We start from the raw sequence: 57,671 nt of genomic DNA, 5'->3' as shown, positions 1-57,671 counted from the left end.
CCAAGCCGAACGTCCTCTTGAACGCTCCCGCTGGCAGATTGTCTGGCTCAAAAGCAAAGGAAAGTCAATTCCGGAGATCATTGACGCGACCGGATTTTCGCGTACAACGATCAGTACGTTGATTGCTGCCTACAATGCCAGTGGCGAACAGGCCCTTCTGGATAAGCGTCAGTTTAACAAGTCTGATCCTGCTCTTAATCCAGACCAGCAAGAGGCATTTCCAGAGGGAGGCTGAAACAGGTGGTCTCTGGACCAGCAAGAAAGTCAAGATACACATCCAGGAGCATTTTGGGATTGAAGTGACTGAGGTGTGTGCCTGGGGCCACTTGAAAAGACTTGGTTTTCCTGTTCAGGTTCCTCGACCGACGCATACGGAGGCGGCTTCTCCCAAAGAACAGGGGGCGTTCATAAAAAAGTCGGGGCGGCGCTGAGCGTTGCTCAGGCCGCCTACCCCGAAAAGCAAGTTCGCCTTTGGGTCCAGGACGAAGGACGTTTTGGCCTTACGTCAGGCAACGTGAGGGGCAGCGGATGTCGCCAGGCTTTCCGAGCTGCGTGCCCGAGCGGTTGTAAGGCCGTCTCGGCGTTGAGCAGCGGGGAGCCCGCCTCCGGGGATGGCCTGCCGTGCAGCGGTAGGGGAGCGTGGCGGTTAAGGCCAGCAGGAGGGAGAGGGAAGCGGGAAGGGATTCGTTTGATCGTATATATTTTATGACCGCGTGGCAGAACGGGGGCCTTGCGCTGGGTGGTTACCCAGAGGGCTCAAGTTGCAGGAAGGAGATGGATATGCGTACGGTCCTTGACGCGTCTACCCGAGACCACCGCGTGGTGGTCGCTCCATTCCTCGCCGCGCTGAAGGACGGGGCATCCTGGGAAGTTTTTGAGGGAACGGTCATCAGCTCCTGCGCTTCCACGGTCATCCCGGAAAAGTCGCCAGCTCATTTAAGAGGAGAAACTCAGGTCGACCCACTGTGCCGCTCGACTGCATGGTCGCGCGCACGGCGGCGTCGTTCAAAAAGCCCTCAAATGCCTCCTGGCTTTCCCACGTAAACAAAACGCGTACCTGCCCTTCCACCCCTGGTACGGTGAATACACGGCAGCCCCTGCTGCCATGGCTTCGGCGTGCGGCAGCTCCCGCAGTCGAAAAGACGCCAATAAACTTCTGAAGATCCTCGATATTTACGGTGGCCCAGATGTGCGTCATACCTTCCCCCTTGAGGCATTGTGCCTGTTATTGATCAACATTGGTTTGTGGCAAAGAGCGGTAGGGTCGCGTTTCCGAAATGCTGGGTGGAGCGCTTTACGGCCATGGTCGAAGTGTGTTTGGCTTTCTCGTGTCGTTGCAGCGCGTCAAACGGCGCCTGCGCCTTGGCGTGGCTGCGCGGCGAGTTGCCTACCGGAGCCGAACACGACGACCCGCAGCCGGGCGTTCACCTCGTCCCTCCTTTCACCCGGAGCATAGATTCACAGGAATGATGAGGGAATGATGAGACTTGCTCACCGCGACTCAAAATGCCCGGTGGATGGGGCCTTGCCCAAGGCAAAGGAATTGCCTGGACAGTTTTGGCCGAAGCTGTCACGTCCCGAAGAGGTTGTTCGGTCGCCCCGAATGGTGACGCAGGCTGAAAAGCCCAAGGCCGTCACCCCTTGAGAGAAGGCTTTTCCGCCGAAGCCTGCACCCTTCCGCGGGGGCGCAGTGGCTCTGGAAACTGTGCCAGGCTCCTGCGCGCCAGTCTGGCGGGTGAGGGCCGGCCTTTGCCACGCCATGGGGCAAACAGGCGCGCGAAGCAGCTGGGGAGCGGCACGTTGCGCGCCGGTGACGCCGTTCAGGCGGTGCGCCCATCCCCGCAGGTGTTTAAAACGGCCTTCCTCGCGCAGGGAACTGAGGTTGGCCATTCTCCGGACCGGGCACTTCTTCCCCGGGCACGCTGGCGATGGAGGGTGTATTGCTGGGGGCATGACGCCGCATCACCCGAATCCGAGCACGTCCGTTGCAGGCGGAGCGGTTGAGGAAACGACCCATGGCCAGGGGCGATTTGACCGCCGCAAGGCTGGGCAAGTGCCGGCCCCGCGCGGCAAGAAATAGAGTAGGCGGCGCTTGGAGGCTCTTCAGGCGCCGCCTACGTTGAAAGACAGCGAGAACATCGGCGTAGAGCCGTCCTCCACGGTCTTTCTGGGCGTTCACGTCCTTCCATTGAGCCCCGGATGGGTGCAGGCCGGGATTCCCATCACTTGAGCCGAAACTGCACGGTCTCAGGCGCGGAGGGCCAAAGAGCTGGAGCGGCTCTATTCAGCCCCCTTCGAGGCGCGTCCAGGCAGTAAACGACTGAGCTCTGCCCATTTCATCTCCGCAACGGGCAAAAGCCTGCTGGGCCTGCTCAAAGTAAACCCTGGCCTCCAAGGGGCGATGCGCGTGGAGGGCTGATTCGCCAGCCTGCACGAACCAGACTGCTGCCTGTTTGTCATTCGCTCCAGCCTGCCACTGCCACGCGATCTGCCCTGGATTTGCCTGGTGACGCTCCAGAGAACGGGCCGCATTTCGGTGTAGCAACTTCCGAACAAACTCAGGGGTTTCAGAGAAGATGGTTTGTGCAACCGAATCATGCGTAAATCGCTCTCCCGACATAATCTGCGCGCGCTCGAGTTCACCCCAACGTTCAGCAACGTCCAGAAGAGGCGCTTGCAGCACCTCGGCAACGATCTCAACGGTGAAGTCGCGTTGGAGCGCGGCTGCTGCACGGGCCACCTGCAACGCTGGAGCGGAGAGCCGGGTCACCCGTGCGCTTATCATCTGCTGGACCTTTGCGGGCAGCGGCAGGCGGTCTGGGAGTTCACTGTCAAAAGCTCCTAATTCGATGAGGTATTTCATTGTTTCCAACAGAAACACGAGGTTTCCTCCGGAATGCTGCCACAGCCGCCGTCGCCAATCTGGATGCGGAGGAACGCCCAACGTATCCATCAACTCGTCGGCTGCCCCTTCGCCGAGTGGAGGCACCTCAATGATCGTCGCCAGGTTTGCGTCAACAAGATCCTGAATGGCCCGTTCGGTGGCTGGCGGCAGCTCGCCTTTCCGATAGGTATCTACGAAGTGCGGCAATCCTCCGGGCTGGCCGAGCGGAAAGGCGGATGCCAGCATAAAACCGCCAAGGTCAAAAGAGGCCTGATCGTAATACTGAAGGTCGTCTGTGATAAACGTTTGAACGTCGCGGCTCGTTTCCCGTACAAGATTCAAGGTGGCCTGCTGAAAATGCAGCGTATTCCAGGAGTCGACCTGCACGGGTCCAAATTCAGGCAGCAGGTGCGCCAGCGCCCGCCGCTCCCATGCTGTAGGCGGGACGTAAGGCCGCTGAGCCAGGTGTCGGCGAAGCAGCCGGAGGGCGGACGCATAGAGCTCGTGGGCGTCGCCAGGCCGGCCTTCAACGCGTAGATAGGTACCGTGACTTGCAGCGAACTCTTCGGCGAGTCTGGATTTCCCCGTTCCAGCCTCCCCGACAAGGAAAATAACGTGTCCCTGATCCCGGGCGTGTTCCATCTGCCTCCAGATGTGGTCCCGCCCCACCAAAACAGGGGGGCGCTGGATGCTCAGCGGAATGGCATTTGGTTTGCGAGAAGGCAACAGCGCCGCTTGGCCACCCTGAGCGATCTCTTCCGCCAGGCGAGCGGTCTCAGGCATCGGCTGAACTCCAAGTTCGCGAAGTAAAACGGTGGTGCAGTACCGGTAGGCAGACAGAGCGGCGCCCCTGTCCCCGTTCAGGTAGTGCAGCCTCATCAGGTGACGGTGGGTCTCTTCACTCAAATTGTCGAGCTCCGAGAGGCGTACGGCGTACTCCAGGGCAAGCCCAAGCTCTCCGTCCAGTTCAGCCTGGGCCCGAAGGCCATTGAGCCTGCGTAGTGCCAGTTGCAGCAAGCGTTCCCGCTGCAGATGCACCCAGTCGTCAAATTCTGGCAACTCATTAAACGCGGCGTTTTCAAGAAAGGCGCCATCAAGCCGGAATGCGGACAGCGCTTCGCCGGCCGTAAGCACTCCGACATCCGTCCAAACAGCAGGATTCAGCGCCACGGCCTCGTTGCTCACGGTCAGTTGCGACCGTGACATGGAGGCGATGCGGCGCAGGAGGTGGACCAAGTTGTTCCTGCCGACACTGTCTGACGAGGTGGGCCAGAGGAGGGAAGCCAGCAGCGCGCGGGGCGTTGGACCCTCCACTGCCAGGTACGCCAGCAAAGCCAGCATGGTCCCCTCACACCGGAGCTGCCGGCCATCTGGGCGGTGTAACGCTGGATTACCGAGCAACTGCAGGATCCAAGTTTGGGGCGGCCTCATGACCAGCGAATGGTACCAAGGAGTCCCCGGGTCTTCTGCTGCCGGTATTGTTCGGGTTTGGCCAACGCCTGCAGCTGGGATCTGGGAAGTGGGATGTGCCCAGAGCCTGCTGCGCCGCAAAGGTGGAAGCGGCCAGATTCAAGCGTGTTGCGGCCGGAGAAGTCAAAATTCCAAACGCGGTCCCCGCTGCCCCTTCAACGCCCACGCAACAAGCCTTCAGGTCTTGGAGTTGACCCGCGGACATGGAGTGAGGCGACCGACAACGGTTGCGCGAACCCGCCGGGTTCAGGTGCCGCAGCGGGAAATGCCGGCGTTCCCCGCTGGAGAACGCCGGTCGAGCGCGCAACAAGGCCGACTGAACTTCCTGCCGGGTTGCAATTGCCTGAACGGGCGATCTCCCCCCACCCCTACCTTACAAAAGGCCCTTCACAACGGCGGGATTCAACCACGCCCCTTCAGGCCCATGCCCGGTCCCTCCCCCCCGTATCCTCCAGGGCAAGTCGGTGCGCCCGGCTGGCGTCTTGGCCTCCCCGAGTTCCTGCGGTGCGGCGGATCTGGCGGCAGTGGGCGACGTTGGTACACCACCTCCACTGCGGCCCGCAGGCGTGTGGTCGTCCGCTCACCCGCAAACCGTTCGAGCGCAAGGTGCGGGTGCCAGCTGCTGACGGCGGCCAGGTACCGGTGCCCCTCCCTGGTCCAGATGCAATGTAGAGCCGGACAATGCAGATGGCAGCGCCCAGGGCGGCAAAAGGTGAGGCGCGCGCGCCTCCGCCCTCGGCCTGCTCTCCACCCAGGTGGCAACCCGCTGTCCCTTGGTGCCCGTCGCCGCCAAGGGACAGGGCATTTACCCGATCCTTGCGTTTTCCACCCTGTCGCTGAGCGCCCTCCGTCATCCACGCTCCTCGGCGAAGAAGCGGACAAGCCCCATACAGGTGCTGTTCGGCCCAAGGCGAGCCACGGCTTTTTCCAGGGTGTCCCGCTCATAGGGTGTCCCGCTCATGCCGGGCAACACCGAACGCTCACTCCAGAGGATGAATTTCACCCTGTTCTGCATTCATCCCTGCTTTTCTCTCCCCAGGAAAGGCAGCCCGGCATTTCTGATCGGCGGTGTGGACCTGGCGGCGGAGCATGAACCTGCTCCGCCGCCAGGTCACGCGCGGAACCAGGACCGAGTCAGTTCCCTTCCCCCTGTTGCGGTGGGGCGCACGTACAGGCCACCGGCGCATCATCCTGGGTTTCTTAATGGGTAAGAAGCCAAGGACGTGCCAGCAACCTGAATGGGATCGGCCACCTGCCCGCGACGCCACACCTCCTGTTCGGCGAGGACGTTCTACATGGGGGCAACGTCAAGGAGATTTCAAAGTAGGTGATCACTCGGCCTGAGAGGAGCACTCCACTTCAAGGGCCAACTCCTGAGTGTGGCGCAAATACAGCGCAAGGGCGGGGTTGGACCTCAGGAGGTTGCCCCCACCTGAACAGCGCTATTGGAAGAGATTCGGGCCACTGATGCTCGGGGCCGCACACCCTACAGCTGTAAGAAAGGTAAGCCGTGAGTCACGCCATATACGCTCCTCATCGCCCTCAGTTTTCACTGACCCTTACTTGCGACGACCTCGCCCACTGTGATCGGCGCTTCACGTTCCTGCATGAACTTGGCGCTCGCAATGCCATCGCTGCCGTCTTGCAGGACAGTGCGGACCTCCAGAACGCTCACCTTTCCCTTTGTCTCCCTGGTGGTCGCTGGGACGCCAACCCGGGGCGCTTGACGAGGACGGCTCTTTCGGTGACTGAACCGTCTTCTACGGCTGGTCTGAGCAGGCGCTTACGTATGGCCTCGGGCTGGACCTGACGTCCGTGTATCAGGAAGAACGTGAGGCCGCCGTTCTCTCGCACCTTCAGGAGTTGCCGAATGGCACCGTCTATCTTTTCGAACAACACTTATATACGGCCATCCCCACTGTAAGTCGCCGGCTGAATCTTCTGAACCCCTTCGACCGCCTTGAGCTCGAGTTTCTCGCTGCAGCCGGGTGGCTGGGACTGAGCGTTGTGCGGGCACACCTGCTAGCTGTACTTCGGGGAAATTCAGGAGGAACTAGGGAGGCCAGCATCGGTGATGCTGGCCTCCTGCTATGCCACGTTCTTTGCCCCCTTGGACCCGACATTTTCCCACCTGGTTCGCACCCTTTCTGACGCACTTTCGCCACCGTGCAGGGCGCACTTGGGCACCGTTGTACGTGCGTGGACTGTGCAGCGGTGCGTCCCGGAAAAGCATGCAACCTCTGGCTGCTGTGGTGGCTCCTGGAAAAGAAGACCACCTCCAGCACTTCATCACCGACAGTCCCTGGCCAACTCGTCCCCTGGAAACGCTGCTGGCCGAGCGGGCCCAGCAAATGCTTGGAGGCAAAGACGCCGTCTTGATCATTGACGATACCTGCCTGACCAAATTTGGGACGAAATCCGTGGGGGTTGCTCGCCAGTATTCGGGACAGGTGGGCAAGATCACGTCCTGTCAGTGTCTGGTCTCCCTGACCTTAGCCCAGCACGAGGTCCCTGTTCCCCTGGCCCTCCGGCTCTTCCTGCCACAGGACTGGACCAGCGATCCGGCGCGTCTCCAGGCTGCTGGTGTTCCAATGGAACACCAGCAGCCACAGACCAAATGGGCGTTGGCACTCCAGGAACTGGACCGGGTACGCGAACACGTCACCTTCGGCATGGTCTTGGCGGACGCTGGGTATGGCGTGACGGCTCAGTTCCGCCATGCCCTCACCACGCGCGGACTGCTGTGGTCGGTGGGTGTGACTCGCACACAGACGGTCTATCCCAAGGACGTTCGCTTAATCCCTATCCCCAAGTTCTTTCGTGGCAGAAGACCCAAGCACCCCACCCCCTCCGAAGACCGGCAATCGGTGGAGGACGTCCTCAAAGGTGCTGCATGGCAGCACCTGGTGTGGCGACACGGGACCAAGGGTCCCCCTCTCAGGACGCTTTGCCGCTGTGTACGTGCGTCTCGCCGATGGAGAGGAAAATGCCCAGGGCCAGCACCTTCCCGGGCAGGCGGCCTGGATCATCGGTGAACAGCGACGGGGAGAGGAACGCAAATACTACGTCTGTAATCTCCCCGAGAACACCTCTCTTTCTCGGCTGGTTGAGGTGACCAAGCGCCGCTGGGCTTGCGAGTTGACCCACCGGGAGCTGAAGGACGAAGTCGGTCTGGACCACTTTGAGGGCCGTTCCTGGCAGGGCCTCCATCACCACGCCGTGCTTTGCATGCTGGCCCTGACCTTCCTTCAATGGTTGCGATTGACCCAGCCCGATGACCTCAAAGGTGACACTGTCCCCGCTATTCGAGCGGAGGTGGCAGGGGACCTGCCCCTGCCACCTCCGTGCCAGCAATGCCGCGCCTGCACAGCTTTATTCAGCGGTCCCTGAATTTCCCCGAAGTACAGCTACAGGCGCGTGAGCACGGGAAAACAATGCGTTCATGGCCGTGACGCCCGTGGGCTTGGCCCGGGTTGATTTCTGGAACCAGCCTGCTTGGTCTTCCAACATGGCAACGGCTACCGCGCGCTTATTCCATTCGCGCAGGCCCAGGGCTTCTGCCTGGCCCGAGGGCCGCGATCATCTCCTCATCATTCACCTTTGCATACGCTTTGGCCACGCAAGGGCACCAGCACCCTTGCAATGACGTCGTCCCAGAGTTCACGCACAGGAGGGTACATGAAAAGAGCTATCGGGATTCTGACCGTACTGTCAACGATAAGTCAAGCCACTGCGGCAGACGAGGTTGCCAGGGGATTTATCACAGGAGTCGTAACCAACGTTCAAGGCATACCACTGAAGGGGGTTCGGATTACAGCAGACGATATGCATATGTACAACAGCAATCTTGTTACTCAAACCGATGCGAACGGTCGTTATAAAATTAATGTTAAAAATATTGCAACCACCTGGAACGTTACTGCGAGAATGATTCTGATATACAAGGAATACTCTATTCCTATCGAGCTGGTTCCCAACAATGTTCAGTCTGTACCGGGAAATGTTGGAGGCGTCAGAGATTTCGTACTGAAACCGAAAGAGGTTTCATACGGAGACCCTTATGGTAATTTGGGCCGAGTCAATGTGCAGCGGCCCGTGGGAGTCTATGATATTGAGGAATCGCAGTTGCAGCTTACGCTGACCCCAGTTGGGAAACTGGCTGATGGGACCACGGGCAAACCTCTTTCGGTCAAACCCATTCAAACAGGATCAGGTTGGATGGTCCCGAACGTCATGTGGGGGACCTACAAGGTGACAGCCACGCAAAGTGGACAGCCTCTCCAGGTTCGGAAAAAAGCGAGTGCGACGGAAATTCCAGAATGGGGCAACAGCTATACAGGTGACTTTGTTATGGCTTACTCGGCCACGGTGCCAACCTTGTTCATTGAAGTGCGTCACCCCCCACAGTAATTGCCCAGCTGGGCACGCGAGCCCCGGTTCAGGTCCTACACTGCCCGCAGCCAGGAGGCCGCTTGCCGTGTGCCGGAAGGTGGCAGGGCCAGGTCCTCTTCCCGGAAGCGCCCCGCCTGCCCCCCCGTCAACACCTGAGGCCATCACGCTCCAGGCGCTTCTGGGGCGCGTGTCAAAAAGAGGACTTCTTTTTGACCGAGCAGAGCGGCCTTGAATGGGCATTGGGGAGAATGGCGCCGTGAGGGGTGCCCTTCCGCGCGCCGCGCAATTCGGACAAATGCTCGAGGTGGGCCGGGGAAGGAGAGCACGCGTGAGCTCCACGCCCTGGGTACACGCGGCTGTGGGAGGCACAACCCCTTGGCAACGGCACACACTTTGCGGCGGCACAGCCGGCCCTTTCCTGGCTCCCCACCTTCCGGGGACTTTCCGTCCACTCTGGTATGCTGAGAACACCGTGAAACCAGAGGGGGAGTGGCAGCTCAGCGTGCTTGGCGGGGCCAGGCTCGTCGGGCCAGATGGGCGGGAGCTCCGTTGTGAGGGCAAGTCACGCACACTCCTGGCGTATCTCGCGCTGCAAGGGCCCACGCCGCGCTCACGGCTGGCGGGACTGCTGTGGCCAGAGCGGACGGAGGCGGCGGCCCGGAACAATCTTGTGCAGCTTCTGCGCCGGATGGGGCGGGCGTTCGGGGCGTCTCTGGTGGTCGGGCAGGACCTGCTCCGCCTGAGCGAGGGGGTGTCGGTCGATGCGCAACAGGTCCTGGAGGGACGGGCGAAGGGCGTGCCGGGCGGAACCCTGCTCGACGGCGAGACCTGCGGAAACAACGTCGACCTCACCGACTGGCTGATGGTGCAGCGGGAGCGGCTCGACGCCGCCCGTGCGCTCACGCTGGGGAACGCCGTCCGCCGCCTGGAGGAGGAGGGCGCCTTCCCGCAGGCGGCGGTCCTGGCGCGGCGCGTCCTCGACTTCGACCGGCTGTCCGAGGACGCCCACCGCACCGTGATGCGCACGCTGTACCTGTGCGGCGAGCGGGCACAGGCCCTGGACGTGTACAGGCAGCTCTGCGCAGCCCTGGGCCGGGACCTGCGCGCCCAGCCCATGCCGGAAACGCAGGAACTGGCCCGCCTGATCGAACAGGGAGGCAAGGTTCCGGACCTGCGTGCGCGCCGGGCAGCCAGCGTGCCGCTTTCGGTGCTGCGTCCGCCCCGGTTGACGGGACGCGGGCGTGAGTGGGAAACCCTGGAGGAGGCGTGGCGCGCGGGGCAGTTCATGATCGTGTCGGGAGAAGCGGGGATGGGCAAGACGAGGCTGGCGGCGGATTTCGCCGAGAGCAAGGGCCGGGTGCTGACCCTGGAAGCGCGCCCCGGGGACCGCCTTGCGCCCTACAGCACGACGGCCCGCAGCCTGCGCCGGGCCCTGAGCTTGTCCAGCGCGGAGCTGCCCCTTGGGGTAAGGCGCACCTTGAGCTGGCTGCTGCCTGAGCTCGCCCCTGAGGGGGAAACGCCCCCGTCGCGGGCGGACGCGTCGCTGCACGAAGCGCTCCAGTACGCTTTTGCCCTGAGCTTGCAGGGGGTGGACGCCTACCTATTCGACGACATGCAGTACGCGGACGACGCCAGTATTGAGGCGGGCTTCGTGCTGATCGACGCGATGTTCCCGCTCGGCCAGCCGGGCGGCCTCCCGCACTTCATCGCCGTGCACCGCCAGGACGAACTGCCTGCCTACACCGCCCAAATTTTCACGCGGTTGGTAGACGCGGGCCACGCCCGGCGTGTGGCGCTCAGTCCCCTTCCCGGCGTGGCCGTGACGGCGCTGGTGAACAGCCTGGGGGTCTCGCTTTCACCGGAACGGGTAGAGCAGCTCGCGCGTATCAGCGGGGGGAACGCGCTCTTCGTGCTGGAATCCGTCAAATCCCTGCTCGAAGCGGGAGGTGCCCCGGCGGGCCGAAGCCCGGTGCCGCCCCGCGTGGGAGAAGTCATCGCCCTGCGCCTCGCGCGGTTGCCGAAGATGGCGCTGCAAGCGGCCCGCGCGGCGGGGGTGTTGCAACAGGAGTTCGGGCCGGAACTTGTGGCCGAGGTGCTGGGCGCCCCCGTGCTCGAGGTGGTGGCGGCGTGGGACGAGCTGGAGGCCGCGCAGATCATGCGGGGCGAACGGTTTCACCACGACCTGGTGCAGGAGGCGGTGCTCGCCCACACGCCCGCTACCGTACGGCGGCTGCTGCACCGCAGCGCGGCGCGCGCGTTGGCCCGGCACGGCCTGACCCCTGCCCGAATCGCCCAGCATTGGCTGGACGGCGGCGAGAACGGTGAGGCGGTGCCCTGGCTGCTCCGAGCGGGCGAGGCGGCGGGCGCCGCCCTACGCCACACCGAGGCGGCGGAGTTCTTCGAACGTGCCGCCCAGCTCCTCGACGGGGCCGGGAGCAACGCGGCCTTCGGCGCCTGGGAGCAGGGTGCGCGCAGCCGCGCCCACACCCTCGGCCGTGCGGCGCACCAGAACGCCGTGAACGCCCTGCACGAGCGCGCGCGGACACCGCAGGAAACCGCCCGGGCCTGGCAGGCACAGGCGGAGCTGTTCGCGGGGGTGGCCGAGGGCGGCCGTTCCGAGGACGCAGCCCGCCGCGGACTCGCGGCGCTGGGCGACCTGAACGAACCGCAGTTGCGCGCCCGCCTCCTCTCCGTCCTGAAGGGTTCGGTGGAGTCCACGGACCGTTCCGTCCGCCGAGTCACCCACCGGAACGACGCGGGTCAGCCGGACTGATGGTAAGGCCCCGTCCGGTTTCCCCTGCGGTTGAGCGAAGTTGATACCCTGAGCCCATGCCGGAATACGGGAGTGCTTGGCGGCTGGAGGTGCTCGGACCGCCCCGCCTCATTTCGCCCGGCGGCGCCGTACCCCTGGAGCGCAAGGCTGCCGGGCTCCTCGCCTACCTCGCCCTGGAGGGCCGGACACCCAGGGCCGCCCTGTCGGAGTTGCTGTGGCCCGGCACGGAGGGAAGCGCCGCGCGCAACAACCTCGTGCACGTCCTGCGGCGCCTGCGCGAGGTGGCGGGTGGGCCGCTCGTGCAGGGGGGTGACGGGCTGGAGTTGACGCCGAACCTGGCGGTGGACGCGCAAGACCTGCTGGGTGACGACCCCAGCGCCGCTCCCCCGGGTACGCTGCTGGACGGCGTAGATTTCGACGATTGCCCGGACCTGCTGGAGTGGTTGCTGGCGTGGCGCGAGCGGCTCGGTGCCCGGCGCGCCCAGGCGCACCTCACCGCCATCGGGCGGCATGAACAGGCCGGGGCCTGGACCGACGCGCTCGCGCGCGCGCGGGAGTGGCTGGACGCTGACCCCCTCTCCGAGGAGGCCCACCGTGCCCTGATGCGGCTGCATTACCGCAACGGCGACCGCGCCTCTGCCCTGCGCGCGTACCACCGCTGTCAGGAGGTTCTGCGGCGTGAACTGGACGCCGGTCCTTCCCCAGAAACGCGCCGCCTCGCGCGGGCCATCGACCGGGGCACGCTGCCTGAAGCTCCGGCCACACCGACCGGGCGACTTCCCCTGCGGGTACTGCGTCCGCCGACGCTCGTCGGTCGCGAGGACGCCTGGGCGGCGTTGGAAGACGCCTGGGCTGCTCGGAAGCTGATCTACGTGACTGGCGAGGCGGGCGAGGGCAAGACCCGGCTCGTGCGGGACTTCGTGGCGAGTAAGGGTCCCGCGCTGTATCTGCCCGGCTACCCCGGTGGGCGGGAGGTGCCGTACGCGGGCACCGTTCACAATGCCCGCGCGCGGCTGGCGGCGGCAGCCGGGGTGGAGCTGCCCGGCTGGGTGCGGCGGGAGCTCTCGCGCGTCATGCCTGAGCTGCGCGGCGACGAGGCGCTGCCGCCGCTGATCGAGGAGGAGGACCGCCTGAAGTTCTTCGCGGCCTACCGGGAGATGGTCCGCCTGACCTCCGCGGGGTTTGCGGCGGTCGTAAACGACGACACGCACCAGTACGACCAGGCGACCGTGGAACTGGGCGCGTTCACGCTCTCCCAGGCGCGCCTGGGATCAACGAACGACGTGCCGCGCCACATCTCGGTCTACCGCCGCGGAGAGCTGTCTGCGGGCGCCCTGGCCGTCGTGGACCACCTCGTCCAGTCGGGCGCTGCGGTGCGCGTGGAACTGGGCCCCCTGGGCGAGGACGCACTGGGCGCGTTGCTCCGCGATCTGGAATTGCCGGAGAGCGTGGCCGAGACGGTGCAGTGGCTGCGCCTGACGGGCGGCAACCCCCAGTTCGTGCTGGAGGCGGCCAAGCACGTGCTCCAACGGCGGCCTTTTGAGGCGGGAGCGGTGCTGAAGGGTTTGCCCGAACACATCTCCTCAGTGATTGAGCGGCGGCTCACGGGCCTGAGTCCGTCGGCCGTGCAGGTGGCGCGGGCGGCGGCCGCTCTGCACAGTGACTTCTCGCCCGAACTGGTGACGGAGGTGCTGGGCACCACGCTGCTCGACACGGCGGTGGCCTGGGAGGAACTGGAGGCCGCGCAGGTGATGACCGGGGAACGCTTCAGCCATGATCTCGTCCTGGAGGCGGTGTTTGCGAGCACACCACCGGCGGTGCGGCGCGTGCTGCACCGGGCCAGCGCCCGCGCCCTGACGGGGTACGCCGTTCACCCAGCGCGGGTGGCACAGCACTGGCTGGACGGGGATGATCCCAGGCAGGCCGCGTCATGGCTGATGAGGGCGGGCGAAGAGGCGTTCGGCACGTCGCGGCTGCAAGAAGCCGGGGAGTATTACGAGGCGGCACGCCAGGCGTATGAGGCGGCCGGAGACACCGAACAGGCGTGGGCAGCGCGGCAGGCCAGGGAGAGGCTGGGTCACTTCGGCGGGCCTCGCCCAATCACGTAAAGGCTGAGCGCAGGGAAGCGGGACAGCGCGCGCCAGCAGGGCAGCCAACCCCGGGGGACGCCGCGAGGCCGGGCGAGGTGTACAGCCCCGATCTGGCGCAACTGGTTCCCAGACCGTACCACCGCCTGACCCGCGCAGGGCAGGGCATCCTCACGATGTGGCAGGCATGTCCCCCTGTGGGGAGAGGACGCCCTGCGCGAGACAGGGCCCGGAGCGTCAGGGCAGCGGAGGACCGGGCGAGGGCTGAGGACACCGGGCCGGTGTGTAGGTAGGAAGGGGGGGGGGGGGAGGTTCAACGGGGGCCGCATCCTGGCTGGGTGGCTCCCGCCACGGTGTGCACAGCTTTGCCGGTTACGACGTCCTTGACATAGAGGGTGTAGTCCCCAGGGCCCAACTCGAACCCCTCTCTGAAGGCGTCCTCACTGCGGTAGGACGCCACGCTGTACGCCACATGGCGGCTGTCCGGCAGCCAGCAGAAGCCGTCCAGCCTGTTCAAGTCCCCCCGTCCTCGGTCCGTCGCCGTGAGGTCGCGCGCGGTCTGGGTGGCAAGGTTGAGGGCCGTCACCGTGACGGGCTGCTGGGGAGCACTCTCGTACGCCTCCTGCACAAACAGGAGCGTCCTGCCGTCCGGTGACACGCGCAGGGTCGGCGTTTCCCCGTAGTGCCCACCGAACTTGCCGAGGGCGAGGAGACCGCCGCTCCGCAGACCGAACCTGAAGACGAAGAAGGTGAAGTTGTTGCGCAGGTCCTCGTCGCCCTGCCCGAGGTTCGCGGCGAAGTACACCGCCTGGCCGTCCGGAGACACGGCGGGAAGGCTGAAGCGCCAGTTCCCCCGGTCCCGGGCGAGGGCCGGATTGTACCCCCGCAGGAAGGACGCGACCTGCGGCCAGCGGCGCTGCGCACCGAGCGCGTCCAGCAAAACCTGGGGGCGGCCCGTCGTGAAGATGGCGCGTTCCCCCGCGCCGTTGACCGCAGTGACCACACCGTTGCCACTCGCCCACGCCAGGGCCCGCCCGTCCCGGCTGGAGGAGGCGTCCGGCGAGGGCGCGGCGGCCCGTCCCGGCGCGGTCCAGTTCAGCAGGAGCCCGTCCGCGTTGCCCGCCCACAGGGTGTACCCGGCCTCCGACCACGAGAGCCATTCGGCCGGCGCTGAGCGCCAGCGCGCGGGCAGGGGTTGCGGCGCCGCGTACGGCGGGGGCAGCAGCAGGCCGCGCATCGGGGGCAGCCCCGGGCTGTTGCGGCCTGCCGTCGCCTCGGCGTAGGCCACGTCCCCGGTGGCGGGGGAGAGGGCGAGCCGGTACACGTCGCCGCTGTGGGGCAGTTCGCGGGGTAAAGCGCCAACCCGGGATTCGAGCCAGGGAGCGAAGCCGCGCAGGTACGCGAGCTTTCCCTGGGGGAGGGCGGGGGCGGCGCTGGCGGTGGTCAGCAGGAGGAGGGCGAGGGCGAGCCTGTTCATGGGTGCAGGGTAAGCGACCCCCGGTGACGCGCGGATGATGCCGGCGCTCCCGCTCAGGGCAGGCGGAATTCGGCCGGGCCCCAGGTCAGGCCGTAGACCACCTCACCCCCCTTGAGGTCACGAATCCTGCGCTCTGTCCGCCCGTCGTGAACGAAGATGGCACCGTCCCGGACGTAACTGGCCTGCTCCCCGTCCGGCGACAGGGCGACGGTCAACGCGCCGTCAAAGTCCCCGTGGTAGATCTCGGGACTGCCGGTGCTGACGCCCCCGCAGGCCCATTGGCGCACCAGGCGTCCCGCACTGAGGAGCTGACAGGACAGCTCCCCAGTGCGGACGACGAAGCGCACCGAGAGGCCGTTTGGCGCCCGGACAGCGACCAGGCTCTCGGGCGTGCGGCTGGGCGCCGCCGTGCCCGGGCGGGAGACGTCGGATCCCCCGGTGAGGCTGAACAGGTGTGCGCCGCCGAATACGGTCAGGTAAACCGCTGTGCCCCTGCGGACGGGATGCCCACCACCGGCGACGATCGCGCGGCGTACCACCCGGCCGGCGGCATCGAGTACGGAGACGCCCGTATCGACGGGAAGTCCCGATCCCATCGCCTGCGACGGGTTGCGCAGGTATGCCCCGGGGACACGCTCTACTGGGCCGCGGACCACCAGCCCGGCTGGAGTCCAGAGGACCTCCGAGCCGATATTCTCGCCGACGTCGGCGAGGGCTTCTGTCGCTTTGACCTGCACCGCACCGCCCAGGACGGAATACAGCGCCAGCGTGTGCTTGAGTTCTACCCTGCCGGTGTCTTTCTGGGTCCACGCGAGGAAGTGGCCGTCCGGAGACCAGGCGGGGGTGGAGCGAATCAGGCCCTCGTCGCCCCGTTCCCCCGGAGGCTGGGTGGTGAGGCGGGTGGCCCTGTGCGCGGTGAGGTCGAGCAGCCAGATGTTCGTTGGGGTCCAGGTCAGGTTCCCCTGGGCACCCCGGGCCCGCACGGCCGCCTCGGTGACCGAGGCGTAGGCAACCGTGCGGCCGTCGGGAGACAGGGCGGGCGGGCCGTTGTGGCCCCAGCGGGTCAGCTGAGCCCAGCCCCGAACCGCGGTCCAGGACCACAGGTCGCCCGAGATATTGGCGACCAGGGGAGCCGTGGCGGCAGAAGCGGCGGAGAGCAGCAGGATCACGGAGAAGGCCAGCAGGCGCGCGAGCATGGGGTCACCCTGCCGCAGGGTGCATGACTTCGGGATGATGGGGTGCCGCAAAGCGCCTGTGGGCCCACCCCTTGCCTGTGCAGCAGACCTGCCGGAAGGTTTTCACGGCCTGTCCGCCCCTCGTCTCCGACCGGGGCGTGAGGAGCGCGTCATCCGCCAGCCATTGCCCTCTCCCTAGCCTCGTCCCAGAACGAGGCAACCCGGAGCGGCTGCCCAAGGAGCGTGACGATGAACAAGCCTGCCCCTGCCCCCCTCCTCCTGCTGACCACAGCCCTGTGCGCCTCAGGTCCCGCCGGGGCCGCGCCCGCCACCCCTGTCCCCCAGGCCCTCCTCGGCCAGTGGTTTGACGGTGCCCAGCTTCCCGACGCGGCGTACAACACCCCCTCCCTTGCCAGCGCGACCTCCGCGCGGTTCGCGTTCGGCAAGGACGGCACGTACGAATTCAGTAAACTCGTCATGACGCACATTCCCGGCTACGCGCCCATGTCTACGCTGCTCATCGCCTGCGAATCGCTCGACGTTACGGCCGAACGCGGCACGTTCAGGGTGCAGGGCAACAAGATTACGCTCACGCCGTCTTCCCTGAAGACCATCGCCGGGTTGTCTCCGGCGTCCCTCAACCCGGGCTGCAAGCGGTTTCCCGGCGTGACCTCCACCCGGCAGCCGGGACCGTCCGAAACCGATGTCTGGCGTGTTGATGGGGCAAAGCTGACCTTCGGCGCCGGACAGGACGCGGCGGCATTCGTCCGCCGAACGCCCGACGCTGCCCCAACCCCGGGCCCCAGCAGCCTCTCCGTTGAACTGCGTGGGGAGTGGCACAGCGGGCGCATCTCGCCGGTGGAGTACTACAACGTCTCCACCGGCAAGTGGGCCGATGCCAGCGGCACCAGCATCATCCTCAAGCTGAACGCCAACCTGACCTACGAGCGCACCGGCCTCCTCGTCGTGACAAGCTACGGCTGCACCTCCAAGCTCCTCGTGCGGGAGAAGGGCAAGGTGGCGGTGAACGGCGCGGCACTGACCTTCACGCCGGCTGCGAGTTCCTCGACCGGCTACACCTGCTCGCCGAGCAAGGTGTCCTCCGCGAGAAACACCGTCAAGCCGTACACCGAGCGCGCGCTGGTGAAGGTCAACCCGGACGGTCAGCACGTGCTGCGCCTGGCGTCCGGCAGTGGTGAAACCCTCTTCAATCACCCCCTGGGCAGTTTCCCGGAGCGGGCAGCGGGCCGGGAAACTGCCACACCGCCTGCGCCGAGCACCTCCGGCTCGCCCACCGCAAGCCACCGCACCCCGAATTCCTCAGCAGCCCCCACCCCCGCGCCCACGAGGTGGACGGCCACGGGCGACTGGGACCTGGCGCTCACGTTCGGGGGCCAGACCTACCGGGCCACGGTGTCGCTGGACGACGACTCGCCGCGCATTCTCGGTTCCGGCACCCCGCCCGTCGAGTACGTCAACGGCAGCAGCGCGACGGGTGACCTGGAAATCGGCCTGACCGGCCAGGACGGCAATACGCTCGAACTCTCGGCGCGGGGCCGCTTTGGCGGGGACCGCTACGAGGGCCAGGTGCGCGGCAAGTGGGGGGGCGCAGGTAAGGGCACGGTCACGCTGAAGCGGCGCTGAGGCGGCGCTGCGTCAGCCTCCAGGGCTTCATCTCCCGGAACACTCTGAATCAAACGGCAGAAAACACGTCCGTCCTGCCCGCTGGAGCAGGGCTGCCACGCGCTCAAATCCTGCTCTCCAACATCGTGCTCTGGCAACCCAGCGCTGAAGGCGTGATGGCGAGGTGACAGGGGGAAAACAAGGCGAAGTCGTTGCGGCATACCGCCGTGCAGGACTCCAGTCCGCGTCCTGAAGACGCCATCAATTCCACCGCGGCGAGGCCCGGGGGCGCCGAGCGGTGTTGTTGTCCGCCAGATCCCAGAGGCGGGCCGTTTTGCCAAAGCGGCCACTCCGGAGGGCCCGGGCCTCGGGCGTGCGAGCGAGGCCATAGATGCAGCCGGTATGGCCGTCCAGTTTCATCAACTCCCGCCCCGTTGCTGCACCCCACTGCCACGGTGTAGAGCGCCATTTGACCTTCGTTGCCCATGATGGCGGCCCGGAGCGCTGCTCCGCTGCGTGCCAGGTTCTGGTGAACTTCTTCTGCGTGAGGGTACCGGGCAGGAGAGGCGTCCAGAACGGGCGCCGGAGCCCCGTCACGGTGGGGGCCTTTCGTGGTGCCACCGCTCAGGGTGGAGAGCAGGTGGAGCGGGGCGGACCGCAGATCGCGGGCCATGACCTCCGGATGACCGCGTGGGTACGTCAGCCTGGGCAAGCAGTGCGCTCCGCTGCGGAAGGTCTGCCGGCGTCCGCAAAAACAGGTGTGGAGCAAGGGGGTCTGCTCCGGGGCGGCAGGACAGCTCCGGCCATCTGACCCCGGCGAGCGAGAGCAGGCCGGCACCGCACCCCTGCACGGTGGAGCGGGGGATGAGGTAGATCATGTTCGGTCCGGGCGTCAGGACAAGCACGAAGGCCGCCAGGATGAACAGCAGCAGGTCACGCAGAGGAATCAAGGGCCACCTCCTGGCCCAGCCTGGCCCCGACAGCACGTTCTGGTGTCGGCAGACCTCCCGGAGCCGAGCGTCACCAGCGTCTGCCTGCCCTACGCGCCCGGCCTGCGCCTGACCAGCGCCCTTCTCCGCTTACTTGAGCGCGGCGTCACGCTCGACCGTTCGTCAGCCGCAGGGCCCAGAGCCCCACCAGCAGTTGCAACGCGCCGTGCATACATATGGTGAGCAAAATCTCCTGCGGTCCGCGCGCCAGGCTGGCCACGCCCGTGCCCAGCAGCACCCCCACCGCCATCAGGTGTCCGGCCAGCCCGAAGACGCGTCCCTGCGCGGTGTCTGGGCTCAGGCGCTGCACCAGCGTGGTCCAGCCCGCGCCGCTGGCGGCCGCGGGCACCCCCACCAGCGCCATCACCAGCAGCGGCGGCCAGTGGGCCCCCGACACCAGCGGCAGCGCAAAGAACGCCAGATCGCCGAGGCCCAGGCCCACGCCCCCGCCCACCAGCAACGCCACGGGGTTCAGGCGGGCCGCCCAATGCGCTGCCAACGCCCCGCCGAGCAGGCCCCCGACCGCCTGCACACCCACAATCAAGCCGTAGGTGCGGGCATCACCGCGCATCACCTCCGTGACAAAGGGGGCAAGCAGGGTGCCGAAGATGCCCTCGCCCACTGCCGCGAGGCCTGCAAGCCCCACCAGCAGCCGCAAGGGTCCCGAACCCCGCACCACCTGGAGACCCTCGCGCAGCGCAGCGGGCAGCCGCCCTCCTGCTTTTCGGACCGGAGCGGTGTCGCGCCGTACGCCCAGCAGCAGCGCCGCTGCCAGCAGAAAGGACAGGAGGTCGGCCAGCACGACCGCCCGGAGGCTCAGGGTGGCCAGCAAGCCACCCCCCACCGCCGGACCAATCAGCCGCGCGAGGTTGTTGTTCAGGGCATTCAGCGCGTTGGCGCGGGGCAGCTCGGTATCCGGGACCAGCGTGGGGAGCAGGGCGTTTTCGGCTGGGCCGGCAGGGAGGGTCACCAGCGCCAGCAGTGCCGAAGACGTCACGACGGCCCACAGTGGCGGCAAGGCGGACGCTCCTAGGAACAATGGCAACAGCGCCAGCCCGGCCAACAGGTTGCTGACCAGCAGCACCCGCTGCCGGGGCCAGCGGTCAGCAACTACGCCGCCCCAGGCTCCCAGCAACACCCGGGGCAGGGTGCTGGCCAGAAACATCAGCGTGGCGGCTGGTACCGACCGGGTTTGCAGATAGACCTGGGCCGGCAGGGCCGCTGAGAGCATCCAACTGCCGATCATGCTGATCAGCCCGGCCCACCACAGGCGGGCGAATGAACCGTGGACAAGCAGGATGAACATACGGCGTAGCGTGCGGCTTAGGCTCTGACGAATGACACCTCACTTTGGTCAAAGCCTGACGGTGCAGGCCCCGGTGGTGGTCACCGATCCACAGGCGGCTGCCCTGCTCCTGAATCCACGGGCTGTGCGGGCACTGGGGCCTTTTATGGGACGGGCCCTGCCCGCCCAGGCAGCGGCCCGTGAAGCCGAACTGCCCATCAGCACACTGCAGTACCGGGTGCGGCAGTTTCTGGCCTGCGGCCTGCTGCGCCTGGCGGGTGTGCAGCCCCGCTCGGGCCGCGCCATGCCGCTGTATGAGGCCCCCCCGGCCCTGTTTGTGCCTTTCGATTCCACACCGCTGATATCCGACACCCTGCTTTCAGAGGCTGGCTTTGAGGCGTGGCAGCGCCGGCTGACCCGCTCTATCGGCGCGGCCTGGGTAGAGGCGGCCGCGCCGCGCCGCCTCGGGCTGCACCTGATTGGTTCTGCGGACGGGCTGGTGTCACGCAACGTAGAACCCGAACCCGATCCGGCCCAACCCAACAGTTTTTTCGAGTATCTGCTGGGTGACCAGGCGCCGGCTGTGTGGGACTCGTGGGGCGCGCTGTACCTGACGCCCGCACAGGCCAAGGCGTTGCAGCGCGAACTCGCTGACCTGATGGGCCGCTACCGTTCCGAACAGACAGAGGGGGCCCGCGCCCATCTGGTGCGTGTGGCGGTCGCCCCCCTCATGCCAGACGAGGGCGAACAGCCGTGATCGTGCCCAGGAAGCGGAATACAGGAGCCGCCTGGCAGGCCAGGCTCGCCTTTACGGCCCGTGCCCGCCTCTCCCTCTACGCCTGAGTGGGCCGGGGCCTCAACGTCATGACGGACCGAGGCGCGCACGGCTACTCAAACACGACCAGAACGCTCTGGTGCGGAATTCTGCCACCCGGCTCAAAAAGGCGCTGGATCCAGCCGACTGTGCGCAGCCGTTCTCACGACGCGCTCCCGGCTTGTTCCACCGTCCCGTCCACGAGGAAACGGCGAATGCCTCCGGGCTCTCCACGGCCAGCCCTGCCCGAGACGACTGCCTCAACTCATCCATTTGGCGGATGTTTGTCCGGAGTGTCCCGCGTACACTAAATTCATCCCACAACAAGAACCGACCGGGTGAAGTCGGCGGGCAGCCCTCTTCGAGGGCTTTTATGCTGGCGCGGGCGTCCCCCGTCCCCCCTTGACGCGGGCGCCCATCTCCACCCTTGCAGATCTGGTCCGTCGCTGACCTCCTCCGTTTCCCCCTCTCGTGGATGTCAGCGCAGTTCCGCCCAACTGCCCCCGAGTTCGAGAGCCAGTATCAGCAGCGCAGCCCCTCTTGCCCTCTGGCTGAGCCAACGGGCTTACCCCAGTCCAACTGTTGCTTCAAGCCACGCTGTGCTGGCGGTCACCGTCTCCTCAGGCGTGAGGCCTCCGGCCGCTGTGCGTGCCTCGGGAGACACGAGCATCCGGACCAGGCCCACGAGCTGTATGGCCTGAAAGCGGAGGAGCGGCGCTGGCACCTCCGGCGACTCCTGGAGCAGTTGGTGGGTGATTCGGTCTTCGTATTCGCTCCACATCCTCAGCAGTCGAGACTGTAACGCTGCCGCGTCTCCGAAACCCCGGTGATAGGCCTCCAGGCCATAACCGTGCTGGTGGTTGTCAAGCATCGCGGTGAGTGTCTTGATGACCGTCTGCAGCGCCGAAGTGCCGGGAGGGCGTTCCTGAAGGGCCAACAGGAGGGTGTCGATGAGTTCGGTGTCCGCGAAAACCAGGTCTTCTTTGGAGCGGAAGTACGTGAAGAGCGTTTTGACGGAGATATTGGCGGCTTCGGCGATTTCTGCGACGGTGACGTTGTCGTAGCCGCGTTCTTCGAAGAGTTGTTCTGCAGCGTCGAGGATGGCGTTTCGGGTGAGGACTTTTTTGCGTTCTCGGAGGGGGAGGGTGGTTGGACGAATGGGGGGCATGGCTCGTGCTCGCTCCTTTATTTCACTGACCCACATTCTATATCGCAAGAGTAAGGTAACTCACTTACTCTAAAAGGTAAGTGATTTACCTTTTACCCTGACTCACTCCAAGGGAGTCTGGAGGCTTCATGACCGCACGCACCGTCGCCACACCCCAATCCCACACCCTGCTCCTCGCCGCCCCCATGCCCGTCCTCCTGTCGCGAATCTCGACCAGACCATCCTCGCGACCGCCCTCCCAAACATCAGCCGTGATCTCCACAACCTCAGCCACGCCTCATGGGCGGCCACCGTCTGATCGGCTCCGTTCTCCGGACTCGCCAGCAGCATGACCCAACTGATCCTCTTCCGCGCCCTACAAGGCCTTGGGAGCGGGGGACTCACCTCACTGGTCCAGGCCATCATCGGTGACGTCCTCCCAGCGCGCCGGCGCACAATCTCAGGCCGGCATCGCCACCCTCGCGCTCATCGCCGGGCCGTTTCTCGGGGGCCTGTTCTCCGACACGCTTTCCTGGCGCCGGATCTTCTACATCAATCTCCCCATTGGCCCCATCGCCATGCTGCTGCTGGTCTCGCCTCCAGGCTCCACCTCCCCAGGGCGCACACCGCAGCACGTCCGGACATCACGGGGGGTGTGCTCGTCTCCATACCCTGCTGCTCGCCACCTGGGGAGCCACCACCTACGCGTGGACTTCCCCGTCACGCTGACGCTCGGCGAGGGCGAGCACCGCGCCCTCGCCGCCTACCTTGTGGCCGAACGCCGCGCGGCCGAACCGATCACAACTTTGCCTTCTGTTCTGCAGCGCCATCTTCGTAAACGCCTTCATGCAGTTTCTGCTCGCGGTGCGCTATACGCCCCTTTTCCTTCATGTCGTGCACCACCGCTCCACCTTTACCGCTCGGTTGTCTCCGGTTCCGCCGTGCATTGGGCTGATCGCCGCGACTGCCATCGCTGGTGCGGTCCCAACTGGCGGTGGCATGGCGTTGCTCAGCCTGTGCGGCCCGCACACATCCGTGCCCGCTCTTCCCGCACGCCTCCCGCTCATCGGCGCGGGACTTGGCTTCCTCGTGCAGGTTTCACTGCTTGCTGGACAAAATGCAGTGCAGCGCCGCTTGCTCGGCGTCGCCACCGGAGCACTCAACTCCTTCGGGCGTACCGGTGGTGCGCTTGGCGCCTCACTGTTCGGCACGATTCTTACCGTTCAGCTGAATTCCAGCCCCGCGGCTCCAGCGGCGTTTCACACCCTGTTCCTCTGGACCGTGCCGTTCACGGGGCCTGCACTTTTCCTGGCACTCGCGTTGCCGGAGGAGCCGCTTTCCGAAAAGGTCCGCGACGTCGCAAGCGGCAAAGCCCAAGCCGCCGAATACCAAGTCCATTCGCGGACGAATGGACGCGAAAAAGGAGTTCCCAGAATGTCCCAGATCAAACGGATTGATGCAGACCTGGAGATGCTTATCTCGCACTTTTCTGAGGAGGCCACCCTGATCCTGACCGGCGAAAGCCTCATCACACTCCGGCAGAGCATTCAGCAGGAGGCAGCCGAACAGCCGGGTCCACCGCGTGACGTCCACGTCACGGACCGCTGGATTCCCGGTTGGAAGGCCGATCCGCCCGTGAGGGTCCGGCTGTACCAACCCGCGTCGCCGCTGCGTACCACTCCAGCCTTGCTCTGGATTCATGGGGGCGGCTTCATCGCTGGATGCCCTGAACAGGATGAGGCGCAGATGATCGACCTCGTGCAGGTCACCGGGTGTACGGTGATCTCAGTCGATTACCGGCTGGCCCCGGAGCAGCCCTTTCCGGCGGCGCTGCACGACTGCTTCGCGGCGTACAAATGGGTTGCCAGCGAGGGCCGCACGCTTGGAGTTGATCCAACGAGGATCGCTATCGGAGGAGCGAGTGCAGGCGGAGGCCTGACCGCCGGCCTGGCGCTGCTGATCCAAGAGCAGCACGAGGTCCGTCCTGCGCTGCAAGTGTTGCTGTATCCAATGTTGGATGACCGGAATGTGCAGAGCGCCAGCGAGGCTGGGTCAGATCACCTGTTGTGGACGCGGCAGAATAACGCCTACGCCTGGCAAGCCTACCTGGGGTCAGCCTACTGTGAGCCTCCGAAGTTCGCTGCGGCGGCCCGCGCTTTGGCCGTTGAGGAACTTACGCCCGCATTTATCGCTGTTGGCGAGTTGGACCTCTTCCTTCACGAAGATATCGAGTACGCTCGGAGGCTGCTGTCTGCCGGAGTCCCAACGGAGTTGCACGTTTATCCTGGCGCATTCCACAGTTTTGACAGCGTCATGCCGAAGGCGCGTGTGTCGCAACGCCTCAGGAATGACCTCCTCTTCGCATTGACGCAGGCATGGGAGCAAAGCTCGGCGGAGTGCAGCTGAGTGGTGGCCGCCACGACCAGGGCTGGATGCAGGGGTACAAGAGGAGCTGCTCTGGCGCCACCCCACAGCTGCACTTCCAATTTTTTGCAGTTCGGGCAGACGGCGTCGGAGACACCCCTCCTCTACCTGCTCCGCCAAGTCCGGGCCCCCACTGGGCAGTCACAAGCGGGCCCTGACCTCTACCCCTGAAGCCAGGCAAGACAGGCTTCCAGCGCCCCCAAAGGGCGCTTTGTCGTCTCCAGGCCTGACTCCGCCCGCCTCCCACCGAGGTGCGGGAGGAGCCCCCTTTCCACATCTGCACACCTCCAGGACGATCACCTCTTCGGTGTTCCAGCAACCGTGCGCAGCGTCCGCCACACCCACCCCGGCCCTGCGCGCACTCCCGCAAGCGATCCTTCATGCTGCTGAACGGGGTGACCGGATTGAACGTCCGTCACGCCGTGCATCGGTGATCAACCCACAGGCCAACCCGAGCGGAGCAACCGGGAAAAACAGTGACCCAGAGGAGATGGAACGGCTGATCCACAAACCGCATCACTCCGGGCAAGGCTTCGGTAAACTCCACGTCCCGCCAGTACTCGGCGTCCGCGCTCACCGCGTACTCCGGCTCGTCGGGGAACAGCTCCTGCCAGACCTCCCAGGCCGCCGCACGGACGTCCTCACGGGACCCCAGATAGGCCGCGAGCGCTTGACGGTCCTCCGGCTCCAGGCCTTCTCTTCCAGCCCCCGGTCGTCCCGGTACGCGGCGTCCAACAGCTCAGCCATCTCGGTCGGGGACAGGTCAGCAGGACGCGTCCCTCCCAGCTACTCTCTCCCCCTCTTGATGCACACACCCTACGCGGCACAATAAAGGTCTGATGTCCCCGTCGCTCCGCCTCCGCTGGCTCCCACCCGGACAAAACACCGTCCTCATTTCCTCCCCGCCCGTGACGGAACTCCTGCACCTGCATGCCGCGAGACACAGACAGCTCCACTCCCCCGCATCGCGGGCACTGAGGTCACGCAGGCCCGGCGCCCCGGTTCTTCCGGTTCCCTGCCCATCCGCGCGCCTCAGTCGTCCGCACCACCAGAGCAGGAGCACACCACATGGGTAAGAAACGCGACATCCCCACCTACAAGGACACCCACCCCGCCCACCTTGCGCGCAGCGCGGAGCTGGAACGCGCGGGCCTCAAACCCGCCCCGGACCAGCTCCCCGCCGCCCTGTTCAAGTACAGGACCAAGGACACGGAGGGCACCTGCGCCCTCTTCGAGCGCGCCCTGTGCATCCCCGTTGTGCCGAAACAAGACGCCTCCTGAAGCTCACGGCCCGTCACGCCTGTCCCTCCGGATGGGGCGGGTTCTTCACGCACGCGCTGGAGGGGGGAGCGGTAGAGGCACGCCGAAAGCGGAGGGGGAAGCGTTCGGATGACGCCGGTGTGGCCTTGAGGTGGGTCAGCCACCTGCTCCTGGCCGCCGATGCGCTCCTGCCCACGCAGGAGTGACCAGGCCCGCCGTGCTGGAAAGGTGAACCCCGCGCCAATGGCGCTCCTCTGGCGTGATGGATACTCCCGGGCAGAGAATCCGGCATTGGAGGCAGCAACCCACCTCCCGGTATCCCTCAACGGGCCTTCATTCCCTCTCTTGTCAACATCTGAGCCGCAAAGTGAACTTCACCGAGCGTACAGTTGACTATGGCTCAGAGACGATCCACCCATTGGGGGGTATTTCGAGGTATCGCTGATGAGTCCTGAACACTCAGGCTTTCCCGAACAGCTTCTCGAACCCCTTCCAGATGGCACTTGGCGAACCCGGCCTATAGACGAGACCCTCACCCTCATTCATCAAGACCCGAGCAAGGCGCTGGAACTGCTGTTGTTTGCTCTGCACCATCCAACCAGAAGCGATGTGGTAATTGACGCAACCGTGAGTTACGTCGCTGATAACGACCTTTCCACCTTAGCCACTGCTGCCCTACAGGTCTTGCGAGAACACCCTAAGCATGAATTGGCCCAACGCCTTGTGGGATGCATTGGTTTGCAAAGGCCGACAGCACTTCACCCCCATCTTCAGAGCCTCTTTGAACTCCGGCCAAACGCCCGCACGGCCCCAGAGACCTACCCGTGGCGGGAATCCGCCGACCTGCACCTCGGGTTTCTCTCCACATACCGATGGAACGAAGACGTCCCACTTGGAGAACGGGCAGCGGCGCGAGAACGGCTGCTCGAAGTTCGGTCTCCCCTGGCGCTCCAAAGGGCACTCGCCCCTGAGTCAAAGCCTGCGTCCCTCGACGCTATGGACCGCTTTCGGCTACAAGAAGTCGGATTCACGCTGGTTGATCAGGTGTTCGAGGCCCACTACCAAGACGGGAGTTGGCACCTCACATTCGCTCCTGAGGACTTCATCTTCAGGAGCTATCAAGACCCACATCACCCTACCTGGGCTCTTCCCTCGGAACCTGAGGATCACGCCTTCGGCGGAGAATTGTCCGACCGAACTTGCGGCATGTGTGCGAATCCCCTGCACCGTCTCCTGAGTCTCGATCCGGTTCCCGCAGACCTGCACGTCTCCATCACGCGACTGACCCTTGCCACCTGTCTCTCCTGCCTGGGCTGGGACGGTGGAGTGTTGTTCTACCAACATGACGCAAATGGGTTGCCCACCAGTCTTAACGTGCAGGATCCTCCTGAGGAGTCAGAATTCCCTGCTGGGCCTCTACGGGCCGCTCGAGTGCGGCTGGCAACCACACCGCCACGATGGCGTTGGCAAGAATGGGGAATGTCCAACGGCCGTGAAAACCTCCACCGTTTGGGCGGATATCCATCATGGGTGCAGAGTGCGGACTATCCAGAGTGCCCACACTGTGCACAAACCATGACTTTCGTCCTACAACTTGACTCCAACCTCCTGACAGCGGAAGGAGAACATTGGTTTTGGGGGAGTGGCGGCATGGCCTACGCTTTCTGGTGCAGTGGCTGCCAAATCAGTGGAATGCATTGGCAGTGCACTTAGAGCTCAAATTCCAAAGTCGGTGCTGAATCTCTCCTAAATCCCCGAAGGGAAGAAGGAGCCCCGACGTTGCGGTCGTTGATGGTCAGTCTTCCTACACCGTTTGGGGCATTTGTCCGAATTACGCCGTGAGTGGAAGGGCGGCCCTCACGGCTCCATTCTCCCCAATGCCCCTTCAATTTCGCTTGCTGGGCCCATTCAAAAAGAAGTCCGCACTTTGACAAGTGCTCTGGGGCACACAACCGGGGAAAGTCTACTGGGGGCCTTCCAGCAAGGCTGAGCCTGACGTCCGCCGTTGGTGGGCAAAGCCAGAAAGGCGCAGGAGCGGTGGCGTCGCAATGATCAGGATGCCGCTGAGGGCAGCGGTGGCCAACATGGCGTTGCGCAGTCCCATCGCGTGTGCCCAAAAGCCAAAGTAGACCGGTCCCAGGAGGAAGCCGACGTATGAGACGACCGTCACCAGGGCGGTCGCGCGGCCTCGGTACACCTCGTCAACGTTACGAGAGACGACGCTCAACAATGTCGGGTAGAGAGGCGCAGTGCCGGCCGCGGCGACAGTAAGCCCGGCGATAACGATGTGGACTGACGTCGCTGAGGCGACGATTACTGTTCCAACAGTGGCGGCCATCAGACCAACCGTAAGTACAGTCCGGAAATGGTGAGGTCGGAGTGCGCCAATGGAGAAGCGGGTGAGCGCGACGACTCCTGCAAATACTGCAGGGGCCAGTGCGCTGAATCCCGACCCTGAATGGAGCTCTTCTTCAAGGAAGATAGCGCCCCAGCTCTGGTGCGCGTTTTCTGTAGCGAACGTGATTGCGCCCAGGACACCGATGAGAAGCAGAGGCGTGTACTTCAGCTCCCGGTGTGCGCTTCCCTGCAGATCTTTGGCTTCTACCGCGCTGTGGGGCAGTTCCACAGCGAGTGCCTGAGCGGTCCTCACTCCAGCAACAATGGCCAAAACTGCCACAACGAAAAAGGAGGTGGAGACTGGAGTCATGGAAGACAGAACGCCAGTGAAGATGCTGGAAACAACCACAAAGCTGGAGAACACACCTCCTGAACGCGTAAGAATAGGCTGACCGGAAAGTTTCTCGGCCCGCCCTCCAACGGAGTTCATGGCGACATCGGTGGCGCCACTGGTTGCGCCCACAACGGTGAGGCCGAGGCAAAGGGCCACAAAGCCGTGTGCGCTTAAAGCCACGCCGAGACCCGCAAGACCAAGCGCGATGATGGCCACGACGGCAAAACGGAGCCCCCAGCGGTCCAGTGCACGGCCCGTGAAGAGCATGGCAGGCAGGGCGCCGGCGCCGATGAAGAGCAGCGCGAGGCCCAACTGTGCGTCGTCAATTCCCGTCTGCTCACGAATACGGGGAAGGCTCGCGCCCCACACGCCCCAAAAGGCGCCGAAAACGGCAGCAGCGAGGTAGGCCGCGGAGGCCAGATGACGGGCCGAAAGGGGTATGGATGCCATTATGTAACGTTACACAAATATAATGGGGTGGTGCAACCCGGGGAAAAGCCGAAACGTGTCACGATGACTCAGGTCGCCACTCTGGCTGGGGTATCGGTGATGACCGTCTCCTACACGTTCAACCGTCCTGACAGAGTGTCAGAAGACCGCCGTGCAAAGGTTCTGGCAGCGGCTGCCGCACTGGGCTACGGAGGTCCGGACCCCGCTGCCAAGTCGCTGAGATACGGCAGTACTCGGGTACTCGGCTTAATATTGGGAGAACACCTGACCTACGCATTCGAAGACCCACAGGCTGCATCCTTTCTTGCAGGCGTTGCTGAAGTCTGCGCACAATGGGGTTACGGACTGCTTATGGTGCCCGTCACAGGGGCAGCCGACGATCCCAAGCGCGTCGTGGGCGCGGCCGTCGACGCCTTCATCGTTTGGACGACCACAGATGATGACCCCGTTCTCGACGCGGTTGTCACGGCCCAGCGCCCAGCAGTCATCCACGGCAGCTCATCCCAGAAAAGCCCATACTCCGTCAGCATCGATAACCGTGCGGCCGCGTTCGCCATGGCCACGCAGACGTTCGCTCACGCCAAACGTCCGGCAGTAATCAGCTTCCCCCTTGACCGAACCCGGGCCCCCGTTCTCACCACTGGAATCGATCCGGAAACCGCTCTTTTCCCGGTTACGCGAGAGCGTCTTCTGGGATACCGCGACGCAGCCCAAACGCTTGGCATCCCCTGGTCTTCCGTTTTGGTCGGCGTGTCGGCCACCAACAATACGCGGGAGGCGCAGGCCCTCGCGGCCCAGATGCTCGCCCTTGATCCTCCCATTGACGCCATCGCAGCGATGAGCGATCAACAGGCTATCGGTGTCCTGAACGCAGCGAAAGCCGCCCGGGTCAGCGTTCCGGACAGGTTGACAGTGAGCGGTTGGGACGACGCGCCTGCGGCTGCACAGCATCTGCTCAGTTCAGTGAAACAGGATCTACGCGCCCAGGGCGTCGCCTGCGCCCGCCTGGCTCTCGGTGAACCCAGTCCATCCTTCACAGACGATTGGTCTATCGTTATCCGGTCCTCCACTGCGAAATAAGCGCTTACTGCGCCTGATCCCGCGCCCTCCCAGCGCCGAGCAGCAGGGCGCGTCCCATTTCCCTATGAAATCTGCAAGGCCACCCTCCTCGAGGCCGCTTCCTCGACATGCTGGGGGGCTGGGGATCAAGCGGCGGTACGGCCGCACCGCGTATCCGATCATCGCCAGTCCCTGAACGCCGCCGCGACAATTCGTTTCCGTAGCTCCACGCCATGCCCTCGCGCCCCTACCCGTTTCTGCATGTCCTTATTCTGTCAAATACTCTAGTGTTTTATTATAGATGATATATGGACGAAATTTTCGCATCTTCGCAACTGCAACAATTAGCTGATGTCAAAATAGAGTCTTACAAACCATTTTTTGAGATTCTTGCAGATCTGGAAGACATGCAATCCGAACTGTCGGAAGTCATATTCAGCGTGCTATGTGGTATTATTTTTTCAGAGAAGGTATTATTCTCTTACATAGATGCTGTATATGACATAATACTTCGGAGATCAGAGAGGAATATAGAGAGAATATTTGAGAAGTTTATATCAACACAACATCGTAATTTCACGTTTGACGAATTACTCATTGATAATCTTAGGGAAAAATCAGTCGATATTGACGCTTTAGTATCTAGATACACCGATAAGCCTTCCTACGCTGCATACGTGAGGCCGTTAAAAACTAATACATAAATTATGCATACCCGGCAGAGCAATCGCTGTCGTGCTAAGCACATACGAGGATTTTATTTCTCTACTGCACGAGAAGATGTTCATCCTCATAAAGAGCCAGAAAATGACGAACTGAAGCTGGATACTAGCTACGGTTTAGGGGCGCATGATAACATAAAATATTGAATAGACGAATAAAGAGTTGATCCCGCCTGTTCGTGAAATTGAACAGGTCCTGGAATTACCCAGGGTCAGGACCATCCTCGCGCGGGGTGGTTCCCCTTGCCGCCGTACAACACATTCATATCGGGTCTCCTGGTGGTCCTTGTGCCCTGCAGGAAATGGCTTAAGGGAGCCAGGCCTGTAAGCCCTCCTACCGTTTTGCCGCGCGCCACGGAGCAACATCGCGCATGTTCCACTGGAGAACCGGAGGCGTCCTCACGCTGCTCGCGTCGGCGGTGGCGCTGGCCCACTACGCGCCCGCGCTACCGGACAGCGCCATCGCGCCCCCTGCGCGGCAATTCGGCTTGCCCTTCGGCAGAGCGCCGGGGCCAGACACCTGGCTGCTGGGACAGGGCTACGGCAACACCACTGGGGCGTACCGGCAAAGGCGCTCTACCTACGGCAACCTTCAGGGTCTCCACGCCGGGTTGGATTTCAGCGCCCCCTGCGGCACGCCCGTCCTTGCCATCGGTGACGGCGTGGTCGCCGAGGTGGACGGGCCGCACGGCAGTCCGCCGCACAACCTCGTGATCAACCACGCGGGAAACCTGAGCAGCCTGTACGGGCACTTGCGGGTGCGCTCGGCCCTACGCGCCGGGCAGACCGTGAAGCGCGGTCAGGTCGTCGGTCAGAGCGGCGACTCGCAGGAGACGTGCGTGAGTGCCCCGCACCTTCACCTGGAGCTGCGGGATCGTTCGCACCAGCGCCTCTTTAACCCGGTGCCCTACCTCGCCGCCGACTGGGACTCGCTGGCGCTGGCCGGAAGCTTCGGGCGCGGCTACGAGTACGACCTCGACGCGCCGCGCCGCTGGCAGACGCCTGAAACTCAGCCGGAGGTGCGCCGGGGAGGCCGGCTCCTCAACGGGTTCCGCAGGCCCTGGCCCCCTGCACCGGGAGGTGCGCGGTGAAGCGCGTCCTGCTGGGTCTGGGTGTGGCCGCCCTCGTTCCGGGGGCTTTCGCCGCAACCCTGCCCTCGCGGGCCGTGCTGACCGGCACCTGCTGCCCGGGAGTGGTGTGGAGTCCCGACTCACGCCGCCTGCTGTTTCTCGATGGGCCACCTGCCCGCACCAGTACCGGGATTTATCAGGTTGGAGCTGGGGGCGGAACGGTGACGCGGCGGTTTTCCAGCGTGGCCTTCTTCTCACCCCGGCTGCTGTGGGCGGTCCGGCCCGGGGCGGGGGAGGGCACCACCCTGGAGCGCCTCGCCGACGGGCGCAAGTTCACGTTGCCCACCGCCGGAGCGGACGTGACCTGGAACCCGACCGAGACGGCGCTCGCCTATACCCGCAGCGCCACGAGCGGCAACTTTGACCGCCGCGTCACGCGCGTGTTCCTGGCCGAGGTGTTCGCCGCCCCCCGGCAGGTGGCCACCCTGTACGGCGGGGGTATCAGCGGCTGGGTTGGCCCTTCCACGCTGCTGCTGAGCGGCAAACGCACCGCCGCAGAGCGGGACCGCGAACTGTTTACGCTAAACCCCGCCACGGGCGCGCGAAAGGTGCTGGGGACAGCCCTGTCCTTCCGGGGCGTGACCCTCAGTCCAGATGGGGCGAGGGTGGTGTATTCCGTGACCTTCGATTCGGCCATCCGCAACGGCCTGTGGCTCCAGTCCACGGCTGGGGGAGCGCCGCGCAGGCTCGGCGCCTTCGGGTCCTACCGCTGGCGGGACGCGAACCGACTGCTGCTGATCCCGCTCAATCCCAACGGTCAGCCGCACGTCCTGCGGGAATACGACGTGCGGACAAACCGCTGGCAGACCCTGGGCGATCTCGGAGATCAGGTGCGTCAGGGCGATTGGTCGGTCAGTCCGGATGGGCGGCGGGTCGCCTACCTTAGCGCGCGCGACGGCAACGTGCGGGTGGTGAACTTGCCCTGAAGCGGGCGGTCGGCGTTCAGCACACCTCCCCCTGGCTGAACGCCGATGGCCGCTAGTCATACGGGTTTGCGGAACATCCGTTCTGCCCCCTCTGCGGCGCGGCGCTGCACGTCCACTCGGGTGAATCGGTGTGAGAGAACCGATTCGCCGCAATCCTTATCAGACGCTGCGAGCAGTGAAGTGCGTCCCCATGAGGTGTGGGTGTTTCTCGACGGCGTGAATCGTTCCAGGGTGCGGCGACCATGTGGACAGCTTCGGTGCCTCCTCAGCCCCTGAACATCCGGGCGAAACGAGGTCAGTCGAGGGCTTCTCAGAGTGGGCCGCCCGCATTGCGGCCGTCTCCGGGCGCGCGCGTCCGCGGGTTGAAAGTCAGGCTTGCGCAGACCAGTCAGACCTGCCGTCACCCCCCAGGGCCAGGCCAGATCTGACAGAAGGAGCCCAGCGGCAAACGCCTTTCTGGCGTTCGCCCGACTGGTACACCCGGGGACCACCCTGAAGGTGGGTGCCTCACCCGACAAGGTGGTGGCGCTGCCCCTGAGAGGAGGCTGTAGATGTGAACAGCATTGAAACGAGGGGTCGAAGTGCAAGACCTCCTGGCCCGGCAGGTCTTGGACCTGCCTGAAGTCCAGCGGAAAGGAGTGGTGTTTATCCGTAATGAGATCACCGGCCAACCCGGGCGGACGGGCAACGCGGCGCCGCAGCGGGGGACAGCACGGATGATCCGCAGACCGTATGACAGGTGACCGAATACCAGCCCGAAGGGAAGGCCTGCCCGCCCTGTTACCGCAGACAGCAGGCAGCGCTTCCAGGAGACGTCCGGGGCCAGGCGCCGTCACCGTCTGCGCGCCTTCGCCGAACCTTCACCACGTCCGGCGCGCAACGCCGGTCCAGGCGTGTGTACGCGGTGCGGGGCGTTTCCCCGTTCCCACGCCTGCCGCATCTTCAGATTGCTGCTGTTCCAGCCGTTAGTCCGCCTGGTCAGCCGCTTCCAGGGCTTCGAGCCGAACGTCCACGTCAAGCTTGGCGTAAATGGCGCTGGTGGTGACCGAAGCGTGGCCGAGTATGTCCGCCACGACATGCAGGTCACGGGTCGCCCGGTACAGACGTGTTCCCGCCGTGCGCCGTAGGGTATGCACCCCACCCATGTCTGGCGGCAGTCCAACCTCACGGAGATACCGGTTGACGATGGTTCTCAAGCCCGCCGTGGTCAGCGGCTTTCCCAGGTGACCACGGTGGAACGAGACGATCAGGCTGGTGTGCTGGGCGGTGAGATCTCCAGCGATTTCCAGACCCCGGCGAACCTCCAACCAGCGGGCGAGCACGGCGGCGGCCGCTGCTGGTAGGGGAATGCGGCGTTCCTTGCCGCCTTTGCCGTGCCGGACGTGGAGTTCGCGCAGGCTGAGCTGGACGTCTCCCACTCCGAGGCGCACGGTCTCCTGCGCCCGCAACCCGAGGGTGGCTCCCAGGGTCAGGATGGCGGCGTCGCGGGCAGCATGGGTGGGATCGGGAGCGTCCAGCAAGGCGCGGTAATGGGTGCGGGGGACGGCGCGTTTGCGGGTGTGGGCAGGTGTGGGGTCCCGCGGAGCACTCACGCCCAGGGTGGGGTTTGAAGTCACGGCCCCAGCCCAGGTGAGGGCGCGGTACAGGGCGCGAACGCCGTAGAGGTAGGTCCCGACGCTGCCCAGCGCCAGCTGTCCAGGTGTTGCACTGTGGCGAGCGCGGGCTTTGCTGTGTTCGAGGTACGCTTCGAGGTCTTCGGCGGTGAGGTTCTGCAGGCTGTACCGGGGGGAGTCGGGCGGACCGGTGAAGTCGAGGAAGTCCCGGATGGCGACGCTGTAGTTGCGCAGGGTCTGGGGGCTGACCTGGCGTCCCCGGGTTTTGCGTTGAAGATAGAAGGTAAGGAGGTCGGTGAGGCGCTCGGCATTCTGGGTATGGGCGGCGCGCAGGGCTTCGCGCCGGCGGTTGTCGGGACTGGCCCAGGTGGAGGCGAGGACGAGCGTCATGCGGTGGGATGAGAGGTGGAATGGAACATACCCTATGATACTTGCGTTTAGAACACAAAGCGCAAGTAAAGGGGTGCTGCCTTATTTTATGGGGGTGACGTGAGGCCACAGGATGGCCAGGAAGGCCCCTCCAAAATCATCCGAGGGGGAAAGGTCCTGGGACGCTGGAAGCCGTGGTCTTTCCGGGCTTCCATGCCTGTGCCATTGAAGGCCCTTCGTCCGCCTACGCCAGGTGCCTGGTCCCCAGTGGTGGGAAGACAGCGTCAGCAGGCGCTGAGAAACGCAGAAGTGTTGCTCGCCTGGAACAGGGACTGGCAGCCTCCCAGATCTGGACCGTTGATTGGTCGGCAGTCCGGCGTCCCCGGCGGCGCCGTTCTACGGGCAACTTCTTGCTGAACAACTCGATGTGCCACCTCGTACCGGCGCGTATCCAGGGCGTTCCGGCGGAGTGAAGGGCGTCTCGCTGTTTACCGTGCCGCGCCACCGGGAGGGGGAGGACGGGAAGCCCGAGGGTCCAGGTCTGGGAGGCCTGAACCACAAGGTGGGCTACCGGGTCGCCACGAGCACGCTGCTGAGGTCCGGCGAGGGCGGCGAAACGGTGGGCGAACTCGTGGGTCAGCCGGGCCGGGACCTGGCGTACACCGACTTGCCCACCCCGTCGTCAAGAGCAGGCCCAGCAAATACAGCCAGGAGGCGCTGAGCGGCGCGATACAGCGGATGGGCGGAACCGGGTACACCGCGCGACGACCCGGTGGAAATGGACCACCGGGACAAGCGGCTCAACCCCATTTATGAAGGCACTGAAGCCATTCAGGGCAACGGCCTGTTGAGGCGCGAGGTGGGCGCGGGCTGGAGGTACTGCTCGGCCCGCATCCAGGGCGAGTTCACCGCTGCGCAGGGCCTGGAAGGGCTGGGCGAAATCCGGGAGGCCCTGCAAAAGGCAGTGGCGCAGGGCAGCGCCGCCCTGCCAAGCGGGGCCCTGAACTTGGCCCGGACCGTTATCCTGCCAATGCGAACAGCGCGCTGGAGGCGCTGGGCCACACGGTGGTCGGGTGGAAGAGCTGCGTACGGCGGGTATGTCCGTGATCTATGGTGACGCCGCACGCACCGAAGTCCTTCAGCGTGCTGGCCTGAGGGAAGCGGGCGCGGTTATCATCGCGATGCCGGACAGCGTTCAGGCCGAGCTGATCCTGCAACATGTGCGCCGGGTCAATCCGACCGTACACGTGACCGCCCGACCGCACGATGAGCACACGCAGCAGGCACTCAAGGATCTGGGCGCCAATACCGTGTTGTACGGAGAGTACGAGCTTGGGCTCGCCATGGACGAACACGCGCTTCAAGCGGTGCATGGTGGCCAGCGGCAGTGGGTGAGCAGCGTCAACGCCAGCCCCTGATCCGGTTTCCGGGTCATCCGTTCCATCCCCTCTGCTGCGCAGCGTTGCGCGTCCGCTTGGGTTGGCCCGCTCTCTCATCACGGATGAACCCCGGTCCTTGGAAAAAGTGGCGTAATCCCCAGCCTTGAAAAGCCGGGGATTACGCCACCGCCCCGCAGGGGGGCGCAATTCGGCGCCAGAGGCGGCGAACCAGAACCCAGCCTTGTTCTGCATCTGCAGATGGTTGGAGCGCGTTTGACACGACGCGCGCACTTCAATCTGAACCGCCATCTGGTCTTCACGCCGAGGTACCGCCGCCGTTCTCCGGCCCTGCCCGTGAGCGCGTGACGGAGATGCCCAGCGCTGGGCGGGACTGGCTCATCCGGGGCACGGAAGTCATGCGTCACGCGCACCTCTTGCTGTCCTGCCCACCGAAATGGACACCATCCGACGTCGACACGACTCTGAAGGGCGTGTCTGCACGGCTGCTGCAAGAGTTCCCTGAGCGGGAGCGGCGCGGCCCCCTGTGGACTTCCGCCTGCGATGTCGGCCCTGCGGGCGACATTTCGGCAGAAGGAGTTCAGCGGTACATCGAGAAGCAGCGCAAGGGGCAGGTGGATGATGGATCATAAAGCCTTGACGCGGCGCAGGAACAGGCGCTGGACACCACGCTGTACCTGTGTCGGAGCCTCATCAGACGATCTCCGCGACGTTGACGGGGCTATGCCGAACATTTCCGTCCTGGGCGACAGGTACTGGCTGGCCTTGGTCACGCGGGCCAGAACTTCGTTCGCATCAACCGTCATACTCGCCGTTGAGCAGGTGCTCGCGGAGCCGCCACAAGCTGACTGGCGCGAGCGTACCGCTGATGGGGCGCACGTCGGTCAGGTCAGCTCCGCCTGAGATATTCCAGGCGGCCATGAGGGCAGCGCGCGACCGCAGCAGGCGTGGCAGTTCCCGGTCCCAGGCAGGACCGAGCGGCAACACTTCGCGGTAGCCGGTCAGCACTGCGGCCCAGAGAGCGGCGCGCTGTCCGCGCGGTATCTCCATCACGGCCCGGGCCAGGTCCGTGGCCAGCGGTCCGTACACCGGCTCGTCAAAATCAATGATGACGACCCGCTCGCCGTCCCAGATTGCGTTGCCGGGCCGCAGGTCGCCGTGCGTGAGGCCGAGGCCGTCCGTGGCGGAGGCCGAGTCGTCCGGCCAACCCCGTGCCGGACCGCCCACCGCGTCTACCCAGGGAGTGAGCGCCCCGAACGTTGCGGCAATGACCGGTTCCTTCAGCGCGTGCTCCCGCGCTCCATGCCAGAACAGCCGCCAGCTTGGAAACACGCCGAGCAGGGCAGGGCCGAGCATAGGTGGCGTGCTGGGCTCGGGCATGAAGCGTAAGGACGCCGCGTGCAGCTGCCCGATGGACCGGCCAAAGGCCTGGTACAGGCGGGGCCCGGGCGGCAACCCACTCAGGCGCGGCCCAACCACACCCCGTACAGCGGTGGCGAGGAAGAGGTCGTCTTCCTGCGTCACCGCCTCAGTCCAGCACCCGTCCAGCGAGGGGAGAGGTTCATTCACCGGCGCTCCCTGGGTGTGCAGGAAGCGGAGCCACTGCAGGGGTGGCCCCAGGTACTCAGCGTTGCGCAGGGCAACGTGGGTGAAGCGCAGGTAGAGGGGCCCCGCGCTGTCCTCGGCGCGGTAGACGTAATTGAAGCCGGGATTTACCAGGGTGACGGGGCCCGTCCCCCAGCGGATTGCTGCCGCGCTCACCGTCTCTGGGCGCAGGCGGCCCAGGGTCTCGCCCCAGGTCACCTCGTCTGTCCAACGCAGGCAAACTCCTGCAGATGAGCGGGCAGGCGCAGTGGGAGAGGCAGAGCAGGCATGAAGGCCCCATTCTGGCAAAGTTGTGTTAGAAGGACTTGACGAAGCTGCTGGCGTAGCGGAGGTCCCCCTCCTCCAACGCTGCTGAGGACGCCACCAACGCTCGCTGAATCTCAGCCGAGCGCGGGACAGGGTCTTGCCATACGGAGCAGCCCGCCTGGCCCAAACGCCCTGCGCCTTCCAGCGTTGTGAGCAACGTGTCATCTTTGCCCATGACAGAACAGCACTGGGGGCTCACGGTGTACCAGGGACTCGCCGGAGACCATAACGGTCTGGCCATTCCCGGCGCCCTCCACCTGGCCCAAACCTTTGGCCACCCCCTCCACCGTCCGCTCCAGGCGGTAGGCGCCCCGGCTTCCGCCCTCAACACGGATTGGGACGCTGAACTTCAGGTGGCCATGCCTGACCTGCGGGCGCTGCAAACGCGCCTTCAGCAGGTGTACGCCTCTGGGCAGCGGCCGTTGACGTTTCTGACCCGCTGCGCTGCTGCCCTCGCCACGCTGCCTGTCCTCGCCGAATATCATCCGGATGCCGTCGTCGTCTGGTTTGATGCGCACGCGGACCTCAACAGTCCACAGACGAGCAGCAGCGGCTTCCTCGGTGGGATGGTCCTCTCAGCGGCCACAGGGATCTGGGAGTCGGGATTGGGTAAAGGGCTGGTGCCCAGCCAGATCATTTACGTTGGGGTGCGGGATGTTGACCCACCTGAACTCGCGCTGATTGATCAACGCGGCATTCACGTCGTGCCTGTCTCGCCCTCGGTGACGGAAGAGCTCGGCGGCTTGCTGGGGAACGCGCCGATATACATTCACCTGGACTGTGATGTGATGGAACCGGGGCTCCTGCCCACGGATTACAGCGTTTCCGGAGGGTTGACGTTTGAGCAGCTGGGGGACTTGATGCGCCTGCTGTCCAGCCAGAACGTGGTGGGCGTGGAGATTGCGGAGTTTCAGGACGCGGCGTGGGCGGCCCACGCTGCGGAAGGTTTATGGCTCGCCATGCAGCCATTGTTCACACCCTGATGTGGTGAACACCGACATTGTTTGCCGGGGAGGTCCATACGGTTGACCGACCGAGCCGCGCACGCCCCTACCTTTAGGTGTGGGGAGCGCTCGCCTGAACGCTGCCCACCAGCGGGCCCTGGTGTGGACGGCGGCCTGACGCTTCCCCTGGGCTGAAGGTGCACGTGGGGACGGGCGTCCAGATGGGGATTGATCGTCCGCTCCAGGTACGGCGGCCATCCGGTTCTGGGCCCGGGCACCGGAAGGGAGCGTTGACCTGTGGTCAGGCCGGGCTTCCGCTTGAGCATGCTCGGTGGGATTGGGCCCTTCGAAAGCGGCCGTCGGCATTTCAAAGGATAAGGAAATGCCGACGGTCTAACGCGCAGCTGGGCTGACATTGCACAGCGGAGCTGAACGCGTGTTCGGACAAGATTCCCAGAAGCTCACCAGTGCCCGGGTAGACCACCGAGCACCCAGCTGGCGCTCCCGCCGCAAGCGGCGCAGGGAGAGAGGGAGCCAAACGCCACTTGCCCTGCCAAGCCCCTCGTCCACATGCCCCGTGGCCACCAACAAGCGCCGAATTCAGCTGGCCAAAGGCGGGGTCGTTGGTGCTGATTTCCTTATCCACCCTCTCCCGCGCCATCTGAAGCGGCCGGGCAAACCCCCCCAGGTTCTTCACCAGTCCGCGACGGCTCTTTTGGCGCGGTTCACGCCGACCCGAATGTACCCCCGCGTGGTGTCGACGCTGGCGTGCCCCAGCACTTCCGCGACGGCCGTAAAATCCCCGAGGGTGTCGTACAGGCGTGAGCCCATGAACTTGCGGATGGCGTGAAAGCCCCGGAAATCGTTGCTGCCGTCCTCCCGGTCAAACAGAGGTTTGACGTGGTAGGCCGCGCCCCGCCAAGTGCGGTACGGAAAGAGCTGCTCACCGGTGTGCCGCCGCGATCTCGGTACCGCTCGAAAGCGGGTGAGAGCCGCGGCGAGGCGAGACGGGCACTTCACGCGACTTGCGCCCCTTGCCGGACCGCACCACCAGCCGGGCATCGTCCTCGCCGAGGTGCACGTCGCGCCATCCGAGGAACAGCGCCTCATCGATCCGCACCCCCGTGTGGGCCAGCAGCAGCAGCAGCGCCCACACCTCCAGGTGGCGCGCCGAACGTTTCGGATCACGGCTCACCTGGTCGCGCGCTTTTTCCAGGACGTCCTCCATCCGTCGCCTCGGGTACGGTGCATTCTTCTCCAACGGATGCCGGCGGTCTTTGGGCACGCGAAGTCCTTCGAAGGGAATGGCCTTTGTCGCATCGACCTCGCGCAGGGCCGCATAGAGGGTACGCCCCGCGGCGGCGCGGGCCTGGACGGTGGCGATGCTTTTGCCAGAAGCGAGCAGGCTGTTGACGTATCCCTGCACGTCCTCGCGTTCCGGGGACAGGACAGTCCAGGCGTGCTCGGCCATGAACGTGGTTAACTGCCTGACGCCGGTGCGGTAGCTCATACGGGTGTGCGGACTGACGAGCAGCCCAGCCTGGGCATGCTGGGTGAGGTACCACTCGACGATCTCCCACAAGGTTGCCGCGTCTTTTTCGGCGCAGGCCTTTACTGCCGGTGGAGGTTGGGCCAGGCGGACGTCCGGTGGTGAAGGTCTGCGTTGTACTGCGTGGGCGTCATGGCCTCTCCTCCATCTTGCTGCGTTTTTACCAATAAGAACTGTTATTGGTAAAATCTGCTCTGTCCGTCGCGGCCGCCACCCCTTGACCTGCGCGATCAGCCCGGTTCCAGGCTTACCGCTGCGCGGAGGAGGCAGGTCCCAATCCTCCCCTGGCTTCCGCAAAAGAGGCGCCGGAAAAACACCGGCGTTCGGGCGGGGCGCCCCCGATACGGCGCGAATCTGGCGGCAGGAAAAACGGTGGCGGAGCGGAGCTCTACCCCAACGCGTTGACCAAGCGGATGCGGTTTGCAGGTCATCCGCTCCGGTGATTCCGCTCCTCTCCGCCACCGTTTTTCCTGCCCGCTGCGCAGCGCTGCAGGTCCGCTTGGGTGGGCCCGTGATTTCACCACGGATCAACCGGAATCCTTGTGGGTGCGTTCCCAGACCCCACCTGCCCCAGGGACAAGTCGGCCGGCGACGGGTTTTCCCCACCCGTCCGGTTGGTGGCGACGGCCTTGGCCCCGTCGCGGTCCAATGGCATTGAGGCGCACCACGGTGGGCGGCTGGAGGTGCAACTCCCCTCCCCGCCGAGACCGTGCGCCGGGGCGTCTCCTTTTTTCACGGCCGCTTCCAGGCCGCTCTGGGCTTCCCGCTGGGCGCTGTGCCCAGAGCGCCACACCTTCAACTGATGCAGACCTGACAACGAGAAGGTTTGCTGGTGAAGCATGAGAAACATCCTGCTGACTTCGGTCCTGCTGCTCACGGCCTCGGCTTCGGCCGCCAAACTCCAGGTCTACCCCTACGACGGGGCCAAACTCCTTCCCGGTCAACGCTTCGATCTGCGCATTGAGGCCGAGGAGGTCAAGGGCTTCAAGGACGCCGCCGTCACGCTCGACGGCCAGCCGGTGCAGGGCCTGGTGAGGACGACCAGCAAGGACACCAGCGTGGAGTGGACGCTGCGCGGCCAGAGCCTCGGGACGGGCCTGCACGAACTCGCCGTGAAATACGGCGACGAGAACGGGGAAGTCACCAGGGTGGCGCGCTGGTACGTGGTTCCGGCTGTGGCGGGCAAGGCCAGGAACGTGATCTTGTTTATCGCTGACGGCATGGGCTGGAACACGGTGAACGCCGCGCAGCTCGTCGCCCACCCGTACAACCCGGCCAATGGAACCCAGACGGGCAAACTCGCCATGATGAGCGACCTGCGCAGCATGGCGAGCGTCACCACCAGCAGCTATGACAGCGCCCTGGCCGACAGCGCCAACACGGCCAGCTCCATCGCCACCGGGCAAAAGATTCAGGTCAACGCCCTGAACGTGTACCCCGACAACACGGCAGACGCCCTGGACAACCCGCGCGCCGAGACCATCACCGCCATGCTCAGGCGCAGCATGGGCAAGGGCGTGGGGATCGTTTCCAGCGCCTTCGGGACCGATGCCACCCCCGCGGCCTTCGCCACCTACACCCGCCGCCGCGGTGAGTACCAGGCGATCGCCGATCAGTACTTTAAGGGCGACGTTCAACCCGACGTCTTGCTGATCGGCGGCAGCCGCGACTTTATTCCCAGCACGGCCCCTGGCAGCCGCCGCAAGGACAACACCGACTGGATTACCGACAGCCAGAAACTGGGCTACCAGTTTGTCAGTACCCGCACCGAACTCAACGCGGCGACGGGCAGCAAGCTCTTCGGACTGTTCAACATTGACAACGTCCCCAGCTACCTCGACCGGGCGCAGTACAAGGGGCCTGAGACGCTAAAGGACTTCACCGACATGCCCTACCTCTGGGACAGCACCAAAAAGGCGGTCGAGACCCTGGAGAAAAACCCCAACGGGTTTTTCCTGATGGTCGAGGCGGGCATGGTGGACAAGTACGAGCACCCCCTGGACTGGCAGCGGGGCGTATGGGACGTCTTGGAACTTGACCGCGCCGTCGCCTACGCCAAGGACTACGCGAAGTCGCATCCCGACACCCTGGTGCTCGTCACGGCGGACCACGCCCACTCGCTCAGCGTGTATGGCGGCTACGACGCCACCAAGGGACCGGGCAAGCGCGAGGCGGTCGGGGTGTACGAGAAGGCCGGCTTTCCCACCTACGGCGACCAGCGCGACGCCAACGGCTTTCCACTTCCCGAGACGCAGCGCACCTATGCGGTGGGCTTCGCCGCGACGCCCGACTACTGCGAGACCTACCTGGGCCGCAAGGAGTTCCTCGACCCCACGGTGAGCAACGGCAAGGCCGGAGCGGAGGCGGGCTTCGTGCCCAACCCCAAGATCTGCGCGGAGGGCGCAGTGCAGCGCGTGGGCAACCTCGACCCGGGCAGCGCTCAGGGCGTTCACACGGCGGACCCCCTGCCGCTGTTCGCGTTCGGGGCCGGAGCCGAGAACTTCTTCGGCATGATGGACCAGACGGACATCTTCTTCGGGCTGGCCCGGGCAATGGGCCTGAACGCCACCCAGAAGAAGTAGGCGCCAACGCCCTTTCCCCCGGTCACGGCCTCCGCTGACACCTCTTTGACCGGAACGTGCTCCACTGGGGAACCGGGGGGAAGATGACATGACGCGTGAGGAACAAGGGATCAACCGCCGGAGCCTGGTCAAACTGCTGGGGGCCTTGCCCCTGCTGACCTGGCCCGCGCTGGCGGACGCGCGGGCCGAGGCGGCCACCGCCGGTCTGAAATTTGGAGAGCTGTACGGCAAGACCACCGTGCGCGGCGTGGAGTACAGCGACAAGATCAAGTCCCTGAAGGGACGGCAGGTCAGCATGCAGGGCTACATGGCCCCGCCGCTCAAACCCAAGCTCGATTTCTTCGTGCTGACCCGTCAGCCCATGGCGACGTGTCCCTTCTGCACCACCGCGGCCGATTGGCCCGCCGACATCGTGCTGGTCATCATGCCCCGGGGGCAGGAACTGGATCCGACGACGCGCGGCTTGCAGGTGACCGGACGGCTGGACATCGGTGTGAAGAGGGACGAGGAAACGGGCTTCGTGAGCCTGGTGCGCCTCTACGCCGATCAGGTCAGACCTTCTTGACTTCCCAGACTGCCCCCGGGGCCACGCTCGCTGTGCAGGGGGTACAGCTTCGGCACAGCCGGGATGTCACGTTGACCTACCCGGACTTCACGTTGCCCGCAGGCGCCCAGCTCGCCATCACTGGGCCGAGTGGCACCGGCAAGACCACGCTGCTGCACGTCCTCGCCGGACTCCTTCGGCCCCAGAAGGGTGAGGTCCTCTACGCCGGCCGGGCGATCGGGCGAATGTCGGAGGCGGAGCGCGCGAGGTTCCGGCGCCGGGAGGTGGGGTACGTCTTTCAGGATTTTCACCTGATGCCCGGCCTGACTGCCCTGGAAAACGTCGAACTCGGCCTGCGGGTCGCAGGGGTAGGCCGGGCCCGCGAACGGGCGCGCGCCACGCTCGGCCGGCTGGACCTTGCGGACCGCTGCAAGCACCGGCCTGCCCAGCTCTCCACGGGGGAGAGGCAGCGTGTGGCGGTGGCGCGCGCGGTGGCCCACCGTCCGGGGATTACTCCTGGTCGACGAGCCCACAGCGCACCTGGACCGGGCGCGCGCGCGCGGGACCATGGCCCTCCTGCAAGGCGCTGCGGCCGAGCTGGGCGCCACCCTGCTGGTGGTGACCCACGACCCCCTGGTGGCGCAAGCGCTGCCCGGCCGCCTGGCACTCTCACAGACGGTTCAGCCGTGAGGCTGGCCCTCTGGACGGCGCTGCGTGGCCTGCGCTCAAGGTGGGTGGCGCTGCTGATCACCGTGCTGGCGGTGGCCCTGGCATCGGCCACTGCGCTCGTCGTGCCGCTGGTCACGCGCCAGGTCGAGCGCGGCGCGCAGGACGCGGCCCAGGTGTTCGACCTGCTTGTGGTGGCCCCAGGCAGTGCCACGCAAGCGCTGATGTCCACCCTGTTCTACCTGGACGTGCCCACGGGGAATCTTCCGCACCGGGTATACCAGGAATTGCGAGACGCTCCGGGAACGCGGCGTGCGGTTCCCCTTGCGCTGGGCGACAATTATGCGGGCTTTCCCGTCGTGGGCACCTCGCGGAGCTTTTTCGACCAGCGCCTCAAGCCTTCGGCCCCGCCCTATTTCCGGCTCGCTCAGGGACGACTGTTCGCACGTGAACACGACGCGGTGATCGGGGCGCGGGTGGCCCAGGCATCCGGGCTCCAGCTGGGCAACACCTTCAGGGGATCCCACGGCCTGGAGGAGCGTCAGGGCGGCGAGGCCGAGTCGGCCTCGCCGGACCATCACGGCGAGCCATACCGGGTTACGGGCATCCTCGCACCCACGGGCGGTCCAGTCGACCGTGCCGTCCTCACGCCGATCGAAACGGTCTGGGAGGTGCACGGCCCTGCGTCAGAGGCGAAGCGCGAGGTCACGGCGGTGCTGTACTCCGCCGAGAATTTAGCCGGGATCTACACGGTGGCGCAGCGCATTAATGCCGACAAGGACGCTATGGCTGTCTTTCCCGGCCAGGTCTTTGCCCAGGCGCGCGAAACGCTCCTGCAGGGTCAGGCGGCCTACGCGGCATTGTCCATCCTGGTGCTGGGAATCGCCGCGCTGACCGTGTGGCTGAGCGTCTACACCTCGGGTCTCGAGCGGATGCGGACCGTTTCACTGCTGCGCGCCCTGGGCGCCGGGCGCGGCACAGTCTTTGCCCTGGTGCTGCTCGAAACGCTGCTGACGGTTTCCCTCGGTGTGGGGCTGGGTCTGGGTCTGGCGCTCCTGGTGGGCTCGGTGGGTGGAGGGCTGCTCGGCGCGCGCCTGGGGTTTACGCTGGCCGCTCCGCAGCTGACCTGGTCGCTCGCGGCGCGCGCCTTGGCCCTGATTCCCCTTGGCCTGCTCGCGGCCCTTCTTCCGGCGACCCTCGCTTCCCGTACCAGTCCCCTGCGGCACCTGAACGGCTGAGGGGGCCAGCAGCCACGCGGCAACCTGCCTCCCAGTGCGCCGGTAAGGCGCAGGGGGGCAGCGCGACGGGCACCACTGTTCTGCCTCGCCACGGTAAGGAGAACACCGCTTTGACCCTCCACAGCCCCTGCGAGACAGTCTGGACCCCCACTCTGGAGCGGCCGACCGCGCCGCGATGGGTCATGAGGACGTGGGCCCCCTCCCCTACCTTATCCACGCAAATGGCTGCGCCAGAGGAGTGTGGGCAGCCCAACCCCTCGCTCAAGGCGAGACCCTCCAGGCCTCCGCTTCCCCACAGACCCAAGGGGTAAGGCGGTGCGCTTTGTCCGCCGGGCCGCCGTGCTGTTCCCGCAGACCATGCCGGACCGGGTGACGGCCAAGCTCACCCAGACGGGCCCCGAGGTCTACGGAAAGGCGCGCTGCAAAGCCGGCTCAAAAGGCCCTCGCGCGCATTCAGCAAAACGCTTGAGCATCACCGTAACGCCGCCCGACATGTTCCCCGCGCCTGTAAAGCGACGGAGAGCAAATCGGGTCCATACAGCGCGGGCGGTGAAGCAGGAGGGGTACCGCGCGAAAGCCAAGTCGGGCGCCGCGGTGCTGTCCGTTGATTCTAGTGCTCAGGATTCGGGTTCATCCGGGATCAAACAGCGGAGCGAGCAGGAAAAACGGTGATGGAGAGGCGTGGAATCGCCGAAGCGAAATGGATTTGCAAAGCTGCGCAGCAGCGGGGATGGCACGGATGATTCCCGAACCGTCTGGGACTCAAACTGCAGCGGGAGCCAGACCGATGAACACGTTGTAGGTCTCTCCGTGGGGGTGAGCACCATGACGGTATTGCTCCAGCAGCTGCATCAGGCCCCGCTGCAACGCCTTGGCCTGCCCGGAGGTTAATACCAGCGTTTCAAGTTCCAGCAGCGCGGCAGGAAGCGGTTCGTCCAAAGGAGAGCAGCGGCACTCCGCGGCCTGCGTGGGAAGAATGTTCCAGGTCCCGCCGCGCCGTTGAAACAACAGGCCCCAATCCCCGCCAAGCCGAGCACCCACGCCAGCGTACTCGCGAAGCATCCGGTCAAGCAGGGGCAGATACACCGCACGCGCCAGCTCGGTCAGGCTCTCCGCAGAGGTGAAGCGGTAAGGCACCCAGTACGCGTCCGCACTCGACCGGTATACCTTTGAGACGCCGCGAGGATGGTGCTCCTCACCTACGGTTCTGAGTATTCCCAGCCGTACCCAGCGTTTCACGCGCGCCAGAGTGGTATTGGCCGAGGAACCACTTTGCCGCGCAGCCCGCGTCACCGTCATCTCCTGCCCCACAAAGGGGAGAAGTGCGCCCCTCTGCTCACTGTTCAGCAGCACTTGAATTGATTCAGCGTCCTGCAATGCCAGCTCTTGAACGGGTGATTGAAGTTGTGGCATATCACGTTATGGTAAGGGCACACTGCAGTCCATGCAACGTCTTGCGCCTGGTGTTCATCTGATTGCTTTGCAGCCAAAGTTTGCCATTAATGCGTACATCCTTGGAGATATTCTGATTGATGCCGGCATACGTCAATCTGCAGCGCAACTCAAACAAGCCCTACAGCACATCAGACTCCGTGCCCACGCGCTGACCCACGCCCACCCAGACCATCAGGGATCCAGCCATGCGCTGTGCACGCATTTCGGTCTGCCCTTATGGACGAGCCAGAGCGACGCCGACGCCATGGAACGAGGTGACCTGACGCACACCATCCCGACCAACATCGTCACGCGCCTACAGGGAAAGTTCTGGACTGGCCCCGGCCACGCGGTCCAACGGGTGTTGCGTGAAGGCGACGATTTGAATGGCTTTGAAGTGCTCGAAACCCCGGGGCATGCTCCGGGGCACTTGGCATTCTGGCGAGAAAAGGACAGGGTTCTGATTTTGGGCGACGTTCTGGTGAACTTGGATTTTCGCAGTTGGCAGACCCGAATAAAAGAACCTCCCCGACTGTTCACGGTGGACCACGAGATGAATCGCAAGAGCATCCAACGCCTCACCGCGCTGCAGCCTGAAGTCGTTGCTTTCGGACATGGCAGGCCGGTGCTCAATGCCGACCAGTTCCAGAGGAGCGTGCAGGCGCTTTTGTCCTGAGCCGCAGAGATGTACGGGTGGCCATCACTTCGTCCACGTTCTCGGCGCAGTGACCGTTTCGCCGGCCCCTCCCGTGAACGTGCAGGCCAATGCGTAGGCCGCAAACACCTGGGACCCACGCCGCGCAACTGGGCGGCCGGGCACGGTGACTGCGGGGTGGAGAAGCGCGCGGGTGCAGGTCCGGCCGCGAAGCGTTCTCAAGACCCATTGCGCCGTCGAGGGAGGGGCGGTCAGGCGAAACCCGGCGGCCCCTCCTCCCGGAAGTCAGGCGGCAAGGGGGTCTGCCGGAGGAAGGCCACCCGACCACCCCATACGGTTTGGGGTTGTTCCTGAAGCGCGCCTTGCAGGCACGGAAGGCCTTGATCCTGTTGATGGCGTGCTCGGGGATGATCTGCACTGTGAAGAACAGAGGGTTCCGTTCGGGCTGCTCGCCGCTCAACTTGCCTTTCTTCAGGCGCTTGACGGGCACGGTGGTTTTCCGCTTGGGGCAGACCCGTTGCGGCCAGATGTAGCCGCGGTCTCTCCACACCCGGACGCCGGGGCAAGCGGGGTTGATCCAACGGAACTGCCAGAGCACGTTCATGCCGTGCGTGCGGCCATAAGCACCTGAGCTGGGGTGAACAAGCTGCCCCTCAGGCGTGACCGCCTCCTGCGTCTTGAGGGTGCGGGCGCCTTGCTTGACGCTGCAGACCCGCGCCTTGTCCTGGGGCCGACCCACCGGCGCCTGACCCTTCTTCACCTTCGGCTGCCCCAGGGCTGCGCCATCCACGGTGACACCGGTGGGTTCTGGGAATCCCTCGGGGAATTCCTCTCAGGAGCGGAGCTTCCTCGGCCTCTTCGCCCCCGTTCCGTAGCCTGGCGCTTCGTACGGGCCGGTCTGGAGCGTCCGGGAATGCAGGGAAGCAAGGCGTGAATGTCCCGGCACACTTTGGCTGCGCCAAGGTCAAACGTCTGCGTGCTCTGCTTCACGACGTGCGCCCGGACCTGCAGAATGGGGCGCTCCACAACCCGGAGATTTACGCGAAGTACGTGGCATTCGGGCGGAGGACCGGGTATGCCCTGCGTGACAGTCGGGAGCCGCTTCCGGAGCCCAGCGGCCTTTGCGCGCGATCGCCCCTCAGAACGAGGAGGGAAGCGCGGACGTGGACTTCACGTCGACTCGGGCACTCTCCAGGCGGCTGGCGAGGGACCGGAGTGTTTGGGCGAGGCGGGTGCGGAAGGGGACGGTGACGGCGGCAGCTAGGCGGTACTGCTGGGCTTCCCGGTGGTACTGGGCGATGAGCTCCTGCCTGCGTTCGGCTTGAAGTGGTTGCATGTTGCCCTCCTGAGACAAAGAGTAAACCAGAACTCACAGAATGTAAAGTCGGGAATCCTATTCGTCAAAGAATGACCCGTCATCTTGGGCAAAGGTAAACAAAGCCCCTCCTGGCCGTGCTTGAGCACGGCCTTCTCGAGGACATGCTGCGCGGCTCCCGCCGTCCCAGCGCGTGTCGGACGCACAGCAACGGCGGGGGCAACGCGCTTTCGTCCGTACGCTATCCTCCCCGTCCAGCCCGTTGCACGCGGGCTCTCGCCCGACGTCACCCTGGATGCTGGAAATGTCGCCCTTACAGTTTCGGGGCCTCGAGTAGACGTGCCTGCCTTTGCGCCCTGCCCTCCGACTGTGTCACGCGGCGCCCCCGGCCTGGCCGCCCGGTTCCCGAAAGAACTGGGCTTGACCTTGCTCCCGGACGGCCGCCCTCGCGACGCCTCAGTGGACCGATCACGTCTTCACGCCTTTCGCAGCGTGCAAGACGCTTTGCCGCCTACCGTCAGTGGTATCCGGAGCACGCCCGGGTCAGGAATGCCCTTGCTGAGGACATTTCCGCGAAGCAGGGGTACAGCACCAGGTACAGCGCACCGCCCATGTTCAGACGGTGGCTGATCCAAGTCCCCATGTGGCAGAAGCTGCGTTAGAGCGGGTCCCCGAAGGGCGTGACCCCGTGCGGTACTTGCAGGACGCCAGAATCCATGTGGTTGTCGGAAGGCGCAGCGGCCTTGCTCCACGCCACGCCTTTTCTTTTTCTCACGAGGTCCGTCGCCCGTTGGGGTTGAGGGTGAACCGGGAACGCCGTCCCCGGCAGAGGGAACGCTGCTTGCCGGTGTGGGCATAACCATTGTTCACGGTGCGGACGCCCCTGCACTGCGGGCAGATGGGTGGCTCACGCGCCGCGAAACCCCTGTCATACGGTTCTCAAATGAACTTTGAGTATGAGAGCTGCTGCTCTTATTCTGCGGCGCGTAGGCCGAGACGGCAGCGGCATCCATCTTACTTTCGGGGAAGGTCTGGAATTCGTAGATGGTGCCGCCGCCCTAAAGCGTCTTGGCGTAGGTCTTGTCCTGCCAGCCCGCGCGCCAGCTCTTGGCCCAGCTGTTGCCATCAGCGAAATCAACCTGCACCGCGCCGTTGTAGTGGATGCCCGCGTCGTCCAGGCGCAGGGTCTGGGTGGTGCCGTTGCGAATCTTCACGGTGACGCCCCAGCCCTCGCCGTAGTACTGGTCCTGCACGCGCTGCACCTTGGTGACGCGCAGTCGCCAGATGCCGTTGAACAGCCGCCCGTTCACGCAGCCCTCGGCGCTGGCCTTCTGGCCCGCGCCGTTGCCTTGGGCGCCCGGGCTGGCCGCACCGCCAGTACCCAGCCGCACCACACCTCCCGGGGAACTGACCACCACGCCGAGCGCGGGTAGCACGCTGACGGGCACGTAGGTCTTGCCGTTGATCACGGCCGGCCAAGGGAGACCTCTCCACCTGTCAGCTCAGCCACCAAGGATCGTTCAGGGATCCGCAGTCTGGAGGGTTGAGGGGAATTCAAAAGGAGAAGGCGACCCGGAGGCCGCCTTGATTCCTCTAATATAGTCTGGTATTCACGTGTTGTCAAATCATGCAGCCGGATCTGAAGCGGGTAATTTCTGGCTGTCCAGCACGCGTTTGACTTGAGCAGCGTTGGCGCGGAAGGAGACCTGAATATGCGGCGGGCGTTTCTCCCCGAGGCTCGGCCTGCCACAGTCCAGGCTTGAGGCAAAGCGGTGATTTATTGATCACGGCGTAAATTCACATCGGTCCTCCAGACCTGGGGCGGTGGGGAAACTGATCAACGCACAAAACGTCCCTCTGGGATGGATACCGACTGATGCTGCGAACAACAAAGTGCATCTTGAAGACGTGCTGACGCAGGTTTTACTTATTTATGGGGCGGAGGTGGTGCGCACATGACGCGGGCCGTAACCTGCCTGGGCCGAACGGGGTGCGCCAACCCGCTTCCCGCGGACCCGCCCCCCCCTCTTCCTGAGCTTGTCCAGGCGGTGCAGTATCTGATCGTGTACCGGAAGGGCGCGCCCCTCCACGAGCTGGACGCCGCCCTGGTGCTGCTGAAGTGACCCCTGCAACTCCTGACCGAGGTCTGCTTGCTGGCCGGATGACTTCGGGGCGTGCTCACCGGTGGCCTCGCCCTGGTCACGCCCTTTCTCTTTGCGGTCCACCTGCACCGCCCTTGAACTTCCCGCTCCGCGCGTTCAAATAAAACCCCTTTCCGAGTCCCCCTGTGAAGCCGCCGGGGGGACTGCAAACGGCAACCGGGTCAGGGAGCTTGCAGCGCGGCGAGGTAACGCTCGGCTGACCGCCGCACCGCCGCACGGGCGTCCCGGTACACCACCTTGTCTGCCCACGCGGCGTACAGCCGTTCGAAGGGATACGGCGAGACCGCGGCTGCAATGGAGCGGACCGCGTGGGCGCTGAGGGGAATGAGGTTGGGAAAGCTGTACATGAAGCTGACCCAGCGCCGGTCCATCACCACGTTGATGAGGTCTCCCGTGAGGAGCGCCCCCAGACCTCCCGCCCCGCCCTGCCAGTGCAGCACGGCACCGCCCGCGAAATGTCCGCCGCAATGCACGAGCGTGAGGTCAGGGCCCAGCGCCAGCGACGCCCCCTCCCAGAACCGGATGGCCGGATCCGGGCGACACACCCACTCGTGGTCGGCGGCATGCAGGTAGATCGGGGCGCCCAGGGCGTGCGCCCACTCCACCATCACGCCGTAGTAGTGCGGGTGCGAGATGGCGATGGCGTCCACGCCCCCGAGCGCCGCGATGGCCGCGAGTCCGGCGTCGTCCACCACAGGCAGGCAGTCCCACAAGACGTTACCGGAGGCGCCCTGCACCAGCAGGGCGCGCTGCCCGATCATCAGTGAGGGCGTCACGCCCACGCCGTGCAGGCCGGGCTCCTCTTCCCACACGCGCACGCGGTGAGACGCACGCAGGGCTTCGAGCGAGGTCCAGGCCTGACCGATCCAGCCCACGTACTGCCGCTCGTCCTCGCACACCCGGCACTGTGCGGGCGGAACGGCAGAGGGCGCGTGCTGCGTGCCGCACGTGGCGCAGATGTAAGGCGTCAGGGCTTGCTGCGGACGCTGAGTGGCCAGCCTTTCCACGTCATACCCACCAGGGTGACGCCCGCAGGACGTCCATGCGCCCGCCGGCGACCAGGCGGTGGGCGCGAACCACGCTGAGGTCCGCGGCAGCCAGGCAAGCGAGGAAGTCGCATTCCAGGCGGTCGATGAAGTTGCTCAGGTTCAGCCGCCGGGAGACGTGCGGCACACCTTCTGCGCTGCGGCGGAAGGTGTACACGAGCCCCGCGGGCCATTCGCTCACTTCCGCGAGGAGCCGCGCGGAAGTCGTGGCCCGCACGTCCGTCTCGCCCAGGTCCAGGCCCAGCCCATAGATCAGGGTGGACTCGCTCCAGCCGTGAAAAGGGGACGGTCCGCTGGAGGTCCCCTCCCCATCCAGTCTGCCGGGCGTTCCACGCCACTCGGACCGCCCGCAGCGCAAGTTGAGGTGCGCGCCTTGCAGATCAGCGCTGTCTTGCACAACGTCAGCGAGGACGTCGCGTATCCGCAGGTGCCGGGCCTGGGTGAAACGGGCGTCCTGCCGCGCGAGGTCCGTGAGGGTGAGCTTCTGGCTCAACTGGGGTGGGTGGGGGGGCCAACACAACTTGAAAGGGCATGGAGACTCCTCGAGAAGCGCGCGGTGGGGCAGGGCCATGTGGCTCAACGTCAGCGCGCGCAGGGGCTGGCTGGGGTGGGTCCCTCAGAACGTGGGGGGCAGGATTTCCATGTGGTGGCGGGCGGCCACTTCCGTGACGCGCCCGACATCCACCTCGGCGGGGGCCGCTGGCGCCTGGCCCGGATGTGCGGGCGTGCCGAGCTCTTCAAAAAAGCGCTCGTGCATTCCGCCGGGGGACACCAGGATCAGCATGCGTGCGGGGCGGCCACTGGCGTTCACGAAGGCGTGGGGGACTCCCCGGGGCACGATGGTGGCAGCGCCGGGCGTGAGCTGCACCCGCTCCTCACCCACCTGAAAGGACACCTCGCCTTCCAGGCCGAAAAACGCCTCCTCTTCCAGCGGCTGACGGTGCGGCGGGGTTCCGGCACCGGGGGGAACGCTGGCTTCAAACAGCGAGTAGGCACCGGCTGTATCGGCGGCGCGGAGCTTGAAGGTCACGTCCACGCCCAGCACATTAAGCGTGAGGGGACCGGTGGAGGACGGCTGGGCCAGGCTGGAGGGCAAGGCAGATGCATTCATGAAAGACTCCCGTCGGATCAGGCGCGTTGGTGTGGTTGCCCAGCGCCTTGCAACCACAGTAGGAAACCGCGTGCGCCGGGTCATCCCGAATTCCTGGGATAGGCCTGCCCCCCCATCCCTCGGGATGGGGGGGGCAGCTCCCTGTCCCTCCGGAACCCCCGTAGAATGGAGCGCATGACCGGTGAGCGGGCGGCGGCCATGACCCTGACGGTTCAGGAGCCTGTCACGTCCCTCGTGGGTCGGGAACGCGAACTCGGCGGCGTGCGGGAGATCCTGAACTGGCCGAACGTTTCCCTGCTGACCCTCACAGGTCCGGGCGGCGTCGGCAAGACGCGGCTGGCCCTGGCAGCGGCCCGGCGACTCGCCCCGCAGTACCGGGACGGGGCGGTCTTCGTGCCCCTGGCGGCGGTTCAGCAGGCCGAACACGTCCTGCCCGTCATCGCCAGGACGCTGGGGGTGCAGGAGTCGCACCACACCACGCTGAGCGCCCTGGAGGGCCACCTGCGCGACAAGCAGTTGCTGCTGGTCCTCGACAACTTCGAGCATCTGCTTGCGGCGGCCCGGGACGTGGCAGCGCTCCTGCGGACCGTGCCAGACCTGACGGTCCTCGCCACCAGCCGCGCGCCGCTGCGGCTGTACGGAGAGCACGAGTACCCGGTGCCGCCCCTCTCCCTGGAGGGCCACGGCGGCGCGCCAGCGGAGGCGGCCCTGCTGTTCAGCGAGCGGGTCCGGGCGATATCGCCCGCCTTTGAACTGCACGCGGGCAACCTGAGCGACGTCAGCGAGATCTGCGCCCGACTCGACGGCCTGCCGCTCGCCATCGAGCTCGCTGCGGCGCGCGTCCGGCTGTTTCCACCCGCCGTGATCCTCACGCGGCTGGCCGATCAGCGGCTCAACCTGCTGGGAAGTGGAGCGCGGGATCTACCGTCGCGGCAGCAGACCCTGCGCGCGACCATCGACTGGAGTTACGCGCTGCTCTCCGCTCCGGAACAGCGGCTGTTCGCCCGGTTGGGCGTTTTCGTGGGGGGCTGGTCTTACGAGGCGGCCCAGGACGTGTGCCGCGACGAGGGGGGCGACGTTCTCGAGGCCCTGGCCTCCCTCGTCGAGAAGAGCCTGGTGCGGCGGCTGGACGGCGGTGTGCCCCGGTTCACGATGCTGGAGACGCTGCGTGACTATGCCCTGGAGCAACTGGTTCGGCGCCAGGAACTCGCCCAGATGCGTGAACGCCACGCCGGGTACTACCTGCGCTGGAGTGCGGAGGTGCAGCAGGGCCTTGAGGGGGCCGGGCAGGTGGACTGGCTGGCGCGCGTGACGGCGGAACAGCCCAACCTCCTGGCGGCCATGCAAGACCGGCTGGAGGTCAGAGACCTGAGCGCCGTGGGCGAGATCGCCTGGAACTGCGCGTGGGCCTGGGCCATCCGCGCCGATGACCGCGCTTCCATCCACCTGGAGGCGGTCGCCGGGCGGGCGGGCGAGGCCGCGGCCCGGGCGCAGTACGCGCTGACCTGGCTGGCCTTCCGGCGCGGCGATTTCCAGCAGGCAGTCCAGCGGGCGACCCAGGCCGGCGCATCCTTCCGCGCCGTGGGGGACACCATGCGCGAGGCCTACGCGGCGGCCCTGCTGAGCATGTCCCTGATGGCGTACCCCGAGCGGTACGGCGAGGGCCTGCACGCCTGTGCCCGGGCCCTCACCGCCGCCGAACACCTGAAGCGTCCCTGGCTGGCCCTGTTCGCGCACGGCGTGGTGGGCTGGACCCACGCCCTGCGGGGAGAGCTGGAGGCGGCGGAAGCTGCCCTGCGGTCGGCGCTGCAAATCGGCGACCGCACCGGAGAGCAGAACATGGCCACATGGAGCGCGCTGGGACTCGCCGGGTGCTGCGTTCGGCGCCAGGACAGCCTGGGCGCAGCGGCGCTGCTGCGGCGCGGCCTGCGGGGCGCGCACGCGACCGACGATCCGGCAGAACTCGCGGCCTGTCTGTACGGCCTTGCCGTCGCCGCTGTCATGGACGGACACGGCCACCGCGCCGCGCGCCTCCTGGGCGCAGCCACGGCGGTGCGGACCGAACGCAACATCTCCACGCAACTTGAGCCCGTCCTGTTCGGACCGGTGCTGGAGGACACCCGGGCCCGCGGGGAAGCGGCGTTCGGGGCCGCCTTCGAGGAGGGCCGCAGCCTCACGCTGGAAGCGGCCCTGGCCGAAGCTGCCGCTCCCTTCCCGGCACGGCGTGCTCCGCAACATCCCTCCGCGCCGCAGGTTGAACCCCGAGAGGGGGTGCGGCTCACACAGGCTGAGCGGGAGGTGTTGCGCCTGCTGACAGACGGCCTGAGCAACAAGCAGATCGCGGCACGCCGCGGCACCGGGGTCTACACCACCAACGATCAGGTCAGCTCCATTCTCTCCAAATTGGGGGTCCCGAACCGGGCGGCAGCCCTGCGGTACGCCCTGGAACACGAACTTCTCTGACCCGGCAAGAGCGGAATGTTCACCCCTTTGGCGGGGCCGTACGCAAAGGCGCGCGGGCCACCGCTGCTTCGCGCCTGGGCAGGAGGCCTGGCGTTACGGGGAAACGTGAACGGCCAACGCATCCTGTTTTCTGACCTGCCCTACCGAGATCCTGCGCTGGAGGACGCCGAGACCGCCCCCAGGGTCCCAGGACGGCTGCCCGTCCGTCCTGAACACCGCACATTTGCCAACCACCGGCAGGCCCGCACCTTCTGTCAGGGCGGGCAGCAGCGCTGAAACAATCCGGTGAGCAGGCAGATCATGCCCGTGTAGGTGTGCAGCGAACGCAACCAGATGTGGGTCCTCTCCTTCAGGGAGCGGGGACAACGGGTGGGCCTGACCGCAGCTTCAGGCCTTGCCTGCAGCAAACGCGAAATACGCGTTGGTGGTCCGCAGCGGCGAAACAAGCACCATCAAGCCCTTCTCTGAACGGTGTCTCCCAGCTCCGCCTACACCTGAAAACGCCCAGCCCTTTTCTGAATCAGACCACTACAGGAGTCTCCGGGCCCGCAGGTAAGCGGCGAGGTCGTCGTACGTGCCGTCACCATTGGCAAATTGCGCCACATTGCGGGCCGTGTCAAACCAGGCGCCGGTGCTGGGCTTCACGTCCCGCAGGGCGCGGCTGAAATCCTGCGGCTTAACCGGTCGGGCCTGCCCCCTGCGGACGGCGTCTTCCATCGCCAGTTCCGCAGCGGAATCGACCAGGTGAGCCAGGTCCGCGCCGGAATACCCCTCCGTCTGCGCGGCCAGCGCAGCGCAGTCCACACCGGCATTTGGGCGCTTGTCCAGATGCAGTTCCAGCAAGGCGCGGCGGGCCTCCAGGTCGGGCGGCAGCACCAGCACAGTCCGGTCCAGACGTCCGGGGCGCCGCAGGGCGGGATCGACGTCCCACGGGCTGTTCGTGGCGGTCAGAACAAACACGCCCTCGTTCGATTCGGTCGCTCCGTCCAGTTCGGCCAGCAGCTGGTTCACGACGTTCGAGAGCGAGTTGCGCATCTGGCTGCGTTTGCGCCCCAGGGCGTCCACCTCGTCCAGAAACAACACGCAGGGAGCCCGGCGGCGGGCTTCCCCGAACACCGCATGCAGGTTGCGTTCACTCTGACCGATGTACATGTCCAGCACGTCCGCGAGCCCCACAGCCAGGAAGTTTGCTCCCAGTTCTCCCGCCACAGCGCGGGCCATGAACGTCTTGCCGCAGCCCGGCGGGCCGTACATGAGGAGGCCCCCCCGCAGGGACTTGCCGTACATCTGCGCCAGTTCCGGATGCCGCATGGGCGTGAGAAAAGCGCGGTCCAGCCGCTGCTTGACCCCCTGCATTCCCGCCACGTCCGCGAAGGTCACTCGGGGCAGGTGGGGTTCGGTGAACGGAGAGGCGTCCCTGGGGTCTCCAGGTTCCTGAACCCGCAGAGCCCTGGCCTTGTTGGCCGGTGGGGTCGGCGGCGCGGCGCGGGCAGAATTGGCGTCGGAGGGATTCAGGTCCCGGCTGCTGTAGGCGTACTGTCCGTCCGGATCAAGCGCTGGATGCTCGCCTGGGCGGGCCACCTGCACGCCCGTCAAGGCGTTCAGAAGCTGTTGGTACCCGGCGGCCTTCGCCGGATCTCCCGTTTCGTCTGCCGACCAGTACGCCAGTTTCAGCGCCTCGACGTGTGCGGGTTGACGGGCCAGCACGTGTTGCGCCAGAGGCAGGGTTTCGCTGGCCCGGCCGTTCTGAAGCAGCAGCGAGGCGAGGTGAAGCCGGAGGTCGTCGTTGTCCGGATCAGCCTGAAGGCTCTGCGCGAGGCTTTGCAACACGGCGTCGTTCACCATACCCGTCCC

General features: G+C 65.4%; 49 protein-coding genes and 1 pseudogene (1 of these 50 running past the window's edge). 27 read left to right on the top strand and 23 right to left on the bottom strand.

Annotated features, from left to right (window positions below):
- Positions 1–235: the 3' portion of a helix-turn-helix domain-containing protein gene (locus tag B9A95_RS28920; RefSeq protein ID WP_084051086.1), read on the top strand. It extends 59 nt beyond the left edge of the window; only the last 235 of its 294 coding nucleotides appear in the window; its start codon lies off the left edge, out of view; the stop codon is at positions 233–235.
- Complete coding sequence (locus B9A95_RS37345; RefSeq protein WP_084051085.1) at positions 135–431, top strand: helix-turn-helix domain-containing protein; 297 nt, start codon at positions 135–137, stop codon at positions 429–431. The genes B9A95_RS28920 and B9A95_RS37345 overlap by 101 nt, the downstream gene beginning before the upstream one ends.
- 479 nt (positions 432–910) lie before the next feature.
- Here the strand turns inward: B9A95_RS37345 and B9A95_RS28910 are convergent, their stop codons facing one another.
- From B9A95_RS28910 to B9A95_RS36445, 4 genes are all read right to left on the bottom strand, one after another.
- The gene (locus tag B9A95_RS28910; RefSeq protein WP_084051084.1) at positions 911–1,198 is read right to left on the bottom strand and encodes a hypothetical protein; all 288 of its coding nucleotides are present in this window, start codon (positions 1,196–1,198) and stop codon (positions 911–913) included.
- A gap of 1,086 nt (positions 1,199–2,284) precedes the next feature.
- Positions 2,285–4,225, bottom strand: coding sequence for a BTAD domain-containing putative transcriptional regulator (locus B9A95_RS28900; RefSeq protein ID WP_170928836.1), 1,941 nt, complete (start codon positions 4,223–4,225; stop codon positions 2,285–2,287).
- Positions 4,226–5,204: 979 nt separating this feature from the next.
- Complete coding sequence (locus B9A95_RS34280) at positions 5,205–5,357, bottom strand: hypothetical protein (RefSeq protein WP_170928835.1); 153 nt, start codon at positions 5,355–5,357, stop codon at positions 5,205–5,207.
- Between the two features lie 546 nt (positions 5,358–5,903).
- Positions 5,904–6,029, bottom strand: a complete 126-nt coding sequence (locus B9A95_RS36445; protein ID WP_281255904.1) for a hypothetical protein — start codon at positions 6,027–6,029, stop codon at positions 5,904–5,906.
- A gap of 415 nt (positions 6,030–6,444) precedes the next feature.
- Here B9A95_RS36445 and B9A95_RS37340 point away from each other — a divergent pair.
- From B9A95_RS37340 to B9A95_RS28885, 4 genes and pseudogenes are all read left to right on the top strand, one after another.
- Positions 6,445–7,744: pseudogene (locus tag B9A95_RS37340) on the top strand (IS701 family transposase).
- 288 nt (positions 7,745–8,032) lie between these two features.
- Complete coding sequence (locus B9A95_RS32830) at positions 8,033–8,764, top strand: carboxypeptidase-like regulatory domain-containing protein (protein WP_139807120.1); 732 nt, start codon at positions 8,033–8,035, stop codon at positions 8,762–8,764.
- Between the two features lie 454 nt (positions 8,765–9,218).
- On the top strand, positions 9,219–11,519 hold the full coding sequence (locus tag B9A95_RS28890) for an ATP-binding protein (RefSeq protein WP_170928832.1): 2,301 nt from the start codon (positions 9,219–9,221) through the stop codon (positions 11,517–11,519).
- 56 nt (positions 11,520–11,575) lie between these two features.
- Positions 11,576–13,627: an ATP-binding protein gene (locus B9A95_RS28885; protein ID WP_084051080.1), complete on the top strand. Its 2,052-nt coding sequence runs from the start codon at positions 11,576–11,578 to the stop codon at positions 13,625–13,627.
- Between the two features lie 292 nt (positions 13,628–13,919).
- Here the strand turns inward: B9A95_RS28885 and B9A95_RS28880 are convergent, their stop codons facing one another.
- Positions 13,920–15,083, bottom strand: coding sequence for a TolB family protein (locus B9A95_RS28880; protein WP_084051079.1), 1,164 nt, complete (start codon positions 15,081–15,083; stop codon positions 13,920–13,922).
- A 53-nt stretch (positions 15,084–15,136) separates the two neighbouring features.
- Entirely contained in the window at positions 15,137–16,279 is a 1,143-nt protein-coding gene (locus tag B9A95_RS28875; RefSeq protein WP_084051078.1) for a TolB family protein, read from the bottom strand.
- 228 nt (positions 16,280–16,507) lie between these two features.
- On the opposite strand from B9A95_RS28875, the gene B9A95_RS28870 reads away from it, so the two are divergent.
- Complete coding sequence (locus tag B9A95_RS28870) at positions 16,508–17,902, top strand: hypothetical protein (protein WP_084051077.1); 1,395 nt, start codon at positions 16,508–16,510, stop codon at positions 17,900–17,902.
- A 572-nt stretch (positions 17,903–18,474) separates the two neighbouring features.
- Here the strand turns inward: B9A95_RS28870 and B9A95_RS34815 are convergent.
- Together B9A95_RS34815 and B9A95_RS28860 are read right to left on the bottom strand one after the other, a co-directional pair.
- Entirely contained in the window at positions 18,475–18,831 is a 357-nt protein-coding gene (locus tag B9A95_RS34815; RefSeq protein ID WP_212648408.1) for a hypothetical protein, read from the bottom strand.
- A gap of 145 nt (positions 18,832–18,976) precedes the next feature.
- The gene (locus B9A95_RS28860) at positions 18,977–20,176 is read right to left on the bottom strand and encodes an MFS transporter (protein ID WP_084051076.1); all 1,200 of its coding nucleotides are present in this window, start codon (positions 20,174–20,176) and stop codon (positions 18,977–18,979) included.
- Between the two features lie 31 nt (positions 20,177–20,207).
- Between B9A95_RS28860 and B9A95_RS28855 the strand changes: the two genes are divergently transcribed.
- Positions 20,208–20,912, top strand: coding sequence for a hypothetical protein (locus tag B9A95_RS28855; protein ID WP_084051075.1), 705 nt, complete (start codon positions 20,208–20,210; stop codon positions 20,910–20,912).
- A 622-nt stretch (positions 20,913–21,534) separates the two neighbouring features.
- On the opposite strand, the gene B9A95_RS28850 is transcribed toward B9A95_RS28855, so the two are convergent.
- Both B9A95_RS28850 and B9A95_RS34275 read right to left on the bottom strand, forming a co-directional pair.
- Positions 21,535–22,137, bottom strand: a complete 603-nt coding sequence (locus B9A95_RS28850; RefSeq protein WP_139807119.1) for a TetR/AcrR family transcriptional regulator — start codon at positions 22,135–22,137, stop codon at positions 21,535–21,537.
- Positions 22,138–22,817: 680 nt separating this feature from the next.
- Positions 22,818–22,964 (bottom strand): hypothetical protein, encoded by a 147-nt coding sequence (locus B9A95_RS34275; RefSeq protein ID WP_170928831.1) that lies wholly within the window; start codon positions 22,962–22,964, stop codon positions 22,818–22,820.
- Between B9A95_RS34275 and B9A95_RS35860 the strand changes: the two genes are divergently transcribed.
- Together B9A95_RS35860 and B9A95_RS28830 are read left to right on the top strand one after the other, a co-directional pair.
- Positions 22,963–24,522: an alpha/beta hydrolase fold domain-containing protein gene (locus B9A95_RS35860; protein ID WP_084051072.1), complete on the top strand. Its 1,560-nt coding sequence runs from the start codon at positions 22,963–22,965 to the stop codon at positions 24,520–24,522. The genes B9A95_RS34275 and B9A95_RS35860 overlap by 2 nt on opposite strands.
- Before the next feature lie 1,086 nt (positions 24,523–25,608).
- The gene (locus B9A95_RS28830) at positions 25,609–25,821 is read left to right on the top strand and encodes a hypothetical protein (RefSeq protein ID WP_084046006.1); all 213 of its coding nucleotides are present in this window, start codon (positions 25,609–25,611) and stop codon (positions 25,819–25,821) included.
- A gap of 1,942 nt (positions 25,822–27,763) precedes the next feature.
- On the opposite strand, the gene B9A95_RS28820 is transcribed toward B9A95_RS28830, so the two are convergent.
- Complete coding sequence (locus B9A95_RS28820; RefSeq protein WP_084051070.1) at positions 27,764–28,981, bottom strand: MFS transporter; 1,218 nt, start codon at positions 28,979–28,981, stop codon at positions 27,764–27,766.
- Positions 28,982–29,011: 30 nt separating this feature from the next.
- Here B9A95_RS28820 and B9A95_RS28815 point away from each other — a divergent pair, with 30 nt between their 5' ends.
- From B9A95_RS28815 to B9A95_RS28805, 4 genes are all read left to right on the top strand, one after another.
- Positions 29,012–30,061: a LacI family DNA-binding transcriptional regulator gene (locus B9A95_RS28815; RefSeq protein WP_212648407.1), complete on the top strand. Its 1,050-nt coding sequence runs from the start codon at positions 29,012–29,014 to the stop codon at positions 30,059–30,061.
- A 287-nt stretch (positions 30,062–30,348) separates the two neighbouring features.
- A complete protein-coding gene (locus tag B9A95_RS32825; RefSeq protein WP_139807118.1) occupies positions 30,349–30,744 on the top strand; it encodes a hypothetical protein in 396 nt (131 codons plus the stop codon).
- 389 nt (positions 30,745–31,133) lie between these two features.
- Complete coding sequence (locus B9A95_RS28810) at positions 31,134–31,853, top strand: M23 family metallopeptidase (RefSeq protein WP_084051068.1); 720 nt, start codon at positions 31,134–31,136, stop codon at positions 31,851–31,853.
- The gene (locus B9A95_RS28805) at positions 31,850–32,818 is read left to right on the top strand and encodes a TolB-like translocation protein (RefSeq protein ID WP_245808567.1); all 969 of its coding nucleotides are present in this window, start codon (positions 31,850–31,852) and stop codon (positions 32,816–32,818) included. The genes B9A95_RS28810 and B9A95_RS28805 overlap by 4 nt, the downstream gene beginning before the upstream one ends.
- Positions 32,819–33,783: 965 nt before the next feature.
- On the opposite strand, the gene B9A95_RS28795 is transcribed toward B9A95_RS28805, so the two are convergent.
- Positions 33,784–34,821: a tyrosine-type recombinase/integrase gene (locus B9A95_RS28795; protein WP_084051066.1), complete on the bottom strand. Its 1,038-nt coding sequence runs from the start codon at positions 34,819–34,821 to the stop codon at positions 33,784–33,786.
- Between the two features lie 340 nt (positions 34,822–35,161).
- On the opposite strand from B9A95_RS28795, the gene B9A95_RS28790 reads away from it, so the two are divergent.
- From B9A95_RS28790 to B9A95_RS28775, 4 genes are all read left to right on the top strand, one after another.
- Positions 35,162–35,521, top strand: coding sequence for a hypothetical protein (locus tag B9A95_RS28790; protein ID WP_139807117.1), 360 nt, complete (start codon positions 35,162–35,164; stop codon positions 35,519–35,521).
- A gap of 57 nt (positions 35,522–35,578) precedes the next feature.
- Positions 35,579–35,917 carry a hypothetical protein gene (locus tag B9A95_RS28785; RefSeq protein ID WP_084051064.1) on the top strand — a complete coding sequence of 113 codons (339 nt, stop codon included), beginning with the start codon at positions 35,579–35,581 and terminating at the stop codon, positions 35,915–35,917.
- Positions 35,898–36,218, top strand: coding sequence for an NAD-binding protein (locus B9A95_RS28780; RefSeq protein WP_084051063.1), 321 nt, complete (start codon positions 35,898–35,900; stop codon positions 36,216–36,218). The genes B9A95_RS28785 and B9A95_RS28780 overlap by 20 nt, the downstream gene beginning before the upstream one ends.
- Before the next feature lie 332 nt (positions 36,219–36,550).
- Positions 36,551–36,829 carry a transposase gene (locus B9A95_RS28775; protein WP_245808590.1) on the top strand — a complete coding sequence of 93 codons (279 nt, stop codon included), beginning with the start codon at positions 36,551–36,553 and terminating at the stop codon, positions 36,827–36,829.
- Between the two features lie 163 nt (positions 36,830–36,992).
- Here B9A95_RS28775 and B9A95_RS28770 read toward each other — a convergent pair whose 3' ends face one another.
- The gene (locus tag B9A95_RS28770; RefSeq protein WP_170928830.1) at positions 36,993–38,000 is read right to left on the bottom strand and encodes a phosphotransferase enzyme family protein; all 1,008 of its coding nucleotides are present in this window, start codon (positions 37,998–38,000) and stop codon (positions 36,993–36,995) included.
- A 281-nt stretch (positions 38,001–38,281) separates the two neighbouring features.
- Between B9A95_RS28770 and B9A95_RS28765 the strand changes: the two genes are divergently transcribed.
- Positions 38,282–39,091, top strand: coding sequence for an arginase family protein (locus B9A95_RS28765; RefSeq protein WP_084051061.1), 810 nt, complete (start codon positions 38,282–38,284; stop codon positions 39,089–39,091).
- A 654-nt stretch (positions 39,092–39,745) separates the two neighbouring features.
- On the opposite strand, the gene B9A95_RS34270 is transcribed toward B9A95_RS28765, so the two are convergent.
- Positions 39,746–39,883, bottom strand: coding sequence for a hypothetical protein (locus tag B9A95_RS34270; RefSeq protein WP_170928829.1), 138 nt, complete (start codon positions 39,881–39,883; stop codon positions 39,746–39,748).
- A 112-nt stretch (positions 39,884–39,995) separates the two neighbouring features.
- A complete protein-coding gene (locus B9A95_RS28760; RefSeq protein ID WP_084051060.1) occupies positions 39,996–40,634 on the bottom strand; it encodes a tyrosine-type recombinase/integrase in 639 nt (212 codons plus the stop codon).
- An 806-nt stretch (positions 40,635–41,440) separates the two neighbouring features.
- Between B9A95_RS28760 and B9A95_RS28755 the strand changes: the two genes are divergently transcribed.
- The 4 genes from B9A95_RS28755 to B9A95_RS32810 all read left to right on the top strand — a co-directional run bounded on the left by B9A95_RS28755 (position 41,441) and on the right by B9A95_RS32810 (position 46,303).
- Complete coding sequence (locus B9A95_RS28755; RefSeq protein ID WP_084051059.1) at positions 41,441–43,183, top strand: alkaline phosphatase; 1,743 nt, start codon at positions 41,441–41,443, stop codon at positions 43,181–43,183.
- 88 nt (positions 43,184–43,271) lie between these two features.
- On the top strand, positions 43,272–43,748 hold the full coding sequence (locus B9A95_RS28750) for a hypothetical protein (protein WP_084051058.1): 477 nt from the start codon (positions 43,272–43,274) through the stop codon (positions 43,746–43,748).
- Positions 43,745–45,631: an ABC transporter ATP-binding protein/permease gene (locus tag B9A95_RS35855; RefSeq protein ID WP_245808566.1), complete on the top strand. Its 1,887-nt coding sequence runs from the start codon at positions 43,745–43,747 to the stop codon at positions 45,629–45,631. The genes B9A95_RS28750 and B9A95_RS35855 overlap by 4 nt, the downstream gene beginning before the upstream one ends.
- 315 nt (positions 45,632–45,946) lie before the next feature.
- A complete protein-coding gene (locus tag B9A95_RS32810) occupies positions 45,947–46,303 on the top strand; it encodes a hypothetical protein (RefSeq protein WP_139807115.1) in 357 nt (118 codons plus the stop codon).
- Between the two features lie 90 nt (positions 46,304–46,393).
- Here the strand turns inward: B9A95_RS32810 and B9A95_RS28735 are convergent, their stop codons facing one another.
- Positions 46,394–47,044 (bottom strand): hypothetical protein, encoded by a 651-nt coding sequence (locus tag B9A95_RS28735; protein ID WP_139807114.1) that lies wholly within the window; start codon positions 47,042–47,044, stop codon positions 46,394–46,396.
- 31 nt (positions 47,045–47,075) lie between these two features.
- On the opposite strand from B9A95_RS28735, the gene B9A95_RS28730 reads away from it, so the two are divergent.
- A complete protein-coding gene (locus B9A95_RS28730; protein WP_084051055.1) occupies positions 47,076–47,741 on the top strand; it encodes an MBL fold metallo-hydrolase in 666 nt (221 codons plus the stop codon).
- Here the strand turns inward: B9A95_RS28730 and B9A95_RS37335 are convergent.
- The 3 genes from B9A95_RS37335 to B9A95_RS28715 all read right to left on the bottom strand — a co-directional run bounded on the left by B9A95_RS37335 (position 47,695) and on the right by B9A95_RS28715 (position 50,504).
- Complete coding sequence (locus tag B9A95_RS37335; protein ID WP_425429985.1) at positions 47,695–48,459, bottom strand: transposase family protein; 765 nt, start codon at positions 48,457–48,459, stop codon at positions 47,695–47,697. The two genes, B9A95_RS28730 and B9A95_RS37335, sit on opposite strands and share 47 nt — an antisense overlap.
- Before the next feature lie 399 nt (positions 48,460–48,858).
- Positions 48,859–49,056 (bottom strand): hypothetical protein, encoded by a 198-nt coding sequence (locus B9A95_RS28720; RefSeq protein WP_084051053.1) that lies wholly within the window; start codon positions 49,054–49,056, stop codon positions 48,859–48,861.
- Between the two features lie 1,037 nt (positions 49,057–50,093).
- Positions 50,094–50,504 carry a hypothetical protein gene (locus B9A95_RS28715; protein WP_084051052.1) on the bottom strand — a complete coding sequence of 137 codons (411 nt, stop codon included), beginning with the start codon at positions 50,502–50,504 and terminating at the stop codon, positions 50,094–50,096.
- A 486-nt stretch (positions 50,505–50,990) separates the two neighbouring features.
- On the opposite strand from B9A95_RS28715, the gene B9A95_RS34265 reads away from it, so the two are divergent.
- On the top strand, positions 50,991–51,158 hold the full coding sequence (locus tag B9A95_RS34265) for a hypothetical protein (RefSeq protein WP_170928827.1): 168 nt from the start codon (positions 50,991–50,993) through the stop codon (positions 51,156–51,158).
- A 200-nt stretch (positions 51,159–51,358) separates the two neighbouring features.
- Here the strand turns inward: B9A95_RS34265 and B9A95_RS28710 are convergent, their stop codons facing one another.
- The 3 genes from B9A95_RS28710 to B9A95_RS28700 form a co-directional block, all read right to left on the bottom strand.
- Complete coding sequence (locus tag B9A95_RS28710) at positions 51,359–52,204, bottom strand: MBL fold metallo-hydrolase (protein WP_212648405.1); 846 nt, start codon at positions 52,202–52,204, stop codon at positions 51,359–51,361.
- Between the two features lies 1 nt (position 52,205).
- The gene (locus B9A95_RS28705; protein ID WP_084051051.1) at positions 52,206–52,736 is read right to left on the bottom strand and encodes a hypothetical protein; all 531 of its coding nucleotides are present in this window, start codon (positions 52,734–52,736) and stop codon (positions 52,206–52,208) included.
- Between the two features lie 123 nt (positions 52,737–52,859).
- Positions 52,860–53,354, bottom strand: coding sequence for a cupin domain-containing protein (locus tag B9A95_RS28700; RefSeq protein ID WP_170928826.1), 495 nt, complete (start codon positions 53,352–53,354; stop codon positions 52,860–52,862).
- 174 nt (positions 53,355–53,528) lie between these two features.
- Between B9A95_RS28700 and B9A95_RS28695 the strand changes: the two genes are divergently transcribed.
- Complete coding sequence (locus B9A95_RS28695) at positions 53,529–55,817, top strand: AAA family ATPase (RefSeq protein ID WP_170928825.1); 2,289 nt, start codon at positions 53,529–53,531, stop codon at positions 55,815–55,817.
- Positions 55,818–55,922: 105 nt separating this feature from the next.
- Positions 55,923–56,093, top strand: coding sequence for a hypothetical protein (locus B9A95_RS34260; protein ID WP_170928824.1), 171 nt, complete (start codon positions 55,923–55,925; stop codon positions 56,091–56,093).
- Positions 56,094–56,345: 252 nt separating this feature from the next.
- Here the strand turns inward: B9A95_RS34260 and B9A95_RS28685 are convergent.
- Positions 56,346–57,671: ATP-binding protein (locus B9A95_RS28685; protein ID WP_212648404.1), on the bottom strand; the 1,326-nt coding region annotated here is incomplete at its 5' end.

The organism is Deinococcus hopiensis KR-140 (assembly GCF_900176165.1).
Lineage (GTDB): Bacteria > Deinococcota > Deinococci > Deinococcales > Deinococcaceae > Deinococcus > Deinococcus hopiensis.
This window is presented reverse-complemented; position numbering and strand designations above follow the sequence as displayed.

Bases quoted from the DNA above. Each gene is read 5' to 3' on its own strand.
- B9A95_RS28830 (WP_084046006.1), top strand. From the start codon at position 25,609: ATGGGTAAGAAACGCGACATCCCCACCTACAAGGACACCCACCCCGCC.
- B9A95_RS32830 (WP_139807120.1), top strand. From the start codon at position 8,033: ATGAAAAGAGCTATCGGGATTCTGACCGTACTGTCAACGATAAGTCAA.
- B9A95_RS28910 (WP_084051084.1), bottom strand. From the start codon at position 1,198: ATGACGCACATCTGGGCCACCGTAAATATCGAGGATCTTCAGAAGTTT.
- B9A95_RS28820 (WP_084051070.1), bottom strand. From the start codon at position 28,981: ATGGCATCCATACCCCTTTCGGCCCGTCATCTGGCCTCCGCGGCCTAC.
- B9A95_RS28730 (WP_084051055.1), top strand. From the start codon at position 47,076: ATGCAACGTCTTGCGCCTGGTGTTCATCTGATTGCTTTGCAGCCAAAG.
- B9A95_RS28750 (WP_084051058.1), top strand. From the start codon at position 43,272: ATGACGCGTGAGGAACAAGGGATCAACCGCCGGAGCCTGGTCAAACTG.
- B9A95_RS28785 (WP_084051064.1), top strand. From the start codon at position 35,579: ATGGACCACCGGGACAAGCGGCTCAACCCCATTTATGAAGGCACTGAA.
- B9A95_RS28765 (WP_084051061.1), top strand. From the start codon at position 38,282: ATGACAGAACAGCACTGGGGGCTCACGGTGTACCAGGGACTCGCCGGA.
- B9A95_RS28700 (WP_170928826.1), bottom strand. From the start codon at position 53,354: ATGAATGCATCTGCCTTGCCCTCCAGCCTGGCCCAGCCGTCCTCCACC.
- B9A95_RS28755 (WP_084051059.1), top strand. From the start codon at position 41,441: ATGAGAAACATCCTGCTGACTTCGGTCCTGCTGCTCACGGCCTCGGCT.
- B9A95_RS28795 (WP_084051066.1), bottom strand. From the start codon at position 34,821: ATGACGCTCGTCCTCGCCTCCACCTGGGCCAGTCCCGACAACCGCCGG.
- B9A95_RS28775 (WP_245808590.1), top strand. From the start codon at position 36,551: ATGCCCAGCGCTGGGCGGGACTGGCTCATCCGGGGCACGGAAGTCATG.
- B9A95_RS28860 (WP_084051076.1), bottom strand. From the start codon at position 20,176: ATGTTCATCCTGCTTGTCCACGGTTCATTCGCCCGCCTGTGGTGGGCC.
- B9A95_RS34275 (WP_170928831.1), bottom strand. From the start codon at position 22,964: ATGAAGGCGTTTACGAAGATGGCGCTGCAGAACAGAAGGCAAAGTTGT.
- B9A95_RS28735 (WP_139807114.1), bottom strand. From the start codon at position 47,044: ATGCCACAACTTCAATCACCCGTTCAAGAGCTGGCATTGCAGGACGCT.
- B9A95_RS34270 (WP_170928829.1), bottom strand. From the start codon at position 39,883: ATGGGCTCACGCCTGTACGACACCCTCGGGGATTTTACGGCCGTCGCG.
- B9A95_RS28900 (WP_170928836.1), bottom strand. From the start codon at position 4,225: ATGCTGGCTTTGCTGGCGTACCTGGCAGTGGAGGGTCCAACGCCCCGC.
- B9A95_RS28885 (WP_084051080.1), top strand. From the start codon at position 11,576: ATGCCGGAATACGGGAGTGCTTGGCGGCTGGAGGTGCTCGGACCGCCC.
- B9A95_RS28855 (WP_084051075.1), top strand. From the start codon at position 20,208: ATGACACCTCACTTTGGTCAAAGCCTGACGGTGCAGGCCCCGGTGGTG.
- B9A95_RS28880 (WP_084051079.1), bottom strand. From the start codon at position 15,083: ATGAACAGGCTCGCCCTCGCCCTCCTCCTGCTGACCACCGCCAGCGCC.
- B9A95_RS35860 (WP_084051072.1), top strand. From the start codon at position 22,963: ATGCAGTTTCTGCTCGCGGTGCGCTATACGCCCCTTTTCCTTCATGTC.
- B9A95_RS28875 (WP_084051078.1), bottom strand. From the start codon at position 16,279: ATGCTCGCGCGCCTGCTGGCCTTCTCCGTGATCCTGCTGCTCTCCGCC.
- B9A95_RS28720 (WP_084051053.1), bottom strand. From the start codon at position 49,056: ATGCAACCACTTCAAGCCGAACGCAGGCAGGAGCTCATCGCCCAGTAC.
- B9A95_RS34265 (WP_170928827.1), top strand. From the start codon at position 50,991: ATGACGCGGGCCGTAACCTGCCTGGGCCGAACGGGGTGCGCCAACCCG.
- B9A95_RS28850 (WP_139807119.1), bottom strand. From the start codon at position 22,137: ATGCCCCCCATTCGTCCAACCACCCTCCCCCTCCGAGAACGCAAAAAA.
- B9A95_RS28780 (WP_084051063.1), top strand. From the start codon at position 35,898: ATGTCCGTGATCTATGGTGACGCCGCACGCACCGAAGTCCTTCAGCGT.
- B9A95_RS32825 (WP_139807118.1), top strand. From the start codon at position 30,349: ATGGACGAAATTTTCGCATCTTCGCAACTGCAACAATTAGCTGATGTC.
- B9A95_RS37345 (WP_084051085.1), top strand. From the start codon at position 135: ATGCCAGTGGCGAACAGGCCCTTCTGGATAAGCGTCAGTTTAACAAGT.
- B9A95_RS28695 (WP_170928825.1), top strand. From the start codon at position 53,529: ATGACCGGTGAGCGGGCGGCGGCCATGACCCTGACGGTTCAGGAGCCT.
- B9A95_RS28870 (WP_084051077.1), top strand. From the start codon at position 16,508: ATGAACAAGCCTGCCCCTGCCCCCCTCCTCCTGCTGACCACAGCCCTG.
- B9A95_RS28810 (WP_084051068.1), top strand. From the start codon at position 31,134: ATGTTCCACTGGAGAACCGGAGGCGTCCTCACGCTGCTCGCGTCGGCG.